The 40,751-nt window shown below is 34.2% G+C and carries 46 protein-coding genes, 3 pseudogenes and 1 other annotated feature; of the genes and pseudogenes, 19 read left to right on the forward strand and 30 right to left on the reverse strand.

Features of this window, described 5'->3' with window-relative positions; genetic code table 11:
• Positions 1 to 179: 179 nt before the first annotated feature.
• Both ACFX4G_RS27235 and ACFX4G_RS27240 read right to left on the reverse strand, forming a co-directional pair.
• Complete coding sequence (locus tag ACFX4G_RS27235) at positions 180 to 668, reverse strand: hypothetical protein (protein ID WP_377578160.1); 489 nt, start codon at positions 666 to 668, stop codon at positions 180 to 182.
• Positions 661 to 1,071: a thiol-disulfide oxidoreductase DCC family protein gene (locus ACFX4G_RS27240; protein ID WP_264388383.1), complete on the reverse strand. Its 411-nt coding sequence runs from the start codon at positions 1,069 to 1,071 to the stop codon at positions 661 to 663. The genes ACFX4G_RS27235 and ACFX4G_RS27240 overlap by 8 nt, the downstream gene beginning before the upstream one ends.
• A 456-nt stretch (positions 1,072 to 1,527) precedes the next feature.
• On the opposite strand from ACFX4G_RS27240, the gene mle reads away from it, so the two are divergent.
• The 3 genes from mle to ACFX4G_RS27255 all read left to right on the forward strand — a co-directional run bounded on the left by mle (position 1,528) and on the right by ACFX4G_RS27255 (position 4,732).
• Positions 1,528 to 2,382, forward strand: a complete 855-nt coding sequence (mle, locus tag ACFX4G_RS27245) for an alpha/beta fold macrolide esterase (RefSeq protein WP_377578163.1) — start codon at positions 1,528 to 1,530, stop codon at positions 2,380 to 2,382.
• A gap of 515 nt (positions 2,383 to 2,897) precedes the next feature.
• Complete coding sequence (locus ACFX4G_RS27250; RefSeq protein ID WP_377578243.1) at positions 2,898 to 3,452, forward strand: hypothetical protein; 555 nt, start codon at positions 2,898 to 2,900, stop codon at positions 3,450 to 3,452.
• 350 nt (positions 3,453 to 3,802) lie between these two features.
• On the forward strand, positions 3,803 to 4,732 hold the full coding sequence (locus ACFX4G_RS27255; protein WP_377578167.1) for a DUF3298 and DUF4163 domain-containing protein: 930 nt from the start codon (positions 3,803 to 3,805) through the stop codon (positions 4,730 to 4,732).
• 132 nt (positions 4,733 to 4,864) lie between these two features.
• Here ACFX4G_RS27255 and ACFX4G_RS27260 read toward each other — a convergent pair whose 3' ends face one another.
• The 4 genes from ACFX4G_RS27260 to ACFX4G_RS27275 form a co-directional block, all read right to left on the reverse strand.
• The gene (locus ACFX4G_RS27260) at positions 4,865 to 5,275 is read right to left on the reverse strand and encodes a VOC family protein (protein ID WP_377578170.1); all 411 of its coding nucleotides are present in this window, start codon (positions 5,273 to 5,275) and stop codon (positions 4,865 to 4,867) included.
• Between the two features lie 216 nt (positions 5,276 to 5,491).
• On the reverse strand, positions 5,492 to 6,895 hold the full coding sequence (locus tag ACFX4G_RS27265; RefSeq protein WP_377578173.1) for an MFS transporter: 1,404 nt from the start codon (positions 6,893 to 6,895) through the stop codon (positions 5,492 to 5,494).
• 174 nt (positions 6,896 to 7,069) lie between these two features.
• The gene (locus tag ACFX4G_RS27270) at positions 7,070 to 8,077 is read right to left on the reverse strand and encodes a LacI family DNA-binding transcriptional regulator (protein WP_377578176.1); all 1,008 of its coding nucleotides are present in this window, start codon (positions 8,075 to 8,077) and stop codon (positions 7,070 to 7,072) included.
• Between the two features lie 106 nt (positions 8,078 to 8,183).
• Entirely contained in the window at positions 8,184 to 9,131 is a 948-nt protein-coding gene (locus tag ACFX4G_RS27275; RefSeq protein ID WP_098322471.1) for a dihydrodipicolinate synthase family protein, read from the reverse strand.
• Between the two features lie 975 nt (positions 9,132 to 10,106).
• Between ACFX4G_RS27275 and ACFX4G_RS27280 the strand changes: the two genes are divergently transcribed.
• Positions 10,107 to 10,595 carry a CBO0543 family protein gene (locus ACFX4G_RS27280; protein ID WP_377578180.1) on the forward strand — a complete coding sequence of 163 codons (489 nt, stop codon included), beginning with the start codon at positions 10,107 to 10,109 and terminating at the stop codon, positions 10,593 to 10,595.
• Between the two features lie 242 nt (positions 10,596 to 10,837).
• Here ACFX4G_RS27280 and ACFX4G_RS27285 read toward each other — a convergent pair whose 3' ends face one another.
• The 13 genes and pseudogenes from ACFX4G_RS27285 to ACFX4G_RS27345 all read right to left on the reverse strand — a co-directional run bounded on the left by ACFX4G_RS27285 (position 10,838) and on the right by ACFX4G_RS27345 (position 20,269).
• Positions 10,838 to 11,398, reverse strand: a complete 561-nt coding sequence (locus ACFX4G_RS27285; protein WP_377578183.1) for a L,D-transpeptidase — start codon at positions 11,396 to 11,398, stop codon at positions 10,838 to 10,840.
• Positions 11,399 to 11,917: 519 nt separating this feature from the next.
• Positions 11,918 to 12,331, reverse strand: a complete 414-nt coding sequence (locus ACFX4G_RS27290) for an NUDIX hydrolase (RefSeq protein WP_377578186.1) — start codon at positions 12,329 to 12,331, stop codon at positions 11,918 to 11,920.
• 74 nt (positions 12,332 to 12,405) lie between these two features.
• Entirely contained in the window at positions 12,406 to 13,047 is a 642-nt protein-coding gene (locus tag ACFX4G_RS27295; RefSeq protein WP_377578189.1) for a restriction endonuclease, read from the reverse strand.
• Positions 13,040 to 13,993, reverse strand: coding sequence for a toprim domain-containing protein (locus ACFX4G_RS27300; protein ID WP_377578246.1), 954 nt, complete (start codon positions 13,991 to 13,993; stop codon positions 13,040 to 13,042). The genes ACFX4G_RS27295 and ACFX4G_RS27300 overlap by 8 nt, the downstream gene beginning before the upstream one ends.
• A 114-nt stretch (positions 13,994 to 14,107) precedes the next feature.
• Positions 14,108 to 15,139 carry a guided entry of tail-anchored proteins factor 1 gene (locus ACFX4G_RS27305; RefSeq protein WP_377578192.1) on the reverse strand — a complete coding sequence of 344 codons (1,032 nt, stop codon included), beginning with the start codon at positions 15,137 to 15,139 and terminating at the stop codon, positions 14,108 to 14,110.
• A 170-nt stretch (positions 15,140 to 15,309) separates the two neighbouring features.
• Positions 15,310 to 15,831, reverse strand: coding sequence for a DinB family protein (locus ACFX4G_RS27310; RefSeq protein ID WP_377578194.1), 522 nt, complete (start codon positions 15,829 to 15,831; stop codon positions 15,310 to 15,312).
• A gap of 105 nt (positions 15,832 to 15,936) precedes the next feature.
• Complete coding sequence (locus ACFX4G_RS27315; protein ID WP_377578197.1) at positions 15,937 to 16,272, reverse strand: hypothetical protein; 336 nt, start codon at positions 16,270 to 16,272, stop codon at positions 15,937 to 15,939.
• A gap of 59 nt (positions 16,273 to 16,331) precedes the next feature.
• Positions 16,332 to 17,288: pseudogene (locus ACFX4G_RS27320) on the reverse strand (ArdC-like ssDNA-binding domain-containing protein); the annotation flags it as partial.
• The gene (locus ACFX4G_RS27325; RefSeq protein ID WP_075422172.1) at positions 17,281 to 17,556 is read right to left on the reverse strand and encodes a hypothetical protein; all 276 of its coding nucleotides are present in this window, start codon (positions 17,554 to 17,556) and stop codon (positions 17,281 to 17,283) included. The gene ACFX4G_RS27325 and the pseudogene ACFX4G_RS27320, both read right to left, overlap by 8 nt.
• A 50-nt stretch (positions 17,557 to 17,606) precedes the next feature.
• Entirely contained in the window at positions 17,607 to 18,041 is a 435-nt protein-coding gene (locus ACFX4G_RS27330; RefSeq protein WP_377578199.1) for a hypothetical protein, read from the reverse strand.
• A pseudogene (gene mobP2 / locus ACFX4G_RS27335) lies at positions 18,041 to 19,228 on the reverse strand (MobP2 family relaxase). Before mobP2 ends, ACFX4G_RS27330 begins: the two are co-directional and overlap by 1 nt.
• Complete coding sequence (locus tag ACFX4G_RS27340; RefSeq protein ID WP_097812183.1) at positions 19,225 to 19,482, reverse strand: hypothetical protein; 258 nt, start codon at positions 19,480 to 19,482, stop codon at positions 19,225 to 19,227. Before ACFX4G_RS27340 ends, mobP2 begins: the two are co-directional and overlap by 4 nt.
• A 259-nt stretch (positions 19,483 to 19,741) precedes the next feature.
• The gene (locus ACFX4G_RS27345; RefSeq protein WP_377578202.1) at positions 19,742 to 20,269 is read right to left on the reverse strand and encodes a hypothetical protein; all 528 of its coding nucleotides are present in this window, start codon (positions 20,267 to 20,269) and stop codon (positions 19,742 to 19,744) included.
• Between the two features lie 762 nt (positions 20,270 to 21,031).
• Between ACFX4G_RS27345 and ACFX4G_RS27350 the strand changes: the two genes are divergently transcribed.
• Positions 21,032 to 21,598, forward strand: coding sequence for a hypothetical protein (locus tag ACFX4G_RS27350; RefSeq protein WP_377578204.1), 567 nt, complete (start codon positions 21,032 to 21,034; stop codon positions 21,596 to 21,598).
• A 520-nt stretch (positions 21,599 to 22,118) separates the two neighbouring features.
• Positions 22,119 to 23,420: a replication protein gene (locus tag ACFX4G_RS27355; protein ID WP_377578207.1), complete on the forward strand. Its 1,302-nt coding sequence runs from the start codon at positions 22,119 to 22,121 to the stop codon at positions 23,418 to 23,420.
• Between the two features lie 66 nt (positions 23,421 to 23,486).
• On the opposite strand, the pseudogene ACFX4G_RS27360 reads toward ACFX4G_RS27355, so the two are convergent.
• Positions 23,487 to 23,571, reverse strand: a pseudogene (locus ACFX4G_RS27360).
• Between the two features lie 160 nt (positions 23,572 to 23,731).
• Between ACFX4G_RS27360 and ACFX4G_RS27365 the strand changes: the two are divergent.
• The 5 genes from ACFX4G_RS27365 (at position 23,732) to ACFX4G_RS27385 (ending at position 26,612) form a co-directional block, all read left to right on the forward strand.
• Positions 23,732 to 24,514 (forward strand): ParB N-terminal domain-containing protein, encoded by a 783-nt coding sequence (locus ACFX4G_RS27365; RefSeq protein ID WP_377578210.1) that lies wholly within the window; start codon positions 23,732 to 23,734, stop codon positions 24,512 to 24,514.
• A gap of 43 nt (positions 24,515 to 24,557) precedes the next feature.
• The gene (locus ACFX4G_RS27370; protein ID WP_377578213.1) at positions 24,558 to 25,052 is read left to right on the forward strand and encodes an SMI1/KNR4 family protein; all 495 of its coding nucleotides are present in this window, start codon (positions 24,558 to 24,560) and stop codon (positions 25,050 to 25,052) included.
• A 71-nt stretch (positions 25,053 to 25,123) separates the two neighbouring features.
• A complete protein-coding gene (locus tag ACFX4G_RS27375; protein WP_043981744.1) occupies positions 25,124 to 25,543 on the forward strand; it encodes a hypothetical protein in 420 nt (139 codons plus the stop codon).
• A gap of 41 nt (positions 25,544 to 25,584) precedes the next feature.
• Positions 25,585 to 25,734, forward strand: coding sequence for a hypothetical protein (locus tag ACFX4G_RS27380; protein WP_377578249.1), 150 nt, complete (start codon positions 25,585 to 25,587; stop codon positions 25,732 to 25,734).
• 431 nt (positions 25,735 to 26,165) lie between these two features.
• Positions 26,166 to 26,612, forward strand: coding sequence for an RDD family protein (locus ACFX4G_RS27385; RefSeq protein WP_165574706.1), 447 nt, complete (start codon positions 26,166 to 26,168; stop codon positions 26,610 to 26,612).
• Between the two features lie 170 nt (positions 26,613 to 26,782).
• On the opposite strand, the gene ACFX4G_RS27390 is transcribed toward ACFX4G_RS27385, so the two are convergent.
• The 3 genes from ACFX4G_RS27390 to ACFX4G_RS27400 all read right to left on the reverse strand — a co-directional run bounded on the left by ACFX4G_RS27390 (position 26,783) and on the right by ACFX4G_RS27400 (position 27,800).
• Positions 26,783 to 26,914 carry a hypothetical protein gene (locus ACFX4G_RS27390; RefSeq protein ID WP_276510979.1) on the reverse strand — a complete coding sequence of 44 codons (132 nt, stop codon included), beginning with the start codon at positions 26,912 to 26,914 and terminating at the stop codon, positions 26,783 to 26,785.
• Positions 26,915 to 27,126: 212 nt separating this feature from the next.
• Positions 27,127 to 27,291, reverse strand: a complete 165-nt coding sequence (locus tag ACFX4G_RS27395; protein ID WP_162213431.1) for a hypothetical protein — start codon at positions 27,289 to 27,291, stop codon at positions 27,127 to 27,129.
• A 56-nt stretch (positions 27,292 to 27,347) separates the two neighbouring features.
• On the reverse strand, positions 27,348 to 27,800 hold the full coding sequence (locus tag ACFX4G_RS27400; protein WP_377578216.1) for a hypothetical protein: 453 nt from the start codon (positions 27,798 to 27,800) through the stop codon (positions 27,348 to 27,350).
• A gap of 260 nt (positions 27,801 to 28,060) precedes the next feature.
• Between ACFX4G_RS27400 and ACFX4G_RS27405 the strand changes: the two genes are divergently transcribed.
• The gene (locus ACFX4G_RS27405; protein ID WP_043981743.1) at positions 28,061 to 28,288 is read left to right on the forward strand and encodes a helix-turn-helix domain-containing protein; all 228 of its coding nucleotides are present in this window, start codon (positions 28,061 to 28,063) and stop codon (positions 28,286 to 28,288) included.
• A gap of 775 nt (positions 28,289 to 29,063) precedes the next feature.
• Complete coding sequence (locus ACFX4G_RS27410) at positions 29,064 to 30,068, forward strand: DUF3231 family protein (RefSeq protein WP_377578219.1); 1,005 nt, start codon at positions 29,064 to 29,066, stop codon at positions 30,066 to 30,068.
• A 194-nt stretch (positions 30,069 to 30,262) separates the two neighbouring features.
• Here the strand turns inward: ACFX4G_RS27410 and ACFX4G_RS27415 are convergent, their stop codons facing one another.
• Positions 30,263 to 30,397, reverse strand: coding sequence for an anti-repressor SinI family protein (locus tag ACFX4G_RS27415; RefSeq protein WP_377578222.1), 135 nt, complete (start codon positions 30,395 to 30,397; stop codon positions 30,263 to 30,265).
• Positions 30,398 to 30,496: 99 nt separating this feature from the next.
• Between ACFX4G_RS27415 and ACFX4G_RS27420 the strand changes: the two genes are divergently transcribed.
• From ACFX4G_RS27420 to ACFX4G_RS27440, 5 genes are all read left to right on the forward strand, one after another.
• Positions 30,497 to 30,658, forward strand: coding sequence for a hypothetical protein (locus ACFX4G_RS27420; protein ID WP_157842269.1), 162 nt, complete (start codon positions 30,497 to 30,499; stop codon positions 30,656 to 30,658).
• Positions 30,659 to 30,784: 126 nt separating this feature from the next.
• On the forward strand, positions 30,785 to 31,117 hold the full coding sequence (locus tag ACFX4G_RS27425; protein WP_322552732.1) for a hypothetical protein: 333 nt from the start codon (positions 30,785 to 30,787) through the stop codon (positions 31,115 to 31,117).
• 134 nt (positions 31,118 to 31,251) lie between these two features.
• Positions 31,252 to 31,656 (forward strand): NUDIX hydrolase, encoded by a 405-nt coding sequence (locus ACFX4G_RS27430; RefSeq protein ID WP_377578225.1) that lies wholly within the window; start codon positions 31,252 to 31,254, stop codon positions 31,654 to 31,656.
• A 554-nt stretch (positions 31,657 to 32,210) separates the two neighbouring features.
• Positions 32,211 to 32,454, forward strand: a binding site (T-box leader).
• A gap of 57 nt (positions 32,455 to 32,511) precedes the next feature.
• Positions 32,512 to 34,080, forward strand: a complete 1,569-nt coding sequence (locus tag ACFX4G_RS27435) for a 2-isopropylmalate synthase (protein WP_230185580.1) — start codon at positions 32,512 to 32,514, stop codon at positions 34,078 to 34,080.
• 259 nt (positions 34,081 to 34,339) lie between these two features.
• Positions 34,340 to 35,149 carry a class I SAM-dependent methyltransferase gene (locus tag ACFX4G_RS27440; protein ID WP_377578228.1) on the forward strand — a complete coding sequence of 270 codons (810 nt, stop codon included), beginning with the start codon at positions 34,340 to 34,342 and terminating at the stop codon, positions 35,147 to 35,149.
• Between the two features lie 164 nt (positions 35,150 to 35,313).
• Here the strand turns inward: ACFX4G_RS27440 and ACFX4G_RS27445 are convergent, their stop codons facing one another.
• The 4 genes from ACFX4G_RS27445 to ACFX4G_RS27460 all read right to left on the reverse strand — a co-directional run bounded on the left by ACFX4G_RS27445 (position 35,314) and on the right by ACFX4G_RS27460 (position 38,804).
• Positions 35,314 to 35,811 carry a hypothetical protein gene (locus ACFX4G_RS27445; protein WP_377578231.1) on the reverse strand — a complete coding sequence of 166 codons (498 nt, stop codon included), beginning with the start codon at positions 35,809 to 35,811 and terminating at the stop codon, positions 35,314 to 35,316.
• Between the two features lie 356 nt (positions 35,812 to 36,167).
• Positions 36,168 to 36,608 carry an aspartyl-phosphate phosphatase Spo0E family protein gene (locus ACFX4G_RS27450; RefSeq protein ID WP_097825566.1) on the reverse strand — a complete coding sequence of 147 codons (441 nt, stop codon included), beginning with the start codon at positions 36,606 to 36,608 and terminating at the stop codon, positions 36,168 to 36,170.
• A gap of 1,734 nt (positions 36,609 to 38,342) precedes the next feature.
• Positions 38,343 to 38,525 (reverse strand): hypothetical protein, encoded by a 183-nt coding sequence (locus ACFX4G_RS27455; protein WP_377578234.1) that lies wholly within the window; start codon positions 38,523 to 38,525, stop codon positions 38,343 to 38,345.
• A gap of 138 nt (positions 38,526 to 38,663) precedes the next feature.
• A complete protein-coding gene (locus ACFX4G_RS27460) occupies positions 38,664 to 38,804 on the reverse strand; it encodes an FbpB family small basic protein (RefSeq protein ID WP_377578237.1) in 141 nt (46 codons plus the stop codon).
• A gap of 243 nt (positions 38,805 to 39,047) precedes the next feature.
• Between ACFX4G_RS27460 and ACFX4G_RS27465 the strand changes: the two genes are divergently transcribed.
• Positions 39,048 to 39,248 carry a cold-shock protein gene (locus ACFX4G_RS27465; protein WP_013056497.1) on the forward strand — a complete coding sequence of 67 codons (201 nt, stop codon included), beginning with the start codon at positions 39,048 to 39,050 and terminating at the stop codon, positions 39,246 to 39,248.
• Positions 39,249 to 39,513: 265 nt separating this feature from the next.
• Here the strand turns inward: ACFX4G_RS27465 and ACFX4G_RS27470 are convergent, their stop codons facing one another.
• Positions 39,514 to 39,717: a cold-shock protein gene (locus ACFX4G_RS27470; protein WP_057239729.1), complete on the reverse strand. Its 204-nt coding sequence runs from the start codon at positions 39,715 to 39,717 to the stop codon at positions 39,514 to 39,516.
• A gap of 830 nt (positions 39,718 to 40,547) precedes the next feature.
• A partial coding sequence (locus ACFX4G_RS27475) for an EamA family transporter (RefSeq protein ID WP_377578240.1) occupies positions 40,548 to 40,751 on the reverse strand: 204 nt, incomplete at its 5' end.

Here is a 40,751-nt window from a genome sequence, read left to right on the forward strand (position 1 = left end):
TGAGCCGTATGACGGGAAATCTGTCACGTACGGTTCTTAGGGGGGCGGGCGCTCGTGAGAGTGCCTGCCTACCCGACTTAACTGGATCTGTATATTGTATTCACCTCAAGCTTCTTTTTTAAGAATAAAATAGTAAAAAGAAGAAATTCCTAAACTGACCAATATAATAGGTAGCACAATCATTGTATGTTCACCTTCTTTTTCATAAGGCCTGTTTGGATAGACGTTTCAGCTGTTACTGGAGAGTCAAAAAATACTCTTTTTAATTTTTTATATTCAAAGAAAAGTAAAGCTATACTCATAAAGGTTAACAATGTGGTAACAGAACGAGCTGGTATCTCAAAACAAAAATCAAGAATAGTAATATTTACTGTGATAGGTAAATAAATAATGTTTCCTAAAGTTGCTGTCTTTGGAATCACTAATAATAAGGCTGCTGTTATTTCTCCAAAAGCAATAAAAAGATTATATGTATCCGAATATCCAAAGAAGTGCCAAGCCAATTGCATTGCTGAGTCCTTTGTCGAGTCATATATAAAGTCGCCAGTAGAGAACTGGCCTGGATAGATTTTAGAAATACCGTAAATCAAGAAAGTTAATGCTAAAGACCATCTAAATGTAGTGATAATTGTCATTCTAAGCTTTTTTAGAAATGTACTTCTATTCATTGATTTTCCCACTTTCTATTTTCGTTTTAATAAACCTATTTTGTATTTCTTTGCTAGGGACGAGACAACTCTCTTTTTTCCCGAAGAATCGATATCGATTCTTTGCAATAAAACGGTACGCTCTATCTCGGATTTTTTTAGGTATTATCCAAAAGAGAATGAAAAACCTTATAGGTCCGGTAAGCTTATTCATGATATGTAAGATTGCTGTAGATTCCGTATATATTTGACCTTTATCAATTAAGATAATGGAATCCAATTGCGTATTATTCGGATTGTGATTTATTATCAATGAACGTGCTAAATCTGATTGAAGAGACAAAAATTTAAATATGCCTTTAGGATCTCTTTTTATCACAAATTGGACCCAATGATTACATACGTTACATATACCATCAAACATAATAATAGGTTGATTATCTTTTTTTACCTTCAATATATTTCATCCCTTTAGTTAATTGTAAATATTTTCTACAACTAATTATAATACGAGATTTAATAAAGCTCACCTAACAATAATGTAAGACGGGCTTACAATTTTGTTAGGTGAGCTTCATTTTTTTGTTAAGAGTGCCTAGAACTCACACTATGTTAACTAAGCTTATATATTGCATACAACCTCTTTTTTCACTAAGAATATGAGCCCTTATTATAACTGACAGAGGTATGTTATAATCACGATGAGGGGTAAACCCTTATTCCCTTTTTATAGGAGTGTGTTTACATGATTATCAAATTCATTCGTTTACGTTAATTGTAAATATAGTTCATTATGCCCGGTTTTTTTCTTTAAAACGTACGGGTTTATTTGACTGTGTCTTTTTAATTAACTAAACACGAATGAAATGAGGAATTAATCATGAATGAAAAGATTAATAAAATTAATGGAATTGATATATGTACAGAGACCTTTGGCAATCCCAAAAATCCTGCAGTCCTACTGATTATGGGAGCTATGTGTTCAATGGTTTATTGGGATGAAGAATTTTGCCAACAATTAGCTGATACGGGGCGATATGTTATTCGTTATGATAATAGAGATGTCGGGCGGTCAATTACTTATGAGCCCGGGAGTTCCAATTATACGGTGATAGATATGGCTGATGATGCTGTAGGGGTACTTGATTCATATCATATTGACAAAGCGCACATTGTTGGAATGTCATTGGGTGGAATGATCGCTCAAATTATGGCCTTAAAGCATCCCAAAAGAGTTCTAAGTATAACTATGATTGCATCGGGTATTTTTGGTTCTGATGACAACCATCGGAGTTTACCTCCGATGGATGAGAAGATACTCGCTTACCATGCTAATGGAGCGAAACTAAATTGGTCGGATGAAGAATCTGTTGCAAACTACTTGGTCTCAGGATCAGCTTTACTCTGTGGTTCAAAGCATAAATTTGATGAGCAGAGGGCTTATAAGCAGGTAGAAAAAGAAATAAAACGAGCAAATAATCTACTAAGTATGTTTAATCACGCTTTTCTTAAAGGCGATGATTCTTATGAGGGGAAGTTAAAAGAAATTGAGGTACCTGCTTTAGTTCTCCATGGTACAGAAGATATAGTGCTTCCATACGAGCATGCTCTTGCCCTTGTTAATGAAATTCCGAATGCTTTGTTGTTATCTCTTAAGGGATCAAGTCACGAGATACACTTTGACGATTGGGATTATATAATAAACGCTATTTCGCACCATACTTCAGTTCTGTAATCATTATAGGACTCATATAAAACAAAAAACACGTCGAAAAAGGGTTACAATTAAATTTGTAACCCTTTTTCCTATTAAAAATCAGTTTAGAAGCTGTTACTCAGTTAAAGGATATTAGTGCCTAGTGATTGATATTCCCTTCCTAGAACATGAATTATAGTAACTAGAACTATTCTATTAGGAATAATAAACGATTATAAAAATTAACTAAATACTATTTGTTTCACGATCAATTAACATTTATTGTTAAAAATACTCATTTTTAACTAAAATTAAATTTAGTAGTTTTAGCATTTTATTACATTTCGAATTTTTATTATATTTAGGGTATAGGGGATTTAGGATAACTAGCTATAACATTCAACCGAAAAAATAGTTATTTCATCTAGGTTTTACACATGGATATTAACACCGGTTCGCTTTTTCAACCATATTATCAAAATGTAACTAATAAGGGAGTGAAGGACTTGCAAGTAAAACGTTTTCTTTTCGCACTATGTTTTCTTTTTGTTGTGATGGTATTTATAACAGGACCTGCAAACGGCGCGTATGCAGAAAAAGACTATACAATTAAAACATTCGATTATGTAACTGTCGATGGAAAAGATGTAGATTCTCAAGGTAAAATGAATAGCATTTCTAACAAAGGTATAAAAGTAACCATGGTTCTACCTAAACAGAATAAAGATGGCGCTTGGTTGGCCTACGGGTTTACGAGCAGGGAAGCTTTGAACGCATTTATTGAAAAGGATAAACAGAGACTTCAAAACAAAGTCACTACGATGGGTAGTGGTGCTTGTTGTACGGATTTCTACGAGTCTAAAAATAAAGGAGGTCAGTACATTTATTGGAGAGACGGTTTTAAAAACTTGCCTTCTAGTTGGAATGACAGGATTTCGTCCTTAAGCACGGCATCACCTTCTTCAAGCTATTCAACAACTCTCTGGGAGCATACTTCATCTCAAGGATACGGAAAAGGTGTTTCATTTAGACACTCGGATTGGTATGGTAAAACTGCTAATATGGCTTCGGATTGGGATAACAAAGCCTCGGCAATTGAAATAAAATAACAAGGGGTTGTCAACGAACAAATAAGAGAGTTCTAAAATCACCATTCTCTCATCCATTTAATGAATGAGAGAATGATGATTTTTTGCATATTAGCCGTTTCTTGAAAACATGTTCTTCTTTCCTCTGTTAACTTTTAAAAGTAGAGGGTTGTCTATAGAATATAAGACGAATTGTACTATTCCCATTTATTGAATGTACTTTGTACCAGAACCCTCTTTTGTTCGGGAAAAATGATTATGGTAACTAGACTTAAATATAAATAATCATTATTTACTGTTATTTGTGTTATATTCCATTGGGTTTTGTAGAATGAATCAAAGCCCTACAAAACATTTCAGGAGGTTCATTTATGAAAGGTTTTAAAAAAGTTATAGCAACTATTTTAGTTTTTGCTGTATTATTCTCACCTCTTGTTCCATATTCAAAGGCAGAAGCTAAAGTAATGTGGGGAAATCAAGAGCTGGTTAAAGGACAAATAGGGCGCGTTACAATGTTAAAGGATACTAGTTTGTACAATATTAAAAATAATAAATTAGTAGCAGCTAAAAAAGGATCAAAAGGTCAAATATATCGTGTTTATTCTTATTCTGGAAAATATGATGGGATTTACGGTGTATCCAAAGATTTATATGCCCAAAAATCGTCTAGCATCAAGTATGAGAGAGCACCGAGTGACAAGATACAGGCCTTGGGAATAACCGTTACAAAAAAATCATTAGCAAGCAATATTAGCTATCCAGAAGCATCAGGCCTTTTTAATAAACCATTTGAGGCTAGTTTCAATAGAAAATTCTTAAACATTGCTAAAGAAACTCAGCAAGCAAATAAAGAATTAAAAGAACAGGAAAAGAAGGACCGCGAAAACGGTTGGTCACCAGGTCCTTATTATCAAAATATGAAATACTCTGTACCTTACAATCAAGATAATATTTTAAGTATTTCTGTTACGAATGATCAGTACTCTGGCGGTGCACATGGTATGACTTGGATTGATACTTACAATTATAATTTATTAACGGCTAAGCAACTTAGTTTGAAAGATGTCATTACAAACCAAAAGCAATTAGATAAAGTAAATAAATATATCCGTGAACAAATGATTGCTCGTAATAAAAAAGGCGCTCAATTCTGGGTTGAAGATTTCAAATCAGTGAACTTAACTCAAGACCATTTTTATTACACGAACGGTGGCATTGTAATTATATTTGGTGAGTATGAATACGGACCTTATGCTAACGGTATTAGTTTCTTCAAAGTTCCATATTCTATTTTTAAGTAATATAGAATTACCATCTGTTTTAATCATTCCAGAACATTAGAAAAGGTTAAGAGCTAGGTTGATAGTTCTTAACCTTCGCCTTCATTCCTAGAATCCGTTTTATGTTAACTAAAAAAGCCAAAAATCCACTGACTAGGCCAGTGGATTTTCGGCGATAACTACTACTCTTTCTACTAATTGTAACAGTTCATCACTGGGGCCGCGGAACAAAATCATACGGCCCCCTTCTAACGTCGGTTGGGGTTCAGGAGATAAAAATTCAATTCCTTTTTTCTTATAGTGGTTTATTGCTTCGTTCATATTCTCTACTGTAAAAGCAAGATGATTAACAATTCCACTTTTATTATAGTCGCTCATAGGATTAATATCTCGAATTAGTTCAATTTCTACACTTGGCTGTTCGTCCAAATACAAAAATGCCATCTCTTTTGTTTTTGAAGACCCTCGAAGACGAACCTTGAAGTCAAACATATCCGAGTAATATTCAATGGCCTGATCCATATCCTTAACAATTATAGCTACGTGTTCCACTTTTTTTATCATTCATATTCTTCCTCTCTCCATAAAAAATAACGTTACTTAAAACGCTGGTTCATCTAGTGATCGTCTATGTACTGCAAAATTAATGTAACTATTATTATTTCACTGTTTTTCTCCACCTGTAAGGATAAGGATATAACGTGTAGGGATTAGCGCATTGCAGTACTCATTAACAAAGAGGTAAGATTATTTTAACCTTACCTCTTAGAACTGGATCGCTTATGGCGCAATATCTTCTAACACCTTCTCACGTGTCTCAATCATCTTAAATGCCATAAATGCACCGACTGCAGCTACACAAGCGAACAGAACAAAAACAGAACTAATCCCTTTAGCGCCTAATACAAAGCCGAGTATCGTAGGAGCAATGGCTGAAGCTAGTCGTAACCATGCTGTCGCAAACGCGATTCCAAGTACTCTCATACGTGTTGGATAAATTTCTGGTGTATAGAGATAGAGAAGAACCGTAATTGTTCCCATGACACCGTATGCTGCTGAACCTAAATACATAACACTTTCAGCAGATTTTGCACCGTTAAACCAAAGCGTTGTTAAAAGTAACCCTACAATTAGAAAAGCAATAGTTGCCCACCTTTTACGTCCAACTCTATCTATAAGTAATGCACAAGCAAACACAGCTACCGTTTGAATCACATTTGTTAGCGATGCTGCATGTAGAGATTCCTCTAACGGAAGGTTATAAACTGTTTTATATAAACTTGGGAGCCAGTTATTAAGTCCGTTAGCAACAAAGTAGGAAGAAAACCAAAGAGTCCAAACAATTAGCGTTCTACTGCGGTAAAAAGGGGAAAATAATTCTTTCCAATCTCCTTTTACTACAGCTTGAGGTGCACTAATTTTTGCTTCTATACGTTTATCCGTACTCGATTCAATTTCTTCAATTACTCGTTCTGCTTCATCGAATCTGCCCTTTGAAATTAACCAACGAGGCGATTCGCGCAACTTAAAGAAGAATAAAAAGACAATTAATCCACCAATTCCACCAATTAAAAACATCCATTTCCATCCAAAACTAGGTACAACTAAAGCGCCAATCTGCGCAGATATCATTAACCCAAGAGGGAAGATCATTTCATATAGCATAAAAAAACGTCCGCGTCCTTGGGCAACTGAAAGTTCATTTATATAAGCTGCAGCAACAGGAACTTCACCACCTACTCCGATGCCTTGCACAAAACGCAGCCATAATAGAGCATGAAAATTCCCGGCAAACGCACAAGCAATACTCATTCCTGACATTAAAAAGATGGTCCATTTTGCACTATAAACACGTCCAAATCGTTCAGCTAACCAACCAAAAAAGATAGCTCCAATCGCTTGTCCAAGATATCCAGAACCGATAAGAATACCGATTTGACCAGGAGTTAAATTCCATATGCCAATTAATACAGGCAAAACGAATGCTAGAGATAATGCATCAAAAGCATCAAAAAATGTGGCTGAACCCATAATGACACGTGGTTTAATATGCCAACGTGAAAAGGGAACGCTCTCTATACGTGTAAGCAGTTCAGTAGCACGATTAGACAAACCAATTTCTTCGTGATCATAGTTGATAGTCTTAGTGGGTTCTGAAGAATTTCTGTTTAATTCTGTATTCATACATAAATCCTCCTTAGTAGCGATTCCCTCTAATCGCAATGACAATGATCCTAAGATGTATAAAACAATACTTAATTAAAGTGGAAATATAAGATTTTAATAGAATGAAAAGGTTTACAATAAAAAGCAACAACTAGTAGACCCTAAAATCTTTTTAGAGCCTACGTATGAATGTTAGTTATGTTTTGGCCGATCGGTTGTGGACCTATCGACATATTCCATCGTGAATACGACGTCTTTCTTTCGAATTTGTTTCCCTTCTAACATACTCATCAGGATCGAGGTTGCTCTTTGTCCAATACCTAGTAAATCCACATGAACCGTAGATAATGCAGGAGTTATAAAGTCTGAAATCGGAACATCATCAGCTCCCACAACGGATAAGTCTTCAGGTACTGACAAGCCAATCATATCAGCTGCTTTAATCACGCCGATGGCTAAATAATCAGATGAGCAAACGATGCCTGTGATGTCTCTATGTTTTTTTAGAAACGTAGCTACTTCTGTTGTAGCTTTTAGAGCATCAAATTCTGCAATTTCAAAAACGTTTTCAGAAGAATAATTTAAACCTAATTCATCCATTTTCTCTTTGTAGCCGTTCAAACACTTGACACTATGCATGGAACTCATCGGTCCATTCACAATCCCAATATTTCGGTGCCCTAGCTCATAGAGAGCATTCACTGCTTGTTTGATACCATCTTCATCATCCGGTCGTACACAAGGGAAAGGTGATCCTTCTAAATAGCTACCTACTACGACAATCGGTAATCGAATACTCTCTAACCATTCTAAGCTTAATTCCTCATTTCTAGGTGCAAAAAGGATAACACCATCTACGGCTTGAGTTTCAAGCAACCGTTTCTGCTGGGAAGAGGTAAACGACATCATCATATTATAGTCCGTCTGGTCAATTCCTTTTGCTATTCCCTCTAATACTGTTGAAAAGAACGGGTTATTTAAAATAAACGATCCCCTTGGAACTACAACTGCAATATTTCCTGTATTTTGTTTAACAAGTCCTCTTGCTCCTAAATTAGGACGATAATCTAATTCTTCCATTACTTTGCGAATTCGTTCTGCTGTTTTCGCACCAACACCAGGTTTATTTGTCAATACTCGTGACACAGAAGCCGTTGAAACACCAGCTTTAAGTGCCACATCCTTGATACTTACACTCATAGTACATACCTCCGTGGGTCAAGTATATCTATCTATTATAAACGAGTCCCACCTAAATACTAAAGAGTAGTGGTTGCAAGATTGCCCCCACTACCTACAACATCTATTACGCTTTTACTTCATCTTTTAGTAATCCTACTTTTAGTAATCCTTGACGAATCTCTTCTACCTCTTCTTCTTTTAAAGGTAATACAGGACGTCTTGCTAATGAACTACTAATTAATCCACGTTGATACATTGCTTCCTTCATACGTAAATGTGAGGTAGAAGAAGGCTCATCCATTTTATATACAGCTTGCTTTAATTCAAAGATACGGTCATATACAGCGTTCGCAGCCTTTAAGTCTTGATCTTTCACACATTTCACTAGTTCTGCGATTAAATCCGGTACAAAACAACCAAATCCAACTAATGCACCGTCGATTCCTTGAACTAAAGTAGGTAACAAATATTCATCATGACATGTTAACAGTGAAACATCAGGCGCATTCTTTTTTAGCGCTCGAATATCTACTTCATATTGTGCAATATCTCGTTGTCCGACTTTAATAGACACAACGTTTGGAATAGCAGCCATTTCTAATAATTGGCTAGTTGTATACGATGTTTTTGTCCAAGTTGGATATTGGTGAACAACGATTGAGATGTTAATCGCTTCTGCCACGTCTTTAAAAAACTGTACTGGTGATTCTTCTTGCATTCCAAATCGGAGCCAAGAATGTGGAGGCATAAGGAGGATTCCACTTCCTCCAGCTTTTTCTACAGCTTGAGCATGTTGGATGGCCTCGATTGTTCCTTCTGCTGATACACCAGAGATAACAGGAATGCGACCTTTTAATTCGTCTGCTGCAATTCGTACGGCCTCTGCACGTTCTTCAGGCAATAAAGTCATAATTTCCCCTGTATGACCATTTACTACAATTCCATTAACTCCTTCATGACCTGCGACCCAGCGAACTAAAGAGCGAAAGCCTTCTTCATCAATTGAATAATCGTCCTTAAATGGGATAAGAACTGCTGGAAATACGCCACTCCATTTTACTTTGTTTTTCATTAAAAACATCCCCTTTGTCAATTTTTAATTTATAGTAATCGTTTACGTAAATAATCATAAAATGAAAACGCTTAATTGTCAATATTATTTTTATTTTCTGACAAAATAAATTAAAAAATGCTCTTTTTACACCTTTTATAGTAGTTAAAACTAAGAAAAATACCAAATATTTAAGGTAAACGTTTACTTATTTAATGTCGCGATTTCAAGTTTTTATCTTTAATAACTAACTTTAAAATTGGCTTTTAAGGTTAATACCTTACTGTTAGTTTTGGAAGATATGCACTTTTAAAACTATTTACATAAAAAGAAACCTTCTCCATACAGGCAAAGGTTTTGCAAACCTATTGGAATAGGGGGGGAATACTTTATTAGTCTGTCCAGATTTGTAGATTCATATACACATAACTTTAAAAATAAATATTGTGATCGATTATTTTTTAGAAAATAACCTTATTTAAGTTATTTCACCATATAAGTAAATACTAAAGTATTTTATATATTACTGAGGTTTTATAATTTACACTTAGTGACGACAAATAAATCCTTTTTCTACAATAGATGTAAATACTGAAGTATCTATAATAAAAATAATTTATCATTTACTTAAATGAATTAAAGAGTTTTTAATTTAGTATAAATGTTATTGCATATCCTAAATGTTTACGAAAAAATAAGGTATGAAACAATAAATACATAAAAGAAAGAATTAGCCTACCTTAATAAGGCTATCTCTTGGTGCGGAAAATGCCTAATTCGGGGTAAAAGCTCCCAAAGCCATTATCATAAGTACTAGCTTTTTCTTCAATGCACAACACTCCTATTCAGTTTTTTAATACCGAACGAATGTAACAATTTGAGAAAACTTTTAATGGTTTATTTTGTTACATTTGCATGACATAGGAAAAACTGTTGCATCGTAAATGATAGAACAGCTAATACTAATTTTACGACTAAGAAAGGAGATGAAACTATATGAAAAGTAAAAAATTAGAAAGACAATTTCTAAAGTGTATAACCGTCATATTTTTAGGTAGCTTACCCTTCGTTTTAAAGAAAACCCCTGTCAAAGACTCACTGTTGGTCTTGTTTATGAATGGATATACAAATGCTATCGTTGACAGATTTCTAGTTAATCGTCAAATACTTCAATACCCTATACGCTTTATACCTAAAGAGTTTAAATCGAATGTTTTATTTGATTTCTTATGTTTACCAACTGTTTCTTTATGGCTTTATCATTTAACAAAAAATGATAATCCTTTTAAAATTGTATACAAGATTGTACTTACCATCAGTTCATTGTTTTTAGTTGAGTTATGGGCAGAAAAATATACGGAACTAATCAAGTGGCAAAAAGGATGGAAATGGTATTACAGCCTTATTAGCCTTAATATAAGAGCTTTATTTAGTCGTTTAGTAATTGCAATTATTAACATTATACAAAAGAAACAAGAGGGTTAACCTATGCTCCTACTAAAAAAAATGATCTTGTATCTCCCTCTTGTTTTATAGGTGGAGACTCAACTGGTTCTGCTTCTTCAAAGGTGAACAAATCTAATTGTTCAGTCTCGAATGAATTACCGGATGTTTCGCAACCAGTTAATGCACGGACCAGACCTTCATTTTCCCATCCTGTTAAGTTACCCCCAATAGATACTTCACTCACATGAGCATGAGAAGAACTTGGGAATGCTACTCAGGTATTAGTTGTTTTTCATTTTATAACCTTTGAATTTATAACCATATACGCCCGTAAGATCAACAAAGCTCTTATAGGAATAAGTAATTGCAACAGGCGTACCTACTTGAACTTTATCATAAAGCTTTTCAATATCTGCATTATGCATTCTCACGCATCCTTGACTCACGTACTTTCCAATGCTGCTTTCATTTTTGTTGCCATGAATACCGTATGTATCACCATACGTACCGTTAGCATTTAATCCTAACCAACGTTTTCCTAATGGGTTGCGAGGATCGACCCCAGGAATATTTCCTGTATAGTAAGGGCGGTTTTTAATTTTGTTTACCACTTTAAAAAAGCCCCCAGGTGTTTTATTCCACGTTTTCCCCGTAGCTACTGGATCAACGATTTCAATATAACCATTATGAAAATACGCAAGCTTGTTGTAGTATTTGTTAATGATGATTAAATCTTGATTCGCTGGCTTACTTGCTGCTTCTGTTTCCCCCTGATTTACTCCACATAATGCGACCATTAATAATGTAAGAACGGTCATCGATTTCATAAAGATGTTTTTCATGAAAATATCTCTCCTCTTTGTTATATGTTTATATGAAATGAAAAAAGCACCTTCCAAATGGAAAGATGCTTATCGTAACGATTATTTAATAAATAAAGAGGTTAACTTTTCATTACAACAAATTGACCTCTTTTTATCTTTCTTTTCTGTCCCTTAATAGACGGTTATTCTGAGAAATAATAACACTGCTAAAAACGATGGTAGCAACCATACCCAAAATAGAGAAGAACAATAGTGCCACAAAATTATTATTTGAACGCATAAACGACCTCCATTATTTGTGAATTATTAATATTATTTGAAATCCCCCTGTTTTTATTCTCTATTAGGCACTATTTCAGTCCTACTCTTTGCAGAGAAACGTTCTCTAACGAAATGAACTTTTGTTTTGCGTATAACTGCTCATTCGATGCAAATTTCAGCACCTCAAAATACATATAAAAAAGACCACTCATAGAAGAGAGGCCTTTTTGTATTAAAACACTAATTTAAAAACGATCAGAACTATTTTTGTCTTCTTTATACTGTTCCTTGGTTGTAGTAAAATGCATGCCCTTGCAAAAGTTTATTAATTCCTTCTAAATAATACGGAGCACGTCGTTCCACTTGTTCAATATCGACCCATGCAAGTTGGAATATTTCTTTAGGCATCTTGATTTCTTCAGATCCACCTACAATATGTCCTTCAAAAGTAAAGAAGATAGCATGATGGTTCCTTTTTAAATATTTCCCTTCGTTGATGGCTAATATTTTTCCTGGTTCAATTATCAATCCAGTTTCCTCAAATACTTCTCGAATTATAGCTTCGACTAATGACTCACTAGCTTCTACTCTTCCACCTGGAAAAGACCAATGTCCTTCATGATTATCAACCATTAAAATCTGATTGTACTCATTTTTAATGAGGGCATAGACTACTTTTACTTCTTCCATAAAGTATAAATCCTCCTAAGCGTACGGATACAACATATACAAACCCTAACAACTTTATCGCCATTCTAAATTTTTTATTCCTTATTAATTTTCTCTGTATGACGACAAGAAGGGAAAGAGGAACAGCCAAAAAAGCGAGTGCCATTCCCATCTCGTACGACTAGATCTTGCCCACACTTGGGACATTTACGAGGTTCTGGTGTAATATTTTCAAAGATTTCCCGTGCCTTGAAAACGGGATTTACCTCATTAATAAACTTTTGAAGATCCGCCCGATCCAATAAGGTCACATCACATGCAGCTGCAAGCTCTTTTGCTTGTTTCGTAAAATAACTATTAGTCACAACCCACGCCTGATTCGCTTTATAATACGCTTTTGCCCCATACACTTCTTGTACAGCTGAAATACTGACCCGATTTTTAATTCCATATCGTTTAGCTTGAATGACAATTTTTTCTTTGCCTTTCATTACTAAATCAGCCCCAAAGCCACCAGACTTTTTGGTTACTTGAGGTTTATATCCTAGCTGTTGGAAAAGGGCCTGCAAATAAATTTCAAACTGATAACCATCCATTTTATCAATATAGGGCATACCTGATTGGGCTAACTCTTTCATATACCTCCGTTCACGAAGGACACGGTAAGTAAATTGAGAAAGTTTCACTAAAATCATGATAAGAAAGAGGTAAAATACACCTTGAAACACTTTATCCATTCATTGAAAGCTCCTGTTCAGCTTGTTTATTCCGGAGACGTGATGCCACAGGTTGAATGCTTTTTCCATTCTTCTTTAACTCTTCGTTCCAATCTTTCGCTCCCTTTGGAATATCTGCTCTTATTAAATCAGCATTAACGATTTGGTTCATTTTGTCAATAAATTCTTTTCCTCCTTGGTCATTATCGACAGCTAACACCATTTCTTTGATGCCTAAGCCCTCTTTTCGAGCTTCTATATAGGACTGAGCAACGGTTTTAGGCTTTAAACCATTCATACTAATAAGGCGGGTATTCTGCAATTGAGTTTCTTGTATACTCCAATAAGAAAGCAAATCAATTGGACTTTCAAAAAAATGAATTTTATTTGGGCGACCAACGTCAACTGAAAAGCCTGTATGTGGGTTATCGTTCGGTAAGACTTGTTTAAAGGAACCACGCTTATTCCTTATCGAAGCTGTGCCTTGCCGATCCGCCCCAGTTACCTTTCCTTTACCTCCCTGTTCACGCCATTTAAACACGACATTGTTCCGTTTGTCCTGGGCGATTAAATCTTTTTGAAGAAGCCAGTCAACTAACCGAGAATCTATTTTACGTTCTTTTACGAGATAATCCTTTATTTTGCTTTGATCCTTTACTTCTAACTCTTTTGGATAGCGAAAAGGCTCTTTTGATGGTGAAACCGACGGTTGCTCTTGCGACTGAGAAAGCTCTTTATAATCGCCTTTGTTGATATCTAATACAGCTTGTGGAAACGACATCCCATAATACATTCGAGCGAAACTGATCGCTCCATATCCTGTTTCATTCCGGCTGTTCCAAGCGTACATATTTCCTTTAATAAGTAAGCTATCATGTTCCGTATGACGATAGTACTTTCCTTCTTGTACAAAGGTTTCGCCTTTGGCTTCCAGATACGACAACAAATCAACATCTCGTGCTTTCATAATTTCCCCCTCATTGACGTGTTTTCGTTCTCCCACCTAATCCCTCCTTCTCTTTCACCCTATGAAAAAAGAGGGCTTTTCAGCCCTCTCATTTTTTTTCACCTTTTGCTTGTTTTATCGTTCCATTTCTTGTGTCTGGTCCCGTTTCTTTGAAGAAAATGCTCCATTATTCCGTGCAAAAAACTTTGTAAATCCATTTTGCGATTTCTCTTCTTTTTTCTGCTTATCGTGATCCTTTTTCTCTGTGTCTAACGCCTTTTCAAGCTTCGTTAACTTCTCACGTTGAGAATCAGTCAAATTAAGCTCTTTTAATTCCTTCAACACTTCTTTTTTCAATTTGTACACCTTATCAAAGGAATGCTTTTGTTCAAATTCCTTCATTTTGGCCAAACGCTGCTCTTTCTCTTGAGGTGTTTCTTGCTTGAGCTGCTTTTCGACAGGAGCCTTTTCTGCTTCAGCTTCCTTTTTTACTTCTTTAGAAGAATCTTTTTCATCTGATATGCCTAATTGGGCCAGTAAGCTTTGTTTAAATAGCTGCTTATACCGTGTATCTTCGCTAGGCTGCTGCATAACTTCTAGTACTTCTTGTTTGTAATCTTCTTGATATTGCTCCTTTTCTTGTGTTTGTTTTCGTACTTGAAACTGATGAGAGAGTTCATTTTCCATTCCTTTCAATTGGTCAGGGGTGAACTGTTTTTCCTTTAAAGCACTCGATTTTAACATCACGTAATAGTTTTCTGCATTCACACGAGCTAACATACTATTAATATCTTGAGGCTTTTCTTTTTCATGCGCTTGTAAAAACGTAAGATAGCTTGTTTTGAGCTGCGTTTCTCGATCTTTCTCTAAAACAGGATTCACATCATGACTTCTTAAAAAATCAACTGTTGCTTCACTTTTATAGGCTTTTTTTTGCCCTTTTTCATCCGTAGAAACAAGTAAAACCTGCGGTTTTTCCTTTCCTAGAGCTGATTGTGTTAAGTAAACAGCACCAGAAGGGATGTCTTCTAGCTGTTTCTCACTGATGTTTGCCCAATCTGCCTCGATTTTTTCATTTTGTGGGTGCTTCATAAACTTCTTTAATTCTCGTTTATCTGCAATAAGTGTTTTAAATTGGTCATTTGAAAGAGACGTTACTTTTTTCATCATTGTTCCCCCAAGTAATTAGTATTTAGATAATAAATAAATTCCAAGTTGCATGAGAAAAAGCAGAGGAATAAACAACCTCTGCTTCTTTACATTTAATTTTATTAAGTTAAATTTAGATGCTGGCTAAAGTTTGTTACTTTCAAAAGAGGAACCTTTAACTAACTCCCTTATTCCTTACTTGAAGCAACTGATCCAACTTCCTTGTCAGGTAGACCAATTATGTCTGTATGTTTAGGGATATGACCTAATAAACGTAACATAGCTACAATTTGTCCCTTATGGTGGAACTCATGTGTAATTGTATGCATGAGCAATTGTCGAGGGGACTTTCTTATACTATTAACCTCTGGTCTCCAAGCAAGTTTCCCTTCAATAATGTCATCGAAATTATCGCTAAATTGTTGAAATGCAGCATCCACATATGCATCTGCTTGTTCAAAATAACGTTGAATATCCCTTATCTGCATATTACTAATTACTTCTTTTGGTAAAAGAGGCGATTTCGTTTGTAAGAGAACAAAAGAACCTAGCCAAGCATGATAGCAACCTGCAATATGAATCAAAGAATCTCTTACACTCTGAGAACCAAATCCTAGTTCTTTTGTAAAATCGTCTTCATTTAACTCTTTACATTGTGCTAATAAGATTTGACGTGTTTGCTTTACCCATTCATACTCTTGTTTTTCCATACTCTCTACTCCTTTGTTTGAATATTCCCACTTATATTATAATGTTCATTGTACAGCAAATAAGAACAACCAACATTAATAAAAAAGAGAGCTCTTTACGCTCCCTTACCTTTCGAGTTCCTGTTCTTCTTTTTTCTTTTTGACGGTCCCTGTACGTTTTTGGAATTGCATTTGACTGCCCACTTCCATACGGTCTTGAAAAGTAAGAGATTGTTCTTGAACTTGACCATTCATGATCCCCTTCTCGTTTTTAGTCATGATTGAATCAATCTGATGTTCAAGTTTCACGACTTCCTCCTTTGTCATCCATCCATTTTTGATTGCTTGTGTTTTGGTTGAATAATATTTCTCTTCAGCCGTGACACGATCTAGAATACTATCTACATTTTGTGCCGATTCCTGTTGCTGTTTTTGTTTATAATCTTCATATTCTTCTTTCATTTTCTCTTGTACATTTTCAGAAGAAAGAGGATCTGCCTGCTGCTGTTTTTCATCGTTTTTTTCTGTTGACTGATTTTTTTTCGTTCTTTTACCAACGTTTCTTCGATTGTTTCAATAAAGCCAACGGACGTTTCATGTACTTCTTTTAAAAGCTTGGTTTTATCTTCAAAGCTCTTTCCTTTCGTCCAGTGTGACAGGTAACCAAGCGAATACTCACTTGTATCAATGCCAAAATAAGAAGAAACCGTATAAGCTGTCATTTCTGCCTGAAATTCTCTTTCCGCATCCCTATAGTTTGCTCGTGATTCAGTCGTATGCAGCTTGGCATGCGTCATTTCGTGAAGGAGCGTCTTTACATTTTGACGCTCAGAGTTACGAGGATTTAACGCAACCTCCTTCGTTAGTGGATAACACGCGCCTTTTGCGCTGCCTAGTTCTTCTTTAGGTGCAATGATGGAAATACCATTCTTTTCAGCAATGGCTTCCATTCCTTTATAAAGCGCCTTGTAATCCTCCATGTTGCCCTCTAACCAACGATTCGGGAAGATCTTAGGTAAATCACTTGCTTTCGCATTCGTTTGGCTAATATCAAACGTATGGCCGACTGAAAAATACAGTCGGCCTTGAGTGACTTCTTTTTTTCCCTCTTTAACCAGCTTCTTTTCTTGAGGAGTGGCTTTATCAATCGATTTCCATTGCCCTTTTTCATCTTTAAATTTAGGCACCGTTTTGTTTGGCACAAGGATCTTAATACCCTTTTCACCTTTATTGACAGAGAACCCTTTATCTTTCCAAAACTTGAATAATCCAACAGCTTGAGCGCCCCTAAACTGTTTTTGGATAAGAGCCGTGTTTGACATGGAGTATTGATAAAACTTACCCATAAAAGATAAATAGTCTTTTAAATCTTCAACAGAATGAAAATGCTGCTCAACTTTCTTTTCCATTCCTTTCGCTAGCTCTTCAACCTCTTTACGCTTATCTTCGGCTGATTTCTTTGTATAGGCTTTACTCATCTTCTCCCTCCTCTTCTTGATAGGAGATCCCCTTAAGCTCCTCTAATTCTTGTTCATACCAAGGCTCCTCTAAATCTACAAAAAGCTTCTGTGTTTTAATATTCATGGGCACCAACATATTCTCTTGATGCACCACATATTGATGAAACTCTTTCGCTTCTTCTGGACTTAAATTCACCTCTACTTCTTTGTCTTGATATTGCACAATGGCGTGATCCTCTCCTACAGCTTTAATCGAAGCTAACACCAAATCTTTGTTAAAAAACATATTTGATTCCTCCTCTACATTTTTAAAACTATCTTTATATAAATCCATCATTAAGATGGTTGTTTCCCTCTTGATTCTTCTGCATCAACCTTCTTTTGACGTTGATGAGCAATACGCTTCTCAACAGCTTCCTTCGCCACCTTTGTGCTATCTAACTCTTGTAAATCGGTTGTCATCAATCCATCAAAACCGTGATGGAAGAAAAGACCGTTCATATATTCAATTAAAATTTGTGAGTTTTTATCGGCACTGTTCGCCCCAAGACGAATTTTTGTTAATTCATCTTTTAAAACCTGATGTAAGTTGTTGCTAACCACTTCCGAAATATATTGTAATGACCATTCCTTTTCCGTGGTTTCTTGATACTTTTGGCAAATATCCATAATGGCCTCCCCAGGAAAACGAAAATGATGTTCTTCCATATAAGCTTGAATATATTCATCTGTTTTCGTATCTAATGAAATGGTACGTCGATGTTTCTCCATCATTCATAACCCCTTTCAGCGTCTCGATTATGTTCAATATCTTTTTGCAATTGCTCATAATGTTTTTGGTTCTTCCAACTTTCATATTCTGATTTAAACGCTCGTTCCATCTTTTTTAATGCAAAGTGCATGGAGACATTTCGATTAAAATTCGAAGGACGTTTGGATTGTTTTCGACTTTCTATCATTTTTTTAATCTGTTGCTGCTGCTTATTATAATCTTTCATTTCTTTTAAAAAGGTATTGCCCATTCGCTTATAAAGATCATCTATTTTTGTTTGCTTATAATTCTTATATCGTTTCTCATCAACCTTTCCTTCTCCATATGCTTTCTTTAATTCCTCTACTTCTTTATCTAACTTTTTAAGCAATTGTTGATACTCATTGCGATGATACTTTTCAATATATTTTTGACTCAGCGCATCAATAAATGGTTTCATTGGCTTTAATGTTCGGTAGCTATATTGCCACTGTCTTTTATCTTCTGGTAGATGATTATAGATTTGAAGAAACAGTGGTTGAATGTCACGATTCTTCCATCTTAATGAAGAATCCTGCTTCTTTTTCTCGACCATATCCTTTCGTATTAAATCATTTATTTTCTGATGTTGCTCACCTCGATTTATAATTTGATTTACGACTGTTGACTTCATCGCATCCAATGTTTTAGGTTTTCTTTTACCTCGCTCACGAGTAGGTTGTGGTTCTACTGTTGCGATATGAATATGAATGTTCCCTGTATTGTAGTGTATGGCAGCCGACTCATTTAACCTTTCCCTTTTAAGCATTTCCTTCATGGACTGGCGGGTAATATCCATTAATTTTTTCTCATCCACTGTATGAGTATCAGCATCATATAAACCATTTTCTTGGAGCCACGGATTATGAAATGTAATGACATCTTGCTACATAATGCTGTTACTTTTTTGCGCTTTTTCAAACACCTTTTTTAATTGTTTTTTCTCCTCGTCATTCAATTGATTTGACTGTTCGGTAAACAACGAAGATGTCTTATCAGGGTTATCCATATAATCTTGATAAAGAGTAAACAGTTTCTCATGAGTATGCTGTTCTTTTTTCGCATCATCACGATCTACATAATCGACATAATCTTGAAAAGCTTTCTTATCAGATGTAACAAATTTTGTTTTCAACACTACGCCTGGAATAACAGGAGATGTACTCATTCCTCACCTTCTCCCATCATATCTTCAATAAATCCATTGATTGTTTCAATTGCCACTGCACACCTTTCCATCATCTTTATATTTCGATCAATGAGACGTTCTAGCTCTGCTTCACGATCTTTTTGTTCTTGAAAAACAGCCAGTGTTTCAATTTGACCTTTTAAAAATTCTTGCCGAGAAATCTTTTTTTCTTTTGCGATTTTATCAATTTTTTTAAGTGCAACTGGATCAACATATCGAATTTTAATTTCCATTTTATCCGACCTCTCTTTTGTAGTAGTGCTCTTTCCCCTAAAAAGAGAGAAGAGCATAAGGGGTTTTTGCCCCCACCATAGGTGTGGGGCTAGGCAGAGCCTAGCAAAACCGTGGGTACAAGAAAACCTGTTGAATGTGAACCTACTGTTGACCTAAACCCTGCCAAGTGAACCTACTGTGAACATAAAAAATCAGTGGTGTGAACCTACTGTGAACCTCAAAAAAACACATGTTGACCTACTGTTGACATGTGTTTTTTCACTTCATGGCTAAATCTTGTTGCTTTTCATTCAATTTTTGAAGCTTTTCTTGTAAACTTTTTTGTTTATCTTTATAGAGCTGAATGCTTGCATCACTCGATTGAATGGCATCCTTTTTCATCGCAATTTTTGATTCTGTATCGGCTTTTTCCTCCTGTACTTGGTACTTCATATCACGTTGTAACTCGTTCATTTCTTGTTGCGTTTGACGTTTGTGTTTGGCTTCTACTGTGATCGCTTTTTCATAGTTTTTCATTTTCTTTTTGACGAACTGTTTCTCTAAATCATTGACCAAAAGTGCATAATCTTGTTTGGTTTTTGTTCCTTTTCCTTCTTCACTTTTTGTTTTTCGTTGGTCAGAATAGAGCGTTGTAATTAATGCATGAGCATCTATTTCCTCTGTTGAATCTGTTTCTGAATCACTCGTTACGTCATCCACGTTTACCGTTTCTTTTTCTTCATTTTCTTGATACAGATCAAAGGCAAGTGCTTCCCAATTTGAAGATAAATCGCTGATCCTTACCACATAATAACCATCATCTTCATACAATAATTGAACAGGTAATTTTACGCTTGGATTCGCTTTTTCTTGTGCACGGAAGCTTATCTCTTTTTGTTTATATCAAGATGAACAAAACCTTTTTTTACCATTTTTCGAATCATATGATAGTCTATAGCCTTATCTTTTGTAAAAAAAGAATTTTCTGTTACTGTAATCAATATTAAATGTTCCACGAGCTTAATAAACATTCTCTACGTTTGGAATAGAAATTATCTTAATTCAATTCTTAAAAATAGATAATGAACTGCTATTAATTCATTGTCATGTTATCGTCCCTATTTCTATAAAACAACGATTGGTGTCACCAAAACCCTCAAGTTAATCTTTAGTCGCACTTAATAATCATTCTTCCCACTATCAAAACACAAGTTCAACTAAAACTCACACAAGTTCACCATTTATTCACCACGAAACACATTAATATCCACTTAAGTTTAACTTAAGTTAAACTTAAGTTATCTCAGTTCATAAAATAAATCATATATACAAACTCAAAACAGGAATTGTTGATTTTTTGTCGAAATCATATAAAATTAAATGAATAAACGACTGTGAACTGGGTGAATACCTATAGATCTAGCAGGTAAATAACCGTGAATTGGGTGATTATAAGAAAATAATCTGAACGAATGACCGTGAAATGAATGAATCTCTATGAAACTCACAAGTGAATGACTGTGAACTGAGTGAATGTACATAAAATAATGATAAATGGTGGTGGATTAAATGAATAATTCTGAAAGTGCAAATTTCATTGGCGTACCAGAAGCATCTGAATATACCAATATTCCTCCTGAAACATTAAAAAGGTATCTACTTAATCATGAACAGTTTTTAAATTTTAAAAAAGAAGGTAGACGCTATAAAATAAGTATTGAATCACTAGATCTATTAAAAAAAATCCGTGAACTCTATAGTGAGGGATTATTAAAAGAAGATGTAAACGATAATTTGGCAAGTGATGGGCTTCCTATAACTATTACAGTCAAAAATCAAGAAGAAAAAGGTTCTATTTCCATCAACGATGAGCTTACTGAAATAAAAAAGATGTTACAACAACAAGAACAACAGATGACACAGCAGATGCAATTTAATCAAAAGTTAGTAGAAGAGCTACAAAAAGTTAGCCAAACAAATCAAGAACTAAAGCAAATGATAAACAGAAAAGATGCTGAGTTGATAGGAGAACTCAGGAAAGGATTGTCTGAAAGTAAAAAAATGATTGAAGAAGCTTCTGCTAGTGCAGAGTTAGAAAAGAAAAAAACGTGGTGGGAAAAATTAATAGGTAAATAACAGAAAGCTTCTACTATCCCTAGTAGAAGCTTTCTGTTATTTATATGATGTAATTTAGTTATAAAAGCACGAATTATAACACATTTTTAATAAATTGAGGAGGGTTATTTTTTTGACCCTCCTTAATTTTTAAAATGAATTGTATAATAAAATAAATTTATTACAAGAAAAACAGTTCAAAAGAATTCTTTTGAGATATATTACTAATTTTTATTGAATTATAAGATTAATTAACGCTATAATAAAACTAACAAAAATGACCGGAATAGAAAAAAGACTTCAACTGTTTAAGTAGTGCGACCAACACACTTAAACCGTTCCCCCTAATCACGGTAGGGAAAACACTTGTCGAAGTCTCTTGTTAATAGATTTAGTTTTTCTATAAAATAAAACTTATGCTTTTATTTTATATGAAATAGCTATCTATTTCAAGGGCTTAGTTCATCAAAATCAAGACATTGTTTTCCTTTTTCCAGGGAAACAGTGTCTTTTTTTGTTCCTTAAAGGAGAAGATGAACAAATGACAAAAATATTAACCTGCTATTTAAGAGATGTAGACACCTTCAACGGACGGTTTAAATGGTTATGGAAGAACAAATCCATACTTCGGAAAAAGAAAGAAGAGTTTTTAGAAATTATTCGTACCCATTACAAACTGAACCAATCAGCCATACATAAAGAATTTCCTAAAAAAAGAATGGAAATGCTCGATCATGTCATCTATAACCTAGTGGCTACAGGCATCCAAGCCATTCGTTCTGAAACGCTCATGAAGAAATTTGAAGTTTCTAAAAGTACGGTTTCTCGTTTTGTACGTTCGTTAAAAGCGACGCCGTTTGTCCTTGTAGCACGTTACATTAAAGAGGATGCAACAGGTACTCACCCTGATAGCTATGTATTTATTCTTAAAAGCCATAAAAACTTTAATCGGATTTGCGACGAAATCTTTTTTGCCCATGATACAACAGGCATACAAACGGTCCAACAAGAAGAAATGACAACTCCTGTGACGCTTCCTGTGATATATCCAGAAAGTGCGGAAAACGTTGATACACCAAGCTTAAAGGCTGATAAATCACCTGGTGCCTTTATTAACCTTGATTTACCTGTAAATCATATAAATAATCATTTAATGTCTGCTTCACAGTCATTTACCTATATCAAAGGTGTTCCTAAAAAAGTTAATCAAGTCTACTCAGGTAAGTATGGTCATCAATTAAAAGACTTTTATGCTCGCATTCAAAATGCTGCAAAAACGGTCAAAAGAGATACAGAGATTGATATTACCAAAGGGCAAGTACATGAAATTGCGTATACATCTATTATTGGATTAGACAAATACGTACATGAAGCTAATCATAAAGGAAACTCTTTGTCCTTAGATAATATGTGCCAATTACTCTATAAAATTGCGAAAAACCAATTCTATCAGTTGGTGGATCCTAAAAACCAGGATTATTCATCAGTATATCCAACTCATGAGGAAGTTATACATAAAGAAGCGTCATCAACAAACTTGTTTATACCAAAACATATTATCCGTAAAGAAATCGTTCCTGATTGGTTAAAGGCTGAGCAGGATCAAGAGAAGGGTACAAAAAAAGTAGAAATATCGTTAGAACAACAGCTTGAAACAATTCAATTAAAGCAAGACTTAGAACAAGAGCTTACACCAGAAGAGGAATGCTTGCTGCAAGAACACTGCTCTACGTACAGTTCATTAGAAATGGCGGAACTGAAACAAGATTTAGGACAAGCATTAACACCTGAGGAGCAAGACTTATTGCATCAACATGCTAAATTAAAGGAACCAGCTTCTTAATGTTTAAAAATAATTAAAGCATAGCAAGGACTTTCATTATTTCTAACGTATTCAGTGTTTTAAGAGAAGACTTGGCAGGATTTGAACCTGCAAGACGCCAAAGTTGTATAGTGTAATACGACTGGCTGCTCTGCTATTGAGCTACAAGTCCATACTCAAAGTATGCGCATCGTCTCTGTTTATATGTACGATAGGAGAAAATGTAAAAAGTAAAGAAATCCCTTATAAGCTGAATTATTATTAGGATATGTTTATTTAGAACACTGTTCTAAATAATTAATAAATCTATATCTACGCAGGAGGAGAACATTATGCCACATAAAATTACGTTAACTGGATCAGCCACAGGACCACTACGAGAATACGATCGCTATGTTGCCTTTGATATGCGTGAAAAAGGGTCACCATCTGCGCCTAAAGGCTTGAAGAAGAGTACGTTTATTTCGTACACGGTATTTGTTGCAAAGAAGGCTTTTAACAAAACAGGTCTTACGAAAAAAAGTATTATGCAAGAAAAAATCTTAATTCAAGGAGAACCCACATTAGACATTCCGATTGATGAATGCCCTGGTGAAGTAGGCGTAATTTGCTTCCAGATTACTGTTCTCCCGAATAAGAAAGACAAAGAAGGCACTGAATCAAACGATAAAAAAGAGACCAAACAAGAGGCTTCTGCAGCGCAACAAGAAGTTGCTGCTACCAAACAGGAAGAAAAACCGGTAGCTACTTCTCAACCTGCACCAAAAGAAGAAAAGAAAGAAACAAAAGCTGTTCAGCTAGAAGTAAAGCAAGAGCCTACAGAAGCGAAGAAGGCTGAGCCTAAAAAGAATACACTACCGAACCAACCTAAAGGGACACAGGATTTGTTGAACTTTGATGACATTATCGTACCTGAAGAATTCTTAAAGACACGTCCAAATGCTGAAAAAACCCAAAAGGTCATTGATTTTGTGAAACGCACAGGACGCTTAGATGAGCCATTGACGATTGAAAAAGGATCGAATGTCTTAAAAGACGGTTATCGTCGTTATGTTGTAGCCAAAACCGTTAAAATGGATAAAGTTCCGGTTATGTATGAATATCAAAAGTCATAATGTATTTCCTTGAAGATGGCCTATTGCAAGGGGACTGATAAAAATGAGATTGATGAAGGAAAGCGTCATTTATCCATTACCAGAGGAGCAAGACATTGCAAAAATAGAAGCTTCTTTTCGCATCCAATTGCCCAATGCGTATAAAGAATTCTTGAAACAATATACCGGATGTACAGTAATAGATTCTACACCACTAACAATCATCAATAAGAGGTGTCAAATTGAACGTTTTTTAGGCATTATTAAAAACTTTAGTGAGCATCCTTATGGTGTGTATGATATTGGTTGCTGCGAAACTTCCTTAGGAGAACAAGGACGGAATTTTTATGATGAAGACCTTATCGGATCTGAATTAATTCCAATTGCGAAGCTAGCATGGGGAGATTACTTATGTTTAAACTTTCACTATGATAAAAACAATCCGTCTGTTGATTTTCTAGATTACGAAGAATCATATGAGTGTGATCCAGCTACATCAAAAGTGGCTGAGAACTTTCAAGAGTTTTTGAGTATGTTATTATCTAAGGATACGAAATAGCAGAAAATGCTATTTTGCAATGAGATCATCTACTCATTTTGATTTTCAATCATAAAAGAGGAAGTGTCGACATGAAAAAATGGCTTTGGATCATGTTATCCTTTGGAGTAATTTTTCTCGTATTTATGATGAATTACTTCTTGGATAAAAACGAGCAACAGCCAAACATGATACGTAACGTCTCACTTACGACCAGCACATCTCCTAATAAACAAAACATTGTTGAAGTAAAAAAGATGTATAAACAAACCACTGATTACTTTGATTATGAGCAAAAACAAAAGGCTGATTCTCTTAGAATGTACTACGGACAACCCGGAAGCACTCTTAACCAATATAAAGAGCTTCAAGGAATTCAACCTTCTATGATTCATGATGTGAATGTGCATTGGAAAAGTGAGCAACATGTCATTATCAACATTATGAAAACGAATCACCAACACAAAAACAAGGTATACAAACGATTTAACTATAACCTTAGCGAAATGTAGGCTTCGGATCTATGGTTTTACGTGTCTTCATCGTGAGTCTTATGTGTGGTCTTACAATAGGAATAGTTGCTATCATTAGCTTTTTTATGGTGGTTTTCCGCCAGGATAAGCGAAGTTTACACGATTCGATGGCAGCTACCTATGTGAAACGTGTAGATCCTACCAAAGTAGACAGCTCTAAACTTATTTAAAGCTTTTTTTAAAAGAGCAATGTTATATATTTAATAACCCTATTATTTCTACTCTTTTACATTTCAAAAAGGAGAAACTTATATGAAAAAGTCAACACCTTGTCCGGCCATTTTCCTGTTGTTGAAAAGGTACCAACTATGATTGTATTTATGGCTTTTTGTTACCCTGTGTATGCCTTATATGAAGCTTATAATGCCGTTATTATCTTTGATAAGGAAAATTTACAACTTAAACAAACTAATTAATCTTTTATCTCTTTTCTATGAATATGTCTTTAGTAATATCAATACTAGAGACATGTATTTTATTATTAGTGGATAAATTTAAAATATTTTATATTTTTTACCTTCATCTTCAATCATGTTATCATCATCTGAGGAGCTATTTAGATAGATAAAGTGTTAATTTACAAGAAGGGGAGAAATATAAAGTGGATCAAGTAACAAAACCAGCAGGATTTTGGATACGCCTATTAGGAAATCTGTTAGATGGCATTATTGTAAGTATTCCTTTGGGGCTTATTGGCTTTCTTATTACAGGAGACTTTGATCGTGAAGATCCCATTACATCACTCATAGGTTTCATCTATGCGGTTGCTGTACCTATTTTATGGTATGGATATACTATAGGGAAACGAATTGTTGGGGTTAGAATTGTCAAAATAAATGGAAAGAAACTTGGAATCGGAGCAATGCTACTAAGAGTTCTTGTGGCCGGCATTGTTTATGGCCTTACATTAGGTATTGCGTTAATTGTGAGTGTGTTCATGGTGGTTTTCCGTAAGGATAAAAGAAGTCTGCATGACATGATGGCAGGGACGTATGTTACATATTCAAAGCCCGGTGAAATAGAGGATAAACAAGCATTTATAGATTAATACTTAATCAACAATGCCGAATACCTTCTATTTCTAATCTACTATTGGGGACTATTCAAACCTCCTACACATTAAGGTGTAGGAGGTTTTTCTGTGTAGCAACTACCAGTTTTGAGTAAAATAGCTACACATCAGAAAGTTTCTTGAAATATGAAAAGGTTAACCGTAGATTATTGAACATACTTATTACTTTCTTTTTTCACTATCCATGCAAGTAACTCTTTTTCTTTGTCATTTAAATGTCGATCTAAACATTTCTCAAAATCAGAAACTAATTCTCCAAAACGAGGGCTATTTTCCATCTACATTCCTCCTATGTCACAAGTATAAAAAGGTACATTTAATATATCTCTATTTCCTTATTTTTCGTTACCGAAATCATTTTCATTTTCCAAACGTTTTTAATCATATTTAGAACAAAGACCGCCCATTATGTATCAGTTTATAAGGCGGTCTTAACTGTATTCATGCTATATGTTTATGACCAAAATATCGACACTATTCTAAAAAGACGTCAGGTGAAAAAGGCAATGGCTAAAATTGCTGCGACACAAGCTAAATAGATATTTCCACTCCAGTCCCTCTTTTCTTTTTCATTCACCGCATAGCTATTATAAGAACCTTCAATCGGATCTATTTTTAGTTTTCGTTGTATCTCGAATTCTTCATCTAAAATCAAGTCTAATTCCTCCATTGTTTGATAATTGTAAGGTAGGAATCTCCCTTGTTCGTCTCTTAATCGGTTGCTGACGTCTTTGTAACCCGCGCTGTCTTCTCATTGGTGGAAGACTGTCGGTCGGGTTGAGTAGTAGTTCCTGACACTGATTGGCCATCTGTTGGTGTTCCAAGTAACGTAGAAGTGTTTGTAAGCGTTCCTTTTCGCTCAAGATCATCATGTTCTCCTCCTCCTTTCTTTTCGATGTTGGGCTCTTGTTCCATCCATAATGGGTGGGAAGAAGGCTGCCACGGAGATGAGGGAAGAGGAACGTCTCTCATTTTATACTGATTCATTAACGCTAAGAAAACAGGATTGTGCGCTGCAGTAAAAAGTGCACACCTTATAATTTGATTTCGGTCTAACTCGGTAGCCTGAAAAAGGCTATCTACATATGTACGGTAAATAGAATGATACCGCACAGTCGGTCGATAGGTGTCTACTTGATTTTGGGCCTTCTTATTTTTCTTCATACGCGTTTTTCTCTTTCAAACTGACCTCTAACATCTGTTTGCCTTCTACCGTTAAGTAGACGTCTTTTCGACTTAATAACGAGATTGCTAATTCTTTTGTCATTTGATTCGCTCCATTCCTGATGATTATCCTGACGTCTTGAGGTGACGTCTTACTAAATGATATGAACGATAACTTGTCCACTATTCCGATATTTTCTTCAAAAGTGTATGAAACTTCGAATTCTTGGACAAGACTGATACTAAAAAGGTGATTATATATGTTTGGGTTAGGTAAGCAACGTAGTAAATTAGGAAAATGGTTAGATCAAAGAGGAATTTCGCAACAATGGTTAGCGAGTACTTCAAAGGTTAGTAGATCCACTGTTAGCGAACTTTGTAAGAGAAATGTAGAACATGCACCTACACAGCGAACTATGACCAAAATACTCAAAGCTTTAAGGAAAATAGATCCAAATTTAAAGGCACATGATTTTTTTGATATGTAGATAGAAAATATTATAATTCTCTTGGAAACAATGCATAAATTTATCGACTTTAACGTAGCAGAAAAGCCTACTTGGTCTTATACAAGTAGGCTTTTCATGTTCATTGTGAATAAAGTTAGATAGATAATGAGAGAAATTTCTTTCTGTTTAGTTGGTGAGAAAAATATTTAAGGTGGTCAAAATCATCCTGAGAAATAGTTGATTGTTGATTCAAAGTGTTTTTTACATCTACTAATATACATAGGTCGTGTAATTCATGGTCAGTGAAGATACCTTGCAGAAGATTTAATCGGAATAATAAGGGGAGATTATCGGAGAGTTGAGTTCCACCTTCAGCGAAAAAAATTTGTCGCCATAAATGTCCATAATGTGAATTATCAGAAGTAAAATAAGTTTTATAAAAATAATCATATTCCATGTTTCATTTTCAATCAAAAGGGTACATTATTATGTTGGAGTGGAATTTTAAAAGAAACAGTCTTTTTAGATCTGTTTCTTTTTTTATTTAAGATTATAAAACGAATAATGAATAGCAAATTGAGCAAACTACCCAAGATGTTACTAAATATCGACTCATACAACTAAATTTTGCAACAGAAAAAACTACCTCTTTTGACTGGGAAGAGATAGGTTTTTCTGTTTTTAAGCTGTATATGACATACAATCGTAGTTACTATAATGTACGTTATAGTAACTACAAGCTAAAAGCCATTTTTGTTAAGATAAAATTCATATCTATTAATAAATTAGTGAATATTATCCATGAGGTGATAATATGGATAAGAATAAGTTAAAACTCACATCTTCCGAAATAGGGACACTATGGGGAGAGTATGTAAACGGAACAATGACAGATGTAGTAAATCAATATATGTTCTCTATTATTGAAGACGAGTCAATAAAGGCCGTTTTTGAAGATGCTATTAAGACCTTCGCAAACCAAAAGAAACAAATTGTAGCTTTTATAGAAAACGAAGGGTTTCCAGTTCCAATTGGATTTACTGAGTTTGACCTCAATAAAGGTACTAAAAAATTATTTACTGATATATTCTGCTTGAATTATTTACATATCATGACATTACATGGCTTGCTAGGACATACAACCTCATTAGGTGTTTCTGTCAGAGAAGACTTACGTTACTTCTACGATACATGTGATAATGAGGCAAAAAGGATGTATCATCAAACGATTGAATTATTACTTGAAAAAGGGGAGTTTCAGAGGGACCCTTATTTTTATCCTGCTAAAAACCCTGAATATATTTCTAGCCAGGATTTTTTAGATGGATTTTTCGGAAAAGGCAGACGCTTAACGGCACTAGAAATCATAAGTATTTCCTTCAACCTTAAGAAAAGCATTATGGCTAAAACTCTTTCTATTGGATTTAGTCAGGTCTCTCAATCAAAAGAAGTAAGGGGATTTTTAGAGGATTCTGAGAAAACAGCTGATGAACAAATACAATCCTTTTCAAAAATAATGCACGCGGATAATTTACCAGTTCCTAAATCGTGGGAGACAGAAGTAACAACTTCAACAGACGCTCCTTTTTCTGATAAATTAATGATGTATCATATTGGTTTCTTGTTCCAAGCTGCACAAGCGTATCATGGAACAGGTTTAGCATCAGCCATGCGAACAGATCTTGTAGCTGCTTATGAAGGCGTTATTCTAAAGAATTTAATGGTAACAAAAAAATGGTTTAATATTATGATGAAAAATAAATGGTTAGAACAGCCACCACTTGCTCCTAATAGAAAAGAAATTGCAAAAGAAAAATGATAAAGAAATGAATACAAACGAATCTATTCAGCAAACTAATCAAGATGCAATAGAGCATCAACTGAACATCTATATTTTAACGACTGGAAAAAACTACCTCTTTCTCGATGGTGGTTTTTTCCCTTTTTAAGCTGTATAAAGTCTACAAACTTAGTTAACATAGAGCACTTTATAAGCGCAAAAAAAGGCCTGAGTCATTTAGAAACGGGTCCTTTTTGATTTGAGTATATAAATTCTTTTACTTCTACAATTGAGAGACCTAATTGATAAGCTTCTTTTATAAGACTTATCCATTCCTGATCAAGCCTACTATCTTCTTTTCTTAGCACTCACGATTCCTCCAACTTTCCTAATCGGAATTAATTAGGCTCTAACATTTAATAACAAGCCATTAGAAATTGATACTATTAAATAAAGAAGTAGAAGAGATGGCTAAAAAACGAATTGAAATCCATAAAAAGCGAATGAAGTTATCTGAAGAGTTGGAAAGTAACTGGGATAATAAAGAACTCCAAGATAGAATCATCGAGTTAGAGGAAGAAAGCCAAAAACTCAAGAAAAAAATTGAAGATTTACAGGCTAACTTTTAAGTATTCTTTCAGGGTGCTTTTTTAGATGGGTTCTGGAAAGATATGTGTTATACAGTAGAAAAGAGGTGACCTGTTAATCTTTGGCGAATTAAGGAGAGGAAACAAGTAGAGAAGGAGGACTTAATAGTGAAAGAATTAGTCATTAATGATGTTGTATTTGATGTAAAATACCTTACTACGTCTACAGCCAGCAAAGAAGAAGTGGGCCTTGAAAAAAGAATTATTAATAATGGAAAAATGACTAAGGGAAGAGATCAAATTAAGTTTTCATTTTCTGTTTTGGGTAAACAAGATTATCAATTATATGATACCTTTTTTGAGAATACTCATTATACTGTTGTGATCCCTGAAACGAGTGAAATATTTATAACTCATAGTGTTTCGCATAGTACATTTTATCAAGGAGCTGAAGTAACAGATAACACAGAAGTGGTATTTAAAGTTACACTTACCAAATAAAGTGATTACCTATGTTTAAGCTCACGCTCTAACATTTTTTAAAGAACTTGCTTAAGATTAAAATCCAGTTTGATTAAGTTCTATTTATTAGAAACACTTGTATGCCTACAATGTTTTTCTAAGGGGAGATCTCAGTGAATAAGTGTAGTGGTTTTGCAATAATTTGTTTAAATAATAAAGATGAATTATTAATGGTCTCCCAAGAGAAACCCAACACACCAAAGCGTTGGTCTGTTCCTTCTGGTGCTATTGAAGACTATGAAAGGATTGAAGATTGTTGTGTTCGAGAAATGTGGAATCAAACAGGTTATCAAGTAGAGATAGTAAAAAAGATACAAGAGAATAGGGCAACTACCTATAATGTTGAAGTTCACATGACCTATTTTGAAGTTAAGGTATTAGCTGGAGAGAAGAAAGTTCAGATCGTAGATTCATATTGCTGGCAACCGATATCTAAAATTAATCATTTGTACATGTTATTTGAAGATGAACGTGAGGTTGTATTAAATTATATAAAAAAGAAAAAACAGTTCATTTAATCTTGCTCAAGTATATTGTTTTACCTCTATACACATGTATGGAGATTCGTTGTCTTTTGGAACAACTACAAAAATATATAGAGGGCAGGTCAAATAATTGATTAATACAACCATTAATTTAATGAGAATTGTCATGAATACTACTATGAGGAATAACTTAATCTTTATAAATCATTACCTCAAATCGAGGGACATTTTTTTATCTAGATCTAAGACACCATAAAAAATCCCCTCCATCGTAGGGAGAATAGGTTGCTTTCTTTTATTTGTCTACTATGGAGGGAACATTCCCTCTTTTAAAATATTGTTTTTATAGCTAGATACACTGCAACAATCGATGCAACGACTATAGTTCATATTTTTCTCCAATATAAGTAATATACAAAAATCATTTTAAGAAAATACTTTAAATATTACTCAAGAATAGTGGATGTTTATGTGCAAATTAATAACTTGCAAAAGAGATATTTTTTATATTCCCAATAAATTTTATATTCAAAAAATCTCGTTGACAAATCGATTAGATAGATATAATATTGCATGTAATCAAATAATAATAAGCAAAGATTGGAAATATTAGAAGGATATATAAACTTGTCAGAGAGCCGGTGGTTGGTGAGAATCGGTAGTTATTACCTTTGAACTCATCCAAGAGCTACTCCCTGAACATTATAAGTAGGGGATGTCGGTTTTCTACCGTTATGAAGATAGGTGGTGATAGCTGCCGAAAATGAGTGGGTTAATTATGTAATGATTAATCAATTAGAGTGGTACCGCGAGCAACGCCTCGTCTCTATATTTTTATAGAGGCGGGGCTTTTTTTATACATTAATATGACAAAGGAGTGTTTCTGAAATGACGAGAAAAATTTGGATGTTTGATACGACTTTAAGAGATGGCGAGCAAGTTCCAGGGGCTAAGCTGAATCTGTATGAAAAACTAGAAGTAGCGCAGCAACTAAAGAAGATGAAAGTTGATATTATCGAAGCTGGTTTTCCTTCGTCTTCAGCTGGTGATTTTAATGCTGTGAAAGAAATTGCTATGAAAATAGGAAATACAGAAGACATGATCATCACAGCGTTAGCAAGAGCAGTAAAGGCTGATATTGATGCTGTTTATAATAGTGTGAAATATGCTAAAAAACCGTTAATCCATATAGTTTTAGGCGCTTCAGACATTCATGTGGAAAAGAAGTTTGGGAAATCGAAAAGTCAAATTTTAGATCTCGGCGTTGATGCAGTAAAATATGCAAAAACATTTTTACCAGATGTACAATATTCAACGGAGGATGCGTCTCGCTCCGATTTTGAATATTTATGGGCAACGATTGAAGCCGTTGTAAAGGCAGGGGCTACCATTATTAATGTACCCGATACAGTTGGCTATGCCGAGCCGGAAGAGTTTGGTGAACTAATCTTTAAAATAAATGATCGCTTGAAAAATTTGAATGATAAAGTGCTTTTAAGTGTCCATTGTCATAATGATCTTGGTATGGCAACAGCGAATACGTTAGCTGCAATAAAAAATGGGGCAGATAAGGTTGAATGTACGATAAATGGCATTGGTGAACGTGCAGGTAATGCTGCACTAGAAGAGGTTGTTATGGCAATTAATACGCGTTCATCAATTTATAACGCGTACACAAATATTAATACAAAAGAAATCATGAATACATCTAGGTTAGTAAGTAGTTTAATGGGACTTGAAGTACAAGTAAATAAAGCCATTACAGGTGATAATGCTTTTGCTCATTCTTCAGGTATACACCAAGACGGTTTATTAAAAGCAAGAGATGCTTACGAAATCATTAGTCCAATTGAAGTTGGTTTAGATGATATGGAACTTGTTTTAACCGCCCGTTCTGGACGTCATGCGGTGAAAAACGCGCTTGAGTCATTAGGTTTTAATGAGATGACTAATATACAATTTGAAGGGGTATTTGAAGATTTTCTTGAATTGGCAGATGCAAAAAAGGAAGTATATAATCATGATTTATATGTCATCGTTGAGAACTATTATGCAAAAAATGATATTCATAATCAGGATATGACGCATTATAGCGATCACTTTTATGAACTAATGGACTTGCAAGTGATTAGTAATACAAATTTCCCGTCTGCAAGTGTGAAGATTAAAAAGGGCGATCAAATATTGAAAAACAGTGCAGTCGGGTCTGGCCCGATTGATGCTTTGTATTCTGCTATTACAGAAATTAGTGATTTAGATATTAAATTGATTGAATATAATATTAGCAGTGTATCAAGAGGTAAGGAAGCATTAGGGAAAGTGAAGATTCAAGTGGAATACAGAGGAGAAAAGTATGTTGCCAAAGCGACAGATACGGATATTATGAAAGCAAGTGCATTTGCGTATATCAATGCTGTAAACAGTATTGTGGTTGATACTTTACTTCCGATTGAATAGATAAAAGGTAATATTTAAGGGAATGTGCTTAGTTTGTTTGGGTAATTACTTCGGTCGACTTACATCGTTAACAGAAGGAGAAAAGGGATTAAATTATTGGTTAGATAGTTTTGCAGATGATTTTTCCTGAGTTTCTAAGTGGAAAAATAAAATAAATACCAATCTATATAAAGATGGTATATGGGTAGCTGAATATAAACGAATTCGAATTGTCGCCTTTAAGAAAAAGTAGGGATTTATTAATTAGGAGGTCTACCATATGGAAGGGAATATTGCCCGCAATCGGGCTGAATTAGCAGGGAAGTTAACAAACGTATTAGATTCCCGGTCACTAACATACTCCCATAAAAGGCTTGCAAGTATACTTAAGGAAGGTATGAAGGTTCTTGATTTAGGATGTGGAACAGGAGCAATTACACGTGGAATAGCAGAATCAGTAGGTCCAAAGGGGTGGGTCGTAGGAATCGATAGCAATCCCAATCTAATCGAAAAAGCTCGTCAAAATCATGGTAAAACTCCAGGATTAACTTTTGAAACAGGTGATATCTTTAATCTTACCTATGAAGGAGAATTTGATATTGTTACCTGTGCTAGGGTGTTAATATGGCTGTCCGACCCTTTGAAAGCATTGCAAATGATGAAATCTGCTGCCAAAATTGGTGGTCGTATTTTGGTCGTAGACTATAATCATGAAAAGATATCATGGGAACCGGCCCCTCCTTCAAGTATGACTTCTTTCTATTCTACATATTTGAAATGGCGTTCTGACGCAGGTATGAATAATGCAATTGCTGATGACCTTACTAATATGTTTCGGGAAATTGGTATTCAAGACATCATTATAACCCCTCAACACGAGGTATCTAACCGAACAGATTCTAATTTTAATACAAATATTGGGATATGGGCAGATACTGCTTCAAGTAGAGGAATTCAAATGGAAAGGGATGGGTATATTACTGAAATAGAATATATAACGGCGGAAAAAGAATATCGCGAATGGATGACTAAAGAGGCTCAATCTTTAACAATGTATATGTTAGCTGTAGAGGGTGTAAGAACTTTGTAAATGTATCTCTCATAAAACCTCCAATTTATATTAATAGATTGGAGGTTTTAGCTACCTATAAAATCTATTTCTCGGAAATAATATACGAAAAGGATCTTTATGGAAAAATAAATAAGTACCTTGATAAAATAGGAGTACTTTTACGTATTTATTTCTTCTTTACCCTAAAGTAATTCTTTCTTTAACTTGTCAAAATCTCTTTTAGCTACTTTTTCAATCTTATCAAATAATTCATCACCTTTGATTAATCCTTTTTCTTCTAGTATTTCTTCTAAAGCTTTAAATCTTACTCTAGATAAAACAACCTCATTTACGGCATTAACCATCAACTTCTGATCTTGTGTAAGTTCTTTTTCTTTGGCTGGTTCTTGTTGTAACTTAATTCTAAATACGATTTTTGTGTCATCTGTTATCTCTGCTGCTTGATAAAAAGTACTGTGTGAAATATTTTTCATTTTAAGTTTCTCATTTGTATCAACAATAGTAAGTTCAAAATCGGGGCTCTCGAAAAATAAGTCATATAAGTTATAATCTTTTTTTCCTATAATCGAAAATGCAAAACCAATCTTTTTTAGCTGCTCACCTGTAGTGGAATGTGTAATTGTTTTTTCTTCGAAATTTTCAACGTTAAATTCAACATTATTGATAATTAATTGTTTCAATTCAACCACCTCTTTATCTATATGAATACGACGAGTCTTAAAAGATTCCCTGTTTTCTCAAAATAAAAAAGGAAACTGATGAATCAGTATCCTTAAAGAATTATTTAGAAAACCTTGCGCTTGGTAGGATAATTAATGAAGGTTGGTTGTAACGTCATATTCAAAGAAAAAAATTATACTGTTTTGTGGTTATATAACAATGGTACATATGAAATCAAGGAATAAGATTCATTAGGAAAAGTTAAATTAGTATCAGTTTCTAATTTTAAAGTGCTTAAAAAAACATCAGTTTTTTCTAATCCGATGTTTTTTAAGTATTTATACATTTAGTTTAAAGCGTTAGAAAAGATAGATTTTCACGAATGAGTTGTTAACTTTCGTAAATTTTGAAGGGTAACAAAACCTGCTTTAGTTCCATTACCAACTAGAACTAAAGCAGTACACACTCCAAATGTTGCTAGATTTGAATGAGCAATCAACTGGGCAGAACAAAAACGAATATTACTTCTTGCAAGCTCAACGGCTTTTACCTCATATTTAAAATCACTAACTTTACGATTACCATACGAGTGTCTCGTTCTAGGTAGATCTCCTCCGTAATCTAAAAACATGTTAGTTGAACTAGAATAAGATTTCATATGCAAATTTATAAGCTTGTCCAAATCTTGACTACACTTAATTGTTTTTTTATCTAAAAGTCCATAATTATTACCTAGATCAATTAATTCTTTCCTTTTTTTTGCAATACACTTTCGTAAGTCCTTTATTTGACCTACTGAATTGATTACCATTGACATAGCTTTTTCTCACCTCATCGCAATTTTTCAGTTTCTAGGAAATTTAGTAGGTCTATAATAAAAAGATAGAGCCAATAAAAAATATTATGAGCAATATAAGATAGAATGAAAACGGTTTCTACAAAAGATATCAAAAAATTACAAGAAAATACAAAAATCATAGACATTAATGAGCTATCCCATTCGAAAAAGTATACTTTTTCGAATGGGATAGCTGTTTTTTAAGTCATTTTTTCACAGTCTAAAAGGTGTACTTTTTGGGACTATCTATATTGGACAACCTTAATCATAAATTAACTATACATAGTTAAGGGGATTCTGGTGCATAAGTGTTGAAGTGTTGTTACTGAGAAGCTACCAGAAGAAAATATTCTTTATTTCGCGGGTCATTGTCCATTCATTGCAATTCTGAGCGTTTCTCATAATACTGTTTTTAGTGAAGGAGTTGAGAAGATTGAAAAAAATCATATACTGGATTATTTTTATTTTGTTGATTTTAGCTTATGTGACTGACGTAGAAAACATTGACTTAAAGGATTTATTCTCTTCATCACAAGAGAGTAACACATCCTATGATAGATAAAGTGATTTATTTTCCGACTGATAAATACTCTAAAACTGCAGCACATATTGAACATACCATTAATAAAGGTAAGTCAGCTATTTGTACAATTAATCCTTATGGGGCAGAAGAGAACAGAAGCCAATCTTTAAAGAGGCTTCCTACTAAGTAAGGTTATGATAGAGATGAATTTTCAATGACATTTTGTGATGAAGGAGGAACAGGTGCAGAAATTGAGTATGGTAAGCCTGCTGATAATCGGAGCGCAGGTTCTTTGATATCTTATCAAGTCGATCAATTGCCGAGTGGAACAAAGGTTTTAATTCAGATAAAATAAAAAGAACAGGTATTGTAAGGGAATTAGATAAATTGGGATGTGTGAAAATTCAATATGAATTATGTAAAGCTTTTGGGATAGAAAATAATACAACACATTTAAAGCTACTTGTTACGGGAGGGTTTGTACAGGTACAGGAGAAATTAAATGATCAAACATTCTTATTCTCGAAGAAGAATTGAAAAGAAGGGCTCTACCCTTCATTACTAAAACAGATAGGAGTAATTAATTCAGAATTACGCTTCTATCTGTTTTTCCTTTTTTACAACCCACATCAGGAATTCCTTTTCTTGATTAGTTAGCTTTCTATTTAAGGATTGTTCAAACTGTAAAACTAACTCTATAAAGCGCTGCATGTTATCCATTTATGCTATAACTCAACTCCTTGAGTTTATCTTTAAGTATAGAATAAGGTTAAGTTTTTTATTTTGTCAAATTTTGTTGTGTCTTAATACTATAATTTATGAAGATGCATAAAGAAGCCATTATAAAGATATTTCAACTAGACGATTAGCTCTTTTCTTTGGATGTTATATTGAGGTTAACTATGAGAAGGAATGGAAGAGATATAAGCGTGAATTAACTTTTGTAGATCAAGTAATCTGGACCATCAAAGATTTATTTTGGAAATGAAACATGTTGATTTAAAGTAAATAGCGATTAATGGAATCTCATCATAAAACATACATACATAGATAGAACTGAATTAGATAAAAAGAGAGTAAACCATCTTTTTTATTTGTTTGCTCTGGGAGAAAGTCTTAATCATAGATAGGTGGTTCTGAGGCAAAAGTACTAAAATGTTGAAAAAGCACCCCTGAACGGGTGCTGTGAATTAAAGTAGTTCATCGTTCTGGTTTTTTAGGTACTTGCTTTCTAACTCTAATTGTTTCATTCGTCGTTGCAATCCTAAGTTCTCTAAGTCCTGTTCTAATTCAGAAGATAAATCAGTTTGTTCTTTAGCATTCTCCATTTGTTCTCTAGTAGTTGCCAACTTCTTTTGTTCTTTTGAATTCATATTAACAGCCCCTTTCTTATGACTTGCTAGATTCGACATAGCAGATGAAATATCCTGTAAAAAGCCATTTACCTAGAAATGCAACAGCAGCACAATACAAAAAAACATCCGTTTAGATAGGATGTTTTTATTCTACTCTTATTTCATTTTCATCTTTGTAGCCTGCTCCTGGCGAGCTTCAATTTTTTCTTCAATCTTTTCCATGACCTTTTTATCTTCTAGTATTTTATGTCTGTTTTCATTGACTAGGTTTTGAAAAGAGGGTTTTAACTTTCTCATAGTGGCACTTCTTTCTTACTGTTTAATTTAGTCCGTATACAAGTATGATTATAACGGTTAAATGGAAAAAAGCAATTATTTGCTATCAATATCCCTATGTGTTAAACTATATTTAACTTGTTTTTGTTCGGTATAAGATTGAGAGAAGAAAAAATCTTAAACAGAAGTTTTTATCTTGAAATAGTATGATTGAGCAAGAGAGGTAATACATTTGTGGAGCATTCCACAGCAGGAGGCAACATTATGACACAAGGTACAGTAAAATGGTTTAATGCAGACAAAGGTTTCGGTTTCATTGAAATCGAAGGCGGAGACGATGTATTCGTTCATTTCAGTGCTATTCAAGGTGAAGGTTTCAAATCATTAGAAGAAGGTCAAAAAGTGACTTTTGATATCGAGCAAGGTCAACGTGGAGCACAAGCTGCTAACGTTCACAAAGCATAATTAAAAGTGATAACAAAAAGGACTCCTTATGAAGGAGTCCTTTTTTTATGGTCTTATAATTAAAAAACCATGATTTATCTACTATTAGTTCAATAGAAAACCCAGGCTTTAAAAAAAGCATGGGTTTTAGACAAGACGATCGATACAAGGTATAACTAGTTATAACATACATTAGAAATAGAAAGCAAATGCAAATAAATTAACTATATTTTCAATTAAATAATATAGTAGTAATTTTTAATCTATGTGATAGCGTTGGTATAAATTATCTTCGATGAGGATTAAGGGGGATTTTATTAATAAGTCGTTCTCCAGCTTTCATATAATTTCCACACAAAGGGCATTTTTGGTGATTGTCGTAAGAGAAATCCTTTCTCATCCAGCCCTTACAATCTTCTACTGTACATTCCCAAACCTCTGTTTGTTCTTGGGCTAAAGGTTCTTGATTTCTTTTGCCGTAATAATACATACTAACATCACTACTCCTCTTACTATAGTATACCTTATAAAGGAGTAATGAATCATTTATATGCATTGGTAGTTTTTACAGCTTTATTTTTATAAATTCAAGAATCAAAATATGTATTAAGTATATCTTGTCCCCATAGAAAAAACACCTCCAAGTGATTGTTAGGTCGTATATACCCTTTTTTTAACTTAAAGGTGTTTCTTATTTGTCTCACTATTAGGGGGCAGTCCCTCTTCTGCGACAAGGGTTCTTTTTTGTGATGTTTACCGGAAAGAGGTATTATGTTAACTATAATTGTATATCTTATACACCTTAAAAACAGAAAAAACTACCTTATGTGAGTAAGATAGTTCTTCTGGTGAATGCTCTAAATAGATGTATTTGACACCTTATAGTGTCTTGGGTAGTTTGCTCACGATATTTGATATTATTCAAGGTAGACAAGTTAAATATAACAAAAGGAATAGGCGGAATATTTTAATAATTACTTTACTTTGTAATCGTTTTCATATATACTAAGGATAGGTTGGATGGCATGAGTGGCTGTCATAGTATTTAGCGTAGGTGGGGCTGATACGAGGGAACAGGGCATAGAAGAAATGTCCTTTTTATTTTTGTACAAAAAAAATATTCGATTATCTATGTCAGAAATCATAACAAAGTTATAGTTTTTTTATATCAATTTTTAGTAGTATAAAGATAGTTGATTGAAGATTCTGAAGAAATCTTTTTTGTATAAAGACAGCGTTCAATTGATTGAGCGCTGTCTTTGTGCGGTTTCCTATAAAATCCATTATGGTAACTAGACTTGTATATATTCTAAAAAAAAATTAGGCTTTTTCACTGTGTTTATCTTTTGTACCAAAGTAATTTGTCCCAATAACTCCTGTAATAATGATAATTGCCCCAACTAGATGATAAAGGTGAAATTGTTCTTTTAAAAAAATTACTCCTGCTAAGATTGTAATGAGTGTAGCAAAATTACTGAAGACACTCATTTTAGATGCTTCTATTTTTGATAAGGCGTAATTAGA

Source organism: Priestia sp. YIM B13486 (assembly GCF_042787865.1).
GTDB lineage: Bacteria > Bacillota > Bacilli > Bacillales > Bacillaceae_H > Priestia > Priestia megaterium.

Excerpts from the sequence above, each read along its gene's own strand:
- ACFX4G_RS27235 (WP_377578160.1), bottom strand. The coding sequence starts at position 668 with ATGAATAGAAGTACATTTCTAAAAAAGCTTAGAATGACAATTATCACT.
- ACFX4G_RS27240 (WP_264388383.1), bottom strand. The coding sequence starts at position 1,071 with ATGTTTGATGGTATATGTAACGTATGTAATCATTGGGTCCAATTTGTG.
- mle (WP_377578163.1), top strand. The coding sequence starts at position 1,528 with ATGAATGAAAAGATTAATAAAATTAATGGAATTGATATATGTACAGAG.
- ACFX4G_RS27250 (WP_377578243.1), top strand. The coding sequence starts at position 2,898 with ATGGTATTTATAACAGGACCTGCAAACGGCGCGTATGCAGAAAAAGAC.
- ACFX4G_RS27255 (WP_377578167.1), top strand. The coding sequence starts at position 3,803 with ATGAAAGGTTTTAAAAAAGTTATAGCAACTATTTTAGTTTTTGCTGTA.
- ACFX4G_RS27260 (WP_377578170.1), bottom strand. The coding sequence starts at position 5,275 with ATGATAAAAAAAGTGGAACACGTAGCTATAATTGTTAAGGATATGGAT.
- ACFX4G_RS27265 (WP_377578173.1), bottom strand. The coding sequence starts at position 6,895 with ATGAATACAGAATTAAACAGAAATTCTTCAGAACCCACTAAGACTATC.
- ACFX4G_RS27270 (WP_377578176.1), bottom strand. The coding sequence starts at position 8,077 with ATGAGTGTAAGTATCAAGGATGTGGCACTTAAAGCTGGTGTTTCAACG.
- ACFX4G_RS27275 (WP_098322471.1), bottom strand. The coding sequence starts at position 9,131 with ATGAAAAACAAAGTAAAATGGAGTGGCGTATTTCCAGCAGTTCTTATC.
- ACFX4G_RS27280 (WP_377578180.1), top strand. The coding sequence starts at position 10,107 with ATGAAAAGTAAAAAATTAGAAAGACAATTTCTAAAGTGTATAACCGTC.
- ACFX4G_RS27285 (WP_377578183.1), bottom strand. The coding sequence starts at position 11,398 with ATGAAAAACATCTTTATGAAATCGATGACCGTTCTTACATTATTAATG.
- ACFX4G_RS27290 (WP_377578186.1), bottom strand. The coding sequence starts at position 12,331 with ATGGAAGAAGTAAAAGTAGTCTATGCCCTCATTAAAAATGAGTACAAT.
- ACFX4G_RS27295 (WP_377578189.1), bottom strand. The coding sequence starts at position 13,047 with ATGGATAAAGTGTTTCAAGGTGTATTTTACCTCTTTCTTATCATGATT.
- ACFX4G_RS27300 (WP_377578246.1), bottom strand. The coding sequence starts at position 13,993 with ATGAAAGCACGAGATGTTGATTTGTTGTCGTATCTGGAAGCCAAAGGC.
- ACFX4G_RS27305 (WP_377578192.1), bottom strand. The coding sequence starts at position 15,139 with ATGAAAAAAGTAACGTCTCTTTCAAATGACCAATTTAAAACACTTATT.
- ACFX4G_RS27310 (WP_377578194.1), bottom strand. The coding sequence starts at position 15,831 with ATGGAAAAACAAGAGTATGAATGGGTAAAGCAAACACGTCAAATCTTA.
- ACFX4G_RS27315 (WP_377578197.1), bottom strand. The coding sequence starts at position 16,272 with ATGAAAGAAGAATATGAAGATTATAAACAAAAACAGCAACAGGAATCG.
- ACFX4G_RS27325 (WP_075422172.1), bottom strand. The coding sequence starts at position 17,556 with ATGTTTTTTAACAAAGATTTGGTGTTAGCTTCGATTAAAGCTGTAGGA.
- ACFX4G_RS27330 (WP_377578199.1), bottom strand. The coding sequence starts at position 18,041 with ATGGAGAAACATCGACGTACCATTTCATTAGATACGAAAACAGATGAA.
- ACFX4G_RS27340 (WP_097812183.1), bottom strand. The coding sequence starts at position 19,482 with ATGGAAATTAAAATTCGATATGTTGATCCAGTTGCACTTAAAAAAATT.
- ACFX4G_RS27350 (WP_377578204.1), top strand. The coding sequence starts at position 21,032 with ATGAATAATTCTGAAAGTGCAAATTTCATTGGCGTACCAGAAGCATCT.
- ACFX4G_RS27355 (WP_377578207.1), top strand. The coding sequence starts at position 22,119 with ATGACAAAAATATTAACCTGCTATTTAAGAGATGTAGACACCTTCAAC.
- ACFX4G_RS27365 (WP_377578210.1), top strand. The coding sequence starts at position 23,732 with ATGCCACATAAAATTACGTTAACTGGATCAGCCACAGGACCACTACGA.
- ACFX4G_RS27370 (WP_377578213.1), top strand. The coding sequence starts at position 24,558 with ATGAGATTGATGAAGGAAAGCGTCATTTATCCATTACCAGAGGAGCAA.
- ACFX4G_RS27375 (WP_043981744.1), top strand. The coding sequence starts at position 25,124 with ATGAAAAAATGGCTTTGGATCATGTTATCCTTTGGAGTAATTTTTCTC.
- ACFX4G_RS27380 (WP_377578249.1), top strand. The coding sequence starts at position 25,585 with ATGTGTGGTCTTACAATAGGAATAGTTGCTATCATTAGCTTTTTTATG.
- ACFX4G_RS27390 (WP_276510979.1), bottom strand. The coding sequence starts at position 26,914 with ATGGAAAATAGCCCTCGTTTTGGAGAATTAGTTTCTGATTTTGAGAAA.
- ACFX4G_RS27400 (WP_377578216.1), bottom strand. The coding sequence starts at position 27,800 with ATGAAGAAAAATAAGAAGGCCCAAAATCAAGTAGACACCTATCGACCG.
- ACFX4G_RS27405 (WP_043981743.1), top strand. The coding sequence starts at position 28,061 with ATGTTTGGGTTAGGTAAGCAACGTAGTAAATTAGGAAAATGGTTAGAT.
- ACFX4G_RS27410 (WP_377578219.1), top strand. The coding sequence starts at position 29,064 with ATGGATAAGAATAAGTTAAAACTCACATCTTCCGAAATAGGGACACTA.
- ACFX4G_RS27420 (WP_157842269.1), top strand. The coding sequence starts at position 30,497 with ATGGCTAAAAAACGAATTGAAATCCATAAAAAGCGAATGAAGTTATCT.
- ACFX4G_RS27435 (WP_230185580.1), top strand. The coding sequence starts at position 32,512 with ATGACGAGAAAAATTTGGATGTTTGATACGACTTTAAGAGATGGCGAG.
- ACFX4G_RS27440 (WP_377578228.1), top strand. The coding sequence starts at position 34,340 with ATGGAAGGGAATATTGCCCGCAATCGGGCTGAATTAGCAGGGAAGTTA.
- ACFX4G_RS27450 (WP_097825566.1), bottom strand. The coding sequence starts at position 36,608 with ATGTCAATGGTAATCAATTCAGTAGGTCAAATAAAGGACTTACGAAAG.
- ACFX4G_RS27455 (WP_377578234.1), bottom strand. The coding sequence starts at position 38,525 with ATGAATTCAAAAGAACAAAAGAAGTTGGCAACTACTAGAGAACAAATG.
- ACFX4G_RS27460 (WP_377578237.1), bottom strand. The coding sequence starts at position 38,804 with ATGAGAAAGTTAAAACCCTCTTTTCAAAACCTAGTCAATGAAAACAGA.
- ACFX4G_RS27465 (WP_013056497.1), top strand. The coding sequence starts at position 39,048 with ATGACACAAGGTACAGTAAAATGGTTTAATGCAGACAAAGGTTTCGGT.
- ACFX4G_RS27470 (WP_057239729.1), bottom strand. The coding sequence starts at position 39,717 with ATGTATTATTACGGCAAAAGAAATCAAGAACCTTTAGCCCAAGAACAA.